Source organism: Amycolatopsis sp. NPDC004747, from assembly GCF_053601335.1.
The window spans coordinates 276308-330971 of sequence record NZ_JBSGBQ010000003.1 but is presented as its reverse complement, the minus strand read 5'-3'; the positions used below and the strand labels follow the sequence as shown (position 1 = coordinate 330971).

55 protein-coding genes (2 of these 55 cut by a window edge) are annotated in these 54664 nt (G+C 72.6%); 24 read left to right on the top strand and 31 right to left on the bottom strand.

The annotated features are described in order from the left end of the window. Positions 1-152, bottom strand: the 5' portion of a protein-coding gene (locus tag ACWEGE_RS06465) for a hypothetical protein (RefSeq protein WP_449659398.1). 154 nt of this gene lie to the left of the window's left edge; 152 of the gene's 306 nt are visible here — the first part of the coding sequence; it begins with the start codon at positions 150-152; its stop codon lies off the left edge, out of view. Positions 153-274: 122 nt separating this feature from the next. On the opposite strand from ACWEGE_RS06465, the gene ACWEGE_RS06460 reads away from it, so the two are divergent. Both ACWEGE_RS06460 and ACWEGE_RS06455 read left to right on the top strand, forming a co-directional pair. After that, complete coding sequence (locus ACWEGE_RS06460) at positions 275-1186, top strand: hypothetical protein (protein ID WP_449659397.1); 912 nt, start codon at positions 275-277, stop codon at positions 1184-1186. A gap of 88 nt (positions 1187-1274) precedes the next feature. Beyond that, the gene (locus ACWEGE_RS06455; RefSeq protein WP_449659396.1) at positions 1275-1700 is read left to right on the top strand and encodes a L,D-transpeptidase; all 426 of its coding nucleotides are present in this window, start codon (positions 1275-1277) and stop codon (positions 1698-1700) included. On the opposite strand, the gene ACWEGE_RS06450 is transcribed toward ACWEGE_RS06455, so the two are convergent. Together ACWEGE_RS06450 and ACWEGE_RS06445 are read right to left on the bottom strand one after the other, a co-directional pair. Further along, a complete protein-coding gene (locus ACWEGE_RS06450; RefSeq protein WP_449659395.1) occupies positions 1655-2149 on the bottom strand; it encodes a hypothetical protein in 495 nt (164 codons plus the stop codon). The two genes, ACWEGE_RS06455 and ACWEGE_RS06450, sit on opposite strands and share 46 nt — an antisense overlap. 154 nt (positions 2150-2303) lie before the next feature. After that, positions 2304-2741, bottom strand: coding sequence for a hypothetical protein (locus ACWEGE_RS06445; protein ID WP_449659394.1), 438 nt, complete (start codon positions 2739-2741; stop codon positions 2304-2306). A 105-nt stretch (positions 2742-2846) separates the two neighbouring features. Between ACWEGE_RS06445 and ACWEGE_RS06440 the strand changes: the two genes are divergently transcribed. After that, positions 2847-4208, top strand: coding sequence for an NAD-dependent succinate-semialdehyde dehydrogenase (locus ACWEGE_RS06440; protein WP_449659393.1), 1362 nt, complete (start codon positions 2847-2849; stop codon positions 4206-4208). Positions 4209-4236: 28 nt separating this feature from the next. On the opposite strand, the gene ACWEGE_RS06435 is transcribed toward ACWEGE_RS06440, so the two are convergent. After that, a complete protein-coding gene (locus tag ACWEGE_RS06435; protein WP_449659392.1) occupies positions 4237-5250 on the bottom strand; it encodes a tetratricopeptide repeat protein in 1014 nt (337 codons plus the stop codon). Positions 5251-5262: 12 nt separating this feature from the next. Beyond that, positions 5263-7053: a BTAD domain-containing putative transcriptional regulator gene (locus tag ACWEGE_RS06430; protein WP_449659391.1), complete on the bottom strand. Its 1791-nt coding sequence runs from the start codon at positions 7051-7053 to the stop codon at positions 5263-5265. Positions 7054-7170: 117 nt separating this feature from the next. Between ACWEGE_RS06430 and ACWEGE_RS06425 the strand changes: the two genes are divergently transcribed. From ACWEGE_RS06425 to ACWEGE_RS06415, 3 genes are all read left to right on the top strand, one after another. After that, entirely contained in the window at positions 7171-7305 is a 135-nt protein-coding gene (locus ACWEGE_RS06425; protein ID WP_449659390.1) for a hypothetical protein, read from the top strand. A gap of 161 nt (positions 7306-7466) precedes the next feature. Beyond that, the gene (locus ACWEGE_RS06420) at positions 7467-7838 is read left to right on the top strand and encodes a DUF742 domain-containing protein (protein ID WP_449659389.1); all 372 of its coding nucleotides are present in this window, start codon (positions 7467-7469) and stop codon (positions 7836-7838) included. Positions 7839-7921: 83 nt separating this feature from the next. After that, the gene (locus tag ACWEGE_RS06415; RefSeq protein WP_449659388.1) at positions 7922-8782 is read left to right on the top strand and encodes an SDR family NAD(P)-dependent oxidoreductase; all 861 of its coding nucleotides are present in this window, start codon (positions 7922-7924) and stop codon (positions 8780-8782) included. On the opposite strand, the gene ACWEGE_RS06410 is transcribed toward ACWEGE_RS06415, so the two are convergent. From ACWEGE_RS06410 to ACWEGE_RS06390, 5 genes are all read right to left on the bottom strand, one after another. Then, positions 8779-10455 carry a hypothetical protein gene (locus ACWEGE_RS06410; RefSeq protein WP_449659387.1) on the bottom strand — a complete coding sequence of 559 codons (1677 nt, stop codon included), beginning with the start codon at positions 10453-10455 and terminating at the stop codon, positions 8779-8781. The two genes, ACWEGE_RS06415 and ACWEGE_RS06410, sit on opposite strands and share 4 nt — an antisense overlap. Next, the gene (locus ACWEGE_RS06405; protein WP_449659386.1) at positions 10455-10769 is read right to left on the bottom strand and encodes a hypothetical protein; all 315 of its coding nucleotides are present in this window, start codon (positions 10767-10769) and stop codon (positions 10455-10457) included. The genes ACWEGE_RS06410 and ACWEGE_RS06405 overlap by 1 nt, the downstream gene beginning before the upstream one ends. Beyond that, positions 10766-11275 carry a YbaB/EbfC family nucleoid-associated protein gene (locus ACWEGE_RS06400; RefSeq protein WP_449659385.1) on the bottom strand — a complete coding sequence of 170 codons (510 nt, stop codon included), beginning with the start codon at positions 11273-11275 and terminating at the stop codon, positions 10766-10768. The genes ACWEGE_RS06405 and ACWEGE_RS06400 overlap by 4 nt, the downstream gene beginning before the upstream one ends. A 146-nt stretch (positions 11276-11421) precedes the next feature. Further along, positions 11422-11982 carry a DinB family protein gene (locus tag ACWEGE_RS06395; RefSeq protein ID WP_449659384.1) on the bottom strand — a complete coding sequence of 187 codons (561 nt, stop codon included), beginning with the start codon at positions 11980-11982 and terminating at the stop codon, positions 11422-11424. 17 nt (positions 11983-11999) lie between these two features. Further along, positions 12000-15269 carry a glucodextranase DOMON-like domain-containing protein gene (locus ACWEGE_RS06390; RefSeq protein ID WP_449659383.1) on the bottom strand — a complete coding sequence of 1090 codons (3270 nt, stop codon included), beginning with the start codon at positions 15267-15269 and terminating at the stop codon, positions 12000-12002. 122 nt (positions 15270-15391) lie between these two features. Between ACWEGE_RS06390 and ACWEGE_RS06385 the strand changes: the two genes are divergently transcribed. Beyond that, positions 15392-15802 (top strand): ATP-binding protein, encoded by a 411-nt coding sequence (locus tag ACWEGE_RS06385; RefSeq protein ID WP_449659382.1) that lies wholly within the window; start codon positions 15392-15394, stop codon positions 15800-15802. Positions 15803-15805: 3 nt separating this feature from the next. Here ACWEGE_RS06385 and ACWEGE_RS06380 read toward each other — a convergent pair whose 3' ends face one another. From ACWEGE_RS06380 to ACWEGE_RS06355, 6 genes are all read right to left on the bottom strand, one after another. Continuing rightward, on the bottom strand, positions 15806-16537 hold the full coding sequence (locus ACWEGE_RS06380; RefSeq protein WP_449659506.1) for an ANTAR domain-containing protein: 732 nt from the start codon (positions 16535-16537) through the stop codon (positions 15806-15808). A gap of 255 nt (positions 16538-16792) precedes the next feature. Then, on the bottom strand, positions 16793-17095 hold the full coding sequence (locus ACWEGE_RS06375) for an STAS domain-containing protein (protein WP_449659381.1): 303 nt from the start codon (positions 17093-17095) through the stop codon (positions 16793-16795). Further along, entirely contained in the window at positions 17092-21186 is a 4095-nt protein-coding gene (locus ACWEGE_RS06370) for a SpoIIE family protein phosphatase (protein WP_449659380.1), read from the bottom strand. Before ACWEGE_RS06370 ends, ACWEGE_RS06375 begins: the two co-directional genes overlap by 4 nt. Positions 21187-21271: 85 nt before the next feature. Next, positions 21272-21688: an ATP-binding protein gene (locus tag ACWEGE_RS06365; protein WP_449659379.1), complete on the bottom strand. Its 417-nt coding sequence runs from the start codon at positions 21686-21688 to the stop codon at positions 21272-21274. Continuing rightward, positions 21685-23268, bottom strand: a complete 1584-nt coding sequence (locus tag ACWEGE_RS06360; protein ID WP_449659378.1) for a PP2C family protein-serine/threonine phosphatase — start codon at positions 23266-23268, stop codon at positions 21685-21687. The genes ACWEGE_RS06365 and ACWEGE_RS06360 overlap by 4 nt, the downstream gene beginning before the upstream one ends. Next, positions 23265-23648 carry an STAS domain-containing protein gene (locus tag ACWEGE_RS06355; protein ID WP_449659377.1) on the bottom strand — a complete coding sequence of 128 codons (384 nt, stop codon included), beginning with the start codon at positions 23646-23648 and terminating at the stop codon, positions 23265-23267. The genes ACWEGE_RS06360 and ACWEGE_RS06355 overlap by 4 nt, the downstream gene beginning before the upstream one ends. Positions 23649-23815: 167 nt before the next feature. On the opposite strand from ACWEGE_RS06355, the gene ACWEGE_RS06350 reads away from it, so the two are divergent. Beyond that, positions 23816-24199: an STAS domain-containing protein gene (locus ACWEGE_RS06350; RefSeq protein ID WP_449659376.1), complete on the top strand. Its 384-nt coding sequence runs from the start codon at positions 23816-23818 to the stop codon at positions 24197-24199. Between the two features lie 20 nt (positions 24200-24219). Here the strand turns inward: ACWEGE_RS06350 and ACWEGE_RS06345 are convergent, their stop codons facing one another. Further along, positions 24220-25440, bottom strand: coding sequence for a PP2C family protein-serine/threonine phosphatase (locus ACWEGE_RS06345; RefSeq protein ID WP_449659375.1), 1221 nt, complete (start codon positions 25438-25440; stop codon positions 24220-24222). An 82-nt stretch (positions 25441-25522) separates the two neighbouring features. Between ACWEGE_RS06345 and ACWEGE_RS06340 the strand changes: the two genes are divergently transcribed. Further along, positions 25523-26242 (top strand): histidine phosphatase family protein, encoded by a 720-nt coding sequence (locus ACWEGE_RS06340; RefSeq protein WP_449659374.1) that lies wholly within the window; start codon positions 25523-25525, stop codon positions 26240-26242. Then, positions 26220-27083 carry an NAD(P)H-hydrate dehydratase gene (locus ACWEGE_RS06335; protein ID WP_449659373.1) on the top strand — a complete coding sequence of 288 codons (864 nt, stop codon included), beginning with the start codon at positions 26220-26222 and terminating at the stop codon, positions 27081-27083. The genes ACWEGE_RS06340 and ACWEGE_RS06335 overlap by 23 nt, the downstream gene beginning before the upstream one ends. Before the next feature lie 3 nt (positions 27084-27086). On the opposite strand, the gene ACWEGE_RS06330 is transcribed toward ACWEGE_RS06335, so the two are convergent. The 4 genes from ACWEGE_RS06330 to ACWEGE_RS06315 are packed head-to-tail and all read right to left on the bottom strand — an operon-like array spanning position 27087 to position 31170. Next, positions 27087-27806 (bottom strand): SDR family oxidoreductase, encoded by a 720-nt coding sequence (locus ACWEGE_RS06330; protein ID WP_449659372.1) that lies wholly within the window; start codon positions 27804-27806, stop codon positions 27087-27089. After that, complete coding sequence (locus ACWEGE_RS06325; RefSeq protein ID WP_449659371.1) at positions 27803-28672, bottom strand: oxidoreductase; 870 nt, start codon at positions 28670-28672, stop codon at positions 27803-27805. Before ACWEGE_RS06325 ends, ACWEGE_RS06330 begins: the two co-directional genes overlap by 4 nt. A 44-nt stretch (positions 28673-28716) precedes the next feature. Continuing rightward, complete coding sequence (locus tag ACWEGE_RS06320; protein WP_449659370.1) at positions 28717-29538, bottom strand: helix-turn-helix transcriptional regulator; 822 nt, start codon at positions 29536-29538, stop codon at positions 28717-28719. Between the two features lie 54 nt (positions 29539-29592). Beyond that, positions 29593-31170, bottom strand: a complete 1578-nt coding sequence (locus ACWEGE_RS06315; RefSeq protein ID WP_449659369.1) for an alkaline phosphatase D family protein — start codon at positions 31168-31170, stop codon at positions 29593-29595. 148 nt (positions 31171-31318) lie between these two features. On the opposite strand from ACWEGE_RS06315, the gene ACWEGE_RS06310 reads away from it, so the two are divergent. Both ACWEGE_RS06310 and ACWEGE_RS06305 read left to right on the top strand, forming a co-directional pair. After that, the gene (locus ACWEGE_RS06310; RefSeq protein WP_449659368.1) at positions 31319-33556 is read left to right on the top strand and encodes an extracellular catalytic domain type 1 short-chain-length polyhydroxyalkanoate depolymerase; all 2238 of its coding nucleotides are present in this window, start codon (positions 31319-31321) and stop codon (positions 33554-33556) included. Between the two features lie 63 nt (positions 33557-33619). Next, positions 33620-33832 (top strand): hypothetical protein, encoded by a 213-nt coding sequence (locus ACWEGE_RS06305; RefSeq protein WP_086838852.1) that lies wholly within the window; start codon positions 33620-33622, stop codon positions 33830-33832. Between the two features lie 409 nt (positions 33833-34241). Here ACWEGE_RS06305 and ACWEGE_RS06300 read toward each other — a convergent pair whose 3' ends face one another. Further along, positions 34242-34658 (bottom strand): ATP-binding protein, encoded by a 417-nt coding sequence (locus ACWEGE_RS06300; protein ID WP_449659367.1) that lies wholly within the window; start codon positions 34656-34658, stop codon positions 34242-34244. A gap of 347 nt (positions 34659-35005) precedes the next feature. Between ACWEGE_RS06300 and rho the strand changes: the two genes are divergently transcribed. Then, positions 35006-36067 carry a transcription termination factor Rho gene (gene rho / locus ACWEGE_RS06295; protein WP_449659366.1) on the top strand — a complete coding sequence of 354 codons (1062 nt, stop codon included), beginning with the start codon at positions 35006-35008 and terminating at the stop codon, positions 36065-36067. A 27-nt stretch (positions 36068-36094) separates the two neighbouring features. Here the strand turns inward: rho and ACWEGE_RS06290 are convergent, their stop codons facing one another. From ACWEGE_RS06290 to ACWEGE_RS06275, 4 genes are all read right to left on the bottom strand, one after another. Beyond that, positions 36095-36373, bottom strand: a complete 279-nt coding sequence (locus tag ACWEGE_RS06290) for a hypothetical protein (RefSeq protein WP_449659365.1) — start codon at positions 36371-36373, stop codon at positions 36095-36097. A 251-nt stretch (positions 36374-36624) separates the two neighbouring features. Beyond that, positions 36625-36825, bottom strand: a complete 201-nt coding sequence (locus ACWEGE_RS06285; RefSeq protein ID WP_449659364.1) for a DUF3072 domain-containing protein — start codon at positions 36823-36825, stop codon at positions 36625-36627. A gap of 66 nt (positions 36826-36891) precedes the next feature. Then, entirely contained in the window at positions 36892-37314 is a 423-nt protein-coding gene (locus tag ACWEGE_RS06280) for a hypothetical protein (RefSeq protein WP_449659363.1), read from the bottom strand. A 64-nt stretch (positions 37315-37378) separates the two neighbouring features. Beyond that, on the bottom strand, positions 37379-38428 hold the full coding sequence (locus tag ACWEGE_RS06275) for an NlpC/P60 family protein (RefSeq protein ID WP_449659362.1): 1050 nt from the start codon (positions 38426-38428) through the stop codon (positions 37379-37381). Between the two features lie 461 nt (positions 38429-38889). Between ACWEGE_RS06275 and ACWEGE_RS06270 the strand changes: the two genes are divergently transcribed. Beyond that, positions 38890-39720 carry a peptidoglycan-binding domain-containing protein gene (locus ACWEGE_RS06270; protein ID WP_449659361.1) on the top strand — a complete coding sequence of 277 codons (831 nt, stop codon included), beginning with the start codon at positions 38890-38892 and terminating at the stop codon, positions 39718-39720. 83 nt (positions 39721-39803) lie between these two features. Then, positions 39804-40622 (top strand): LLM class flavin-dependent oxidoreductase, encoded by an 819-nt coding sequence (locus ACWEGE_RS06265; RefSeq protein WP_449659360.1) that lies wholly within the window; start codon positions 39804-39806, stop codon positions 40620-40622. Here the strand turns inward: ACWEGE_RS06265 and ACWEGE_RS06260 are convergent. Next, positions 40564-41517 (bottom strand): threonine/serine dehydratase, encoded by a 954-nt coding sequence (locus tag ACWEGE_RS06260; protein WP_449659359.1) that lies wholly within the window; start codon positions 41515-41517, stop codon positions 40564-40566. The genes ACWEGE_RS06265 and ACWEGE_RS06260 overlap by 59 nt on opposite strands. Positions 41518-41601: 84 nt before the next feature. Here ACWEGE_RS06260 and ACWEGE_RS06255 point away from each other — a divergent pair, with 84 nt between their 5' ends. Further along, positions 41602-42477, top strand: a complete 876-nt coding sequence (locus ACWEGE_RS06255; protein ID WP_449659358.1) for a LysR substrate-binding domain-containing protein — start codon at positions 41602-41604, stop codon at positions 42475-42477. Here ACWEGE_RS06255 and ACWEGE_RS06250 read toward each other — a convergent pair. Next, complete coding sequence (locus ACWEGE_RS06250) at positions 42467-43384, bottom strand: LysR family transcriptional regulator (RefSeq protein ID WP_449659357.1); 918 nt, start codon at positions 43382-43384, stop codon at positions 42467-42469. The genes ACWEGE_RS06255 and ACWEGE_RS06250 overlap by 11 nt on opposite strands. Positions 43385-43457: 73 nt before the next feature. Here ACWEGE_RS06250 and ACWEGE_RS06245 point away from each other — a divergent pair, with 73 nt between their 5' ends. Genes ACWEGE_RS06245 through ACWEGE_RS06230 form a run of 4 tightly spaced genes read left to right on the top strand, consistent with a single transcriptional unit; the run spans position 43458 to position 46496 of the window. After that, a complete protein-coding gene (locus ACWEGE_RS06245; protein ID WP_449659356.1) occupies positions 43458-44366 on the top strand; it encodes a DMT family transporter in 909 nt (302 codons plus the stop codon). 10 nt (positions 44367-44376) lie between these two features. After that, positions 44377-45267 (top strand): NAD(P)H-binding protein, encoded by an 891-nt coding sequence (locus tag ACWEGE_RS06240; protein ID WP_449659355.1) that lies wholly within the window; start codon positions 44377-44379, stop codon positions 45265-45267. Next, positions 45264-45878, top strand: a complete 615-nt coding sequence (locus ACWEGE_RS06235) for a CPBP family glutamic-type intramembrane protease (RefSeq protein WP_449659354.1) — start codon at positions 45264-45266, stop codon at positions 45876-45878. Before ACWEGE_RS06240 ends, ACWEGE_RS06235 begins: the two co-directional genes overlap by 4 nt. Positions 45879-45884: 6 nt before the next feature. Continuing rightward, positions 45885-46496 (top strand): SecDF P1 head subdomain-containing protein, encoded by a 612-nt coding sequence (locus ACWEGE_RS06230; protein ID WP_449659353.1) that lies wholly within the window; start codon positions 45885-45887, stop codon positions 46494-46496. A gap of 4 nt (positions 46497-46500) precedes the next feature. On the opposite strand, the gene ACWEGE_RS06225 is transcribed toward ACWEGE_RS06230, so the two are convergent. Next, complete coding sequence (locus ACWEGE_RS06225; RefSeq protein ID WP_449659352.1) at positions 46501-46974, bottom strand: MarR family winged helix-turn-helix transcriptional regulator; 474 nt, start codon at positions 46972-46974, stop codon at positions 46501-46503. A gap of 82 nt (positions 46975-47056) precedes the next feature. On the opposite strand from ACWEGE_RS06225, the gene ACWEGE_RS06220 reads away from it, so the two are divergent. The 3 genes from ACWEGE_RS06220 (at position 47057) to ACWEGE_RS06210 (ending at position 49018) form a co-directional block, all read left to right on the top strand. Continuing rightward, positions 47057-47698, top strand: coding sequence for an FMN-dependent NADH-azoreductase (locus ACWEGE_RS06220; RefSeq protein ID WP_449659351.1), 642 nt, complete (start codon positions 47057-47059; stop codon positions 47696-47698). Between the two features lie 121 nt (positions 47699-47819). After that, positions 47820-48326: an ATP-binding protein gene (locus ACWEGE_RS06215; RefSeq protein ID WP_449659350.1), complete on the top strand. Its 507-nt coding sequence runs from the start codon at positions 47820-47822 to the stop codon at positions 48324-48326. A gap of 65 nt (positions 48327-48391) precedes the next feature. After that, the gene (locus tag ACWEGE_RS06210) at positions 48392-49018 is read left to right on the top strand and encodes a response regulator (RefSeq protein ID WP_449659349.1); all 627 of its coding nucleotides are present in this window, start codon (positions 48392-48394) and stop codon (positions 49016-49018) included. Here the strand turns inward: ACWEGE_RS06210 and ACWEGE_RS06205 are convergent. Continuing rightward, the gene (locus ACWEGE_RS06205; RefSeq protein WP_449659348.1) at positions 48999-52367 is read right to left on the bottom strand and encodes an indolepyruvate ferredoxin oxidoreductase family protein; all 3369 of its coding nucleotides are present in this window, start codon (positions 52365-52367) and stop codon (positions 48999-49001) included. The two genes, ACWEGE_RS06210 and ACWEGE_RS06205, sit on opposite strands and share 20 nt — an antisense overlap. Positions 52368-52511: 144 nt before the next feature. Here ACWEGE_RS06205 and ACWEGE_RS06200 point away from each other — a divergent pair, with 144 nt between their 5' ends. Continuing rightward, positions 52512-52952 (top strand): Lrp/AsnC family transcriptional regulator, encoded by a 441-nt coding sequence (locus tag ACWEGE_RS06200; RefSeq protein WP_449659347.1) that lies wholly within the window; start codon positions 52512-52514, stop codon positions 52950-52952. 793 nt (positions 52953-53745) lie between these two features. Here the strand turns inward: ACWEGE_RS06200 and ACWEGE_RS06195 are convergent. Then, positions 53746-54664: the 3' portion of a hypothetical protein gene (locus ACWEGE_RS06195; RefSeq protein WP_449659346.1), read on the bottom strand. Its footprint extends 65 nt past the window's final position; 919 of the gene's 984 nt are visible here — the last part of the coding sequence; the start codon falls outside the window, past its right edge; the stop codon is at positions 53746-53748.

Sequence of the window (54664 nt, the reverse complement as noted above, 5' to 3'; positions counted from 1 at the left end):
ATCTTGTCGCGGACGTAGTCGAAGCTGGGCACCCCGCTCTCGCTGTAGTCGGGGTCCGGCAGCGGCGGCGACGGGATCGCCAGCGCCGCGGTGGGGGTGTCGTCGACGATTTCGCCCTCGACCACGTTCGGGTCGCCGTCGGGTTCGCTCATCTCCCGACTTTAGCGCCGGTGTGGGCAGTCCTGCCGCAACCAGTGGGTAATTCGGCCGTGGACCGGGCCGGCGCGGTGGGGAATTCTCGACGCGCACAGCCGGTGTCCGGAGGGAGCAGAGCATGAGTGCCGGGGCCTACCGCGCCGAAACGGCGGAGATGGGGACCGTCGTCAGGGCGGTCGAAGACGTCGGGGCGTCCTTCCTGTCGGTCACCCGCGACCTGGAAGGCCTGGTGCTGGACGCGTTGTCGTTCGCCGGGATCGGCAGCGGCGTCGCGGCCGCGAACTCGGCGCTGCACTCGACGCTGGGCAGTGCCCTGCAGAAGCTGCTGCACCTGCTGACCAACGTGAATCAGAACGTCCAGACGGCCGCGGACGGCTACCGCGCCGCCGACTCCGACGTCGCCCAGGCGTACGGCGGTGGGCACGGGCAGGGTGGCGGTGGCGCCGCCGCGGCCGCCGCGCCGCAGCAGCTGGACCCCCGCGTCGTCGACTCGATCATGCGCTCCGAAGGCGCGACGGGCGAGCAGGGCGGCGTGCCCGAGGCCTACGGCTTCCGGCAGAACATGCACAACGGCTACGACCGGATCATCGCCGCGCGCGAGCAGTACGGGATCGGCAGCGCCGAAGAGCGCGCGGTCGTCGCCGACCTGATGACCGCGAACGCGCGCACGGCGGGCGCGCTCAACTTCACCGACCCCGGCACGCAGGCCGCGATCATGTCCGGTGCGCACATGCGCGGCGCCGGCGGGGTGCGCGCGATCCTCAACCACATGGCGGGCGAGGACATCGTGCGCAGTTCGCGGACGCTGAGCGACGCGGCCGTCCAGCACGTCCAGGGGCTCACACCGGAGCAGTTCCAGCAGGAGTTCCGCGACGCGCGGGTCGAATACGACCGCCGGATCTACGGCGGGACGACGACCACCCAGGGCGGGCACACGCAGAACTGGTGGGACCGCTACGGCAACGGCTTGACCCGCCGGTACGACCGCGAGCAGGCCGAATTCCTCGGGCTTTCGCAGCCGGGCAACTGATTTCGCTTCGCCGGATTCGAAGATCCTCCTGGTGGGCACTCTCTTCGAGTAGCCGAACGACAACGGGAGGCACACGATGAACCGGAGGATGATCGCACTTCTGGGCGGGGTCGCCGCGATGGCGGGGACCATGGCGTTCGCGGGAACGGCCGAAGCGGCGTCGACGCCGTGCAGTGCCGAAGCGAAGGCCTGCGTCCAGCGCGGTTCGAATACCGCGTGGCTGACCGACGGCGCCGGGAACGTCACCTACGGCGGCGTCCCGATCACCGTGGGGCTGGCGAAGTACCCGACCCCGGTGGGGAAGTTCCACGTGCAGTACAAGGACATCGACCACTACAGCAAGCAGTACAACGGGCCGATGCCGTACTCGGTGTTCTTCACCACGACCGGGGTGGCGTTCCACCAGGGCAGTTTGAAGGTGAAGTCCCACGGATGCGTGCACCTTTCGCACGAAGCCGCGGTGACGTTCTACAACTCGCTGCACCCGGGTGACGTCGTCGAGGTCGTGCCCTGACGGTCCGTTAGCGGCCGATCGAGCAGCGCGCCGGCGACGGCGCCGAACACCAGGTGATCCAGGATCTGCGGTCCGCGCGGCAACGCCTGTACGGCGGGGTACGCGCGGGCCGCGATCCCGAGGTCCAGCGCCGCGATGGCCAATCCTGCGACCGCGCCGCCACCGGCTCCGAGCCGGTGGCGGCGTGTTGCTGCGGCGAGGACGGTGGTCCAGGCGGCGGAGACGGCGATGTGCGCGATCAGCCCGGCGGTGACGCCGGGGCGGTTGCGTCGGCCTGGGAGCAGGGTGCCGGCTGCTTTGGTGGCGGCGAGGAGGTCGCGGCCGGTGAGGAGGGCATGGGTGGTCGACGGTATACCGCTGACCACGGCGGCGACGGCTCCGGCACGGACGGCGGTCAGGTGGCGGGCGATTGCATACCGTCCACGGTCACGGTGATGGCTCCTGAGCATTCGGTGGTCGACTGTATACGGGCGGCAGTCAGGCAGCGAGCGATTGTATGCAGTCCCGGCCGTGGTAGGGCTCCTATGCAGCTGAGCTGTCGACCGTATACCGCTGATCGCCGCCGCGAGGTGGTGGCCGCATCGGGGGCCCGGTTCCGCCATTTCACCCGGCCAGGTACGCCGCCACCTGAATCCGGAGGCCGCGGATGCGGGGGAGCGCGATGGTGAACGCCCGCGCCGGCCGGTAACCGGGCCACGGGTCGCCGTGGCTGCAAGGGCCGGCGAAGTACACGAAGCCGTCTTCGTCGTCGAAGCGGCCTGGGGACCAGACTGATGCGTCACCCGCGTGCCGGTCCGGGGAGGCGGCGCGAGCGATCCAGTAAGCCTCGTGCTTCATGACGCGGCGCAGCTGCGCGGCGAACCCCGCCAGCTCGCTCTCCGGTAGACCGAGACCACGCCCGCCCCACACCCGCGGCGTGCGTTCCGGCGTGCGCGCCGGGCAGCCGAAGGTGACCGCGGCCGCGGTGTACTGCCGGGTCCAGTGCGTGGTTTTCGGGGCCTGCGCGGCGAAATCGGGTCCGCCGGTGAGTTCCAGCGTCATGGGGGAACGATAGTCGATCAAGCGCTGAGGGGTACCGCCGCGCGGGTGTCGATCACTGCTCACATAGTGTATACAGTATCCAGTAGTCCGACAAAGGAGGCCGCTTTGTATACAGTCACCAATCCGGCGACGGGCGAGCTGGTCGACGAGATCCCGAACGCGACCGACGAGGAGGTCCGCGCGGCGATCGACCGGGTGCACCGCGGGTACGCGGGCTGGCGGGCCCGGCCGGTCGCCGAACGCGCCGCGGTCGTGCTGCGTGCGGCGGAGCTGTTCGCCGAGCGCGCCGACGAGCTGGCCGCGATCATGACCCTGGAGATGGGCAAGCGGATCAACGAAGGCCGCGGCGAAGTGGGCGTCGTCGCCGACATCTTCCGGTACTACGGCGAGCGCGGCCCGGACCTGCTGGCGGACGAGCGGCTGCCGATCCGCGGCGGCGAGGCGGTGCTGACGAAGGAGCCGATCGGGGCGCTGCTGGGCGTGATGCCGTGGAACTTCCCGTGCTACCAGGTCGCCCGGTTCGTGGCGCCGAACCTGGTGCTGGGCAACACGATCCTGCTGAAGCACGCGTCGATCTGCCCGCGTTCGGCGGTCGCGATCGAGGCGCTGCTGCGGGACGCCGGAGTGCCCGAGGACGCCTACGTGAACGTGTTCGCGTCGAGCCGCCAGGTCCCGTGGATGCTCGCGGACCCGCGCCTGGCCGGCGTGTCCCTCACGGGCAGCGAGCAGGCGGGCGTCTCGGTGGCGGCCGAAGCCGGCCGGAACCTCAAGAAGTGCGTCCTCGAACTGGGCGGCTCCGACCCGCTGATCGTGCTGGACACCGCCGACCTGGACGAAACGGTCAAGATCACGGCGACGGCCCGGATGCGCAACTGCGGCCAGTCGTGCAACGCACCCAAGCGCATCATCGTCCTGGGCGAGCTGTACGAGGAGTTCGTGGACCGCTTCGCCAAGCGCGTGACGGAGTACTACGTCGCGGGCGACCCGGCGGACCCGTCGACAACACTGCCCCCGTTGGCCTCGCCATCGGCGGCGGTCGAGGTGGCGGCCCAGATAGAGACGGCAATCCGCGAAGGGGCAACGCTGCGCGCGGGCGGCCACCGCATCCCGGGCCCGGGGGCGTACGTGGAGGCAACGGTCCTGACGGACGTGACACCCGAAATGGCGGCGTACCACGAGGAGATCTTCGGCCCGGTGGCGCTGCTGTTCCGCGCGGAGACGGAAACCGAGGCCGTGGCACTGGCGAACGACACCCCATTCGGCCTGGGCGCAAGCGTGTTCGCAACCGACCGAGCCCGAGCGGCCCGGGTGGCAAGGGAAATCGAGGCGGGAATGGTGTACGTGAACAAGTCCGGCGGCTCGGAGGCCGACCTCCCGTTCGGCGGCATCAAACGGTCGGGAATCGGACGGGAGCTGGGGGCGCTGGGCATCGAAGAGTTCATGAACAAGAAGCCGATCCGCCTCTGACCTGCTTTTTGGCCCCGCCAGGCCGTCGTCAGGCCGTCTCGGAATCCTGCGCGGCGGCTCCTTCGGCTGTCCCACGCAAACCAAGCAAAGCGCGCACCTCCTGAGCCTCCGGCGCGCGCAGCTCCGTGTACGCGACCAAAGCCGCTTCCAAACAAGACGTCGCCTCGGCGTGGTTTCCCACAGCACGGTGGGCCACCCCCAACCCGTGCTGCGCGAAAGCACGTTCCCGAAGGTGACCGGTCCGCCGTGCCAGCGTCAAAGCCTTCTCGTACCACGAGATCGCCTCGGCGCCCGACTTGGTCGCCGCGAAGTCGTTCAAGGCCGTGACTTCGAGGTTCGTGTTCCCGCCCTTCCGGGCGAAGTCCAACGCCCGGCGGAAGTGCTCGTCGGCTTCCTCCGGGCGGCCCAGGCCCGCGTACGCACTGCCCAAGGCCGCCAGCACCGGGCCGCCCAGCCCCGCCGAGCCGAGGTCGTCGGCTATGCGGCCGCTGCGCCGCAGGTACTCCACAGCCTTCCGGTGGTTGCCGCACCAGCGGTGGTGCTCTCCCATGTTGCACAGCGCTATCCCCTCCAGCAGCGCGTGGCCCGTCCGGCGCGCCGCCGCGAGGGCCAGGTCGTACTGCGCGCGGGCCTCCCGGCGCCGGCCGCGGATGTCGTCGATCGTCGCGATGCTGTTGCGCGTCATGCTTTCCAGCAGGTCGTTCCGCTGCGCCAAGGCCAGGGAAAGGGCCTGCTCGAGGTGTGACGCGGCCGCGTCGAACCGGCCGAGGAAGATCAGGGTCATGCCGACCGCGTGGTCGGCGAACCCCCGCTCCCGCGTGCCGGGGACCGTCAGCGCCAGCGCGGCCGTGTGGAGCGCGAGTGCCTCGTAGTGGTGCGCCGCGATGTACAGGTACCGCCAGAGCGTCGACGACAGGCCGATCACGTGCCCCGCCAGTGCCTTCGGCGCGCTCGTGGCCAGCGCCAGCATCGTCGCCCGCTCGGTGTCCAGCCAGGCCCGCGCCGCCTCGCCGGTCGCGAAGGACGGGCGTGGCCCGGGCACCTCCGGCCGCAGTTACGGCTCGTGGGGCGAGAACAGGTCCATCGCCGCCGACGCCCAGCACAGGTAGTGGTCGAACAGCCTGGTCGACGCGGCCAGGCGGGTGGCGTCGCCGTCGGTCGCCGCCACCAGCTCGGCCGCATAGAGCTTGACCAGGTCGTGCATCCGGAAGCGGCCCGGCTGGTGCTCCTCCAGGAGGTTGGCCGCGCACAGCACGCGCACGGCGCGGGCGTCACCCAGCAGCGCCGTCGCCGCCGCGCGGCCGATGTCGCCGGTGGGCGCCAGCCCCAGCAGGCGGAACGCGGCGGCGGCACCGGCGGGGAGCGAGCGGTAGGACGCGTCGAACACCGCGCGCAGGCTTGCGGTCAGCTCCCCGGTGTCCAGGGCGTCGAGCCGGCTTTCGCGCAGTTCGGCGGCCAGCGCGGACAGCCGCCGGTCCGGCTGGGCCGCCACGCGGGCGGCGGCGATCGCCAGCGCCAGTGCCAGTCCGCCGCACCGGTCCAGGATTTCCTGCGTCGCTTCGGGTTCTGCGGCCAGCCGGGCCGCGCCCAGCTTGTGCGCGAGCAGCTCCCGCGCCTGGCCTTCGTCGAGGGTGCACAGCGGCAGCGCGCTCGCGCCGTGCGTCGTGAGCAGGCCGCCGAGCTCGTGGCGGCTGGTGACGAGGACCGAACACGACGATCCGCCGGGCAGCAGCGGCGTCACGTGCCGGGTGTCGCGCGCGTTGTCGAGCACCACGAGCAGCCGTCGCCGGGCCGTGAGGCTGCGGTACAGCGCCGCCTGCCCGTCCGGGTCCGGCGGGATCGACGCCGCCGCGACGCCGAGCGCGCCGAGGAACCCGCGGACCACGCGCTCGGCGGGCACCGGTTCGTGGGCCGGGTCGAAGCCGCGCAGGTCGGCGTACAGCTGACCGTCGGGGAAGCGGCTCGCGTGGTCGGTCGCCCAGCGCACCGCCAGCCACGTCTTCCCCAGACCGCCCGCGCCGGAGATCACCGCGACCGCGCCGTCCGGGCCCAGCATCCGGTCGAGCGCCGCCCGTTCGGCGGCGCGTCCGCAGAACGACGACGTCGCGGCCGGCAGCTGCCGCGGCTCCGCGCCGCCGCCGGTCAGGATCCGCTCGTGCAGGCCGCGCAGCCGGGGGCCCGGGTCGGCGCCGAGCTCGTCCGCCAGCCGTGCCCGCACCTCTTCGTACTCCCGCAGCGCGTCGGCCGGGCGTCCGTCCAGGAACAGCGCCTCGATCCGCTGGGCGGCCGCCCGTTCGCCGACGTCCGGGGCGGGCTGGGCCAGGACGTCGGCGTGGGCGCCGGTGCGCAGCCGCAGGTCGTCGCGGTCGAGCACGGCCGTCTCGCGCTTGCGCTCCAGCTCGCCGCGGACGCCGTCCGCCCACGGCGAATCCAGCTCGCCGAGCGGGGTGCCGCGCCAGAGCGCCAGTGCTTCGTCGTACAGCGCGAGCGCGGCGTGGTCGTCTTCGGTCTCCTTCGCCTGCCGCAGGAGGCTTTCGAACCGGTGGACGTCCACCAGCAGCGGATCGGCCCGGAGGACGTAGCCGTCCCGTTCGCGTTCGATCGTCACGCCGTCCAGCGCACCCAGCACCGTCTTCAGCCGCGAGACGTACGCGTACAGCGAGTTCCTCGGCCGCCGGGGTGCCCGCTCGCCCCACACGCGGTCGACGAGCCGGTCGACCGGGACCGTCCGGCCGACGTCGAGGAGCAGCACCGCCAGCACGTCACGCTGCCGCGCGTGCCCGATATCGAGCCGGGTGCCACCGGCGGCGACCTCGACGGCACCCAGCACCCGCAGTTCCACCACAGCCTGCCCCCTTGCCTCAGGCGTAGCGGATCCGCGGCGTCCGGGCAAGGTCTGGGCAAGATTTTCCCAACGGCCCCCGCGCACCGTGACGGCACGTCACGACGAGGGGAGCCACGAATGATTTCCGACGACTACCTCCGCGCCCGCATCGCCGAGGTCCAGCACGAGTTCGCCGCCGCGCGGGCGTGGCTGCGCCGGCTGCGGGCCCGTGCCCGCAAGGCGCGGAAGCCGGCCGAGTTGTCAGATCGCTGATAATCCCGCTCGATGACCTTCCTCCCTCGGGGTGGTGTCGTTCAACGGCGCCACCCTGACCTGCATTTTACCGTCCGTTAGCCTGTTCGGTCGATTGCGAAGGAGTCGATCACGGTGTCGAATAATCGCCGACAAGGATTAATCGCCGTGAGGAGCTGGCTGTGCACTGGGGGACCGCGCTCGACGAGGGAGGGGCGGCTGGTCTCGTCCGTCCGTACTTCCGGACCCACGGCCGGACGCGCCCGACGCGCGATCTGCCCGTCGAGACGCTGGTCTCGACCACCGCCCGCGGGCGGGCCATGACGCGCGGGAGCACCCCGGAAGAGTCGGAAATCTGCGTGCTGTGCCGCACCTCGCAGTCCGTGGCCGAGGTGGCCGCGCGGCGCCGGCTGCCGCTCGGGGTGGCCCGGGTCCTGCTCTCCGACCTCGCCGACCGCGGGCTCGTCGCCGTGCACACCGCGAAGAAGGGCAACGGCAACCGGCCGAGCATGGACCTGATGAAGCGCATCCTGCACGGCCTCAGCCGGCTCTGAACCCCCGGAATCCCCGGCCTTCGGCACCGCCGAGCCGTCGGTAGCGTTGTCCACGAAGGACAGGTGGGCACGAGGGGGCTTCGATGCGGGTACTGGTGACCGGGGGCAACGCGGGGATCGGCTATTTCGCCGCCGAGCAGCTGGCTTCGGCGGGCGCGGCGGTGGTGATCGGCAGCCGCGACCCGGGCAAGGCCCAGGCCGCGACCGAGTCGATCCGCTCGCGCGTTTCCGGGGCGAAGGTGGGCCACATCCGGCTGGACCTCGCGGACCTCGGCTCGCTCGCGCCGGACGTCGGCGAGCTGGACGCCGTCATCTGCAACGCGGGGGTCGCGCTCGACGAGCCGCCGCGGCGCGAGACCGCGGACGGGAACGAGCTGATGTTCGGCACCAACCACCTCGGCCACTTCGCGCTGGTCGCGCGGCTGATGCCGGTGCTGTCGCCGTCCGCGCGGATCGTCACCACGGGCAGCTTCGCGGCGAAGTCGGCTCGCCTAGACTTCGCCGATCTCCAGAGCGAGCGTGACTACCGGCCGAAGCGGGCTTACGAGCGGTCGAAGCTCGCCCAGATGCTGTTCGCGGTCGAGCTCGACCGGCGCCTGCGGGCGGCGGGCTCCGCGCGGCGCAGCGTCCTCGCCCACCCCGGCGGGGCGCTCGATTCGCTGACGCCGTCACGGCCGCCGGTGCACACCCGCACGACCGGAGCGTGGCTGACGGCCCTCCCGGCCCGGATCGTGCTGCACGGCAAGGACGCCGGGGCGCGCCCCGCGGTGCGCGCGGTGCTCGGCGCGGACGTCGAGAGCGGTCAGCTGTGGGGCCCGCGCGTGTTCGGCCTGCGCGGCAAGCCGCGGCTCGAACGCCGGTGGGCCAACCTCACCGACGACGCGGCCGCCGCGCGGCTGTGGGCGGAAAGCACGGCGCTGACCGGGCTGGACCCGCTCGGCTAGCTCTCGTCGTCGTTCCCGCCGGTGACGTTGCCGATGCTGGCGGGCACACCCTTGATCATGTCGACGACGGTCTTGCCGGCCAGGCCCGACTTGCCGAACCACGGGTCGGTCATGACCTTGATGGCCGACTCGAACCGTTCGGCGCCCTCCTTGCCGAACAGCTTGCCGAGCTCGTGCACGGAGAAGTTGCTGATCTTGTCGAACTTCTGCATGATCTCGGGCGTCACACCGTCCATTTGGGACAGCTTGGTCTTGATGACATCGGTCATCTGGTCGGTGAACGGCTTGTGCGGCTTGGGATCCGGGGTGGGGGCCGGAGTGGTGTCCGGCTTCGGCTCGGGCGTGGTGTCCGGCTTCGGTTCCGGCGTGGCCGAGGAGGGCGCGGGCTCCGGCTTGGGTTCCGGGGTGCTGTCCGGCTTCGGTTCCGGCGTGGTGTCGGGCTTGGGCTCGGGCTTCGGCTCTGGGGTCGCCGATGAAGGCTTCGGTTCGGGCTTGGGCTCGGGGGTGGTGTCCGGCTTGGGCTCGGGTTTCGGTTCCGGGGTGGCCGAGGAGGACGAGGGTGCGGGTTCCGGCTTCGGCTCGGGCTTGGGCTCGGGTGTGGTGTCCGGCTTGGGCTCGGGCTTGGGTTCGGGGGTCGCCGACGATGGCGTGGTGTCGGGCTTGGGTTCCGGAGTCGCCGAGGAAGACGAAGGTGCAGGCTCGGGCTTGGGCTCGGGGGTTGCCGAGGAAGGCTTGGGCTCGGGTGTGGTGTCCGGCTTGGGCTCGGGCTTCGGCTCCGGGGTCGCCGAGGAAGGCTTGGGTTCCGGCGTGGTGTCCGGCTTCGGCGTCGGGTCCGGCTTCGGTGCCGGTGTTGCGTCCGGCTTCGGGGTGGGCGTCGGGGTGAGGCTGCTCGTCGGGGGCTTGGCCGCCGCCAGGTCGTCGCCCGCCTTGCCCAGCTTCGTCAGCGCCTGCAGCAGCTCGCCCAGCTTCTTGGCCAGCTGGGCCAGCTTGGCGCCGATCTTGCCCAGCGCCGTCGCCACCGTGCCGATCGTCGTGCCGATGAAGATCGCGATCGACGCGCCGAACGTCACCGGGGCCAGTGCCGCCGCGATCAGGGCACCCTTGACGATCGTCGCCAGGAGCATCGCGATCAGGTCGCGGAGGATGCCGCGGAACGCGCCGACGATGCCGCCGGCGATCTTCATGTTCTTGCCGGCCTCGTCGAGGTAGCCGCCGAGGGAGGCCAGCTGGGCGGTGACCGCGTCCATGTCCCGCTTGAACTGGTCCGCGGCCTGGCCGCTCCACTCGTTCATCAGCTTGTCGAGCGCCTGCTGGTGGCCGGTCGACCACTGCTCCAGCTTCTTCTTCTCCGCCGTGAGCGCTTCGCTCGCCGCCGCGATGCCGATCGGGTCGCCCATCAGGATGTCCAGCGGCCACCGCAGGATGGTGATGTGCTCGATGAGCCAGCCGATCCCGGCCGTCAGCAGGCTGCCGATCGGGTCCAGCACGAGACCGATGGTCTCCAGCGCCATGCCCGCCGAGCCGATGCCGATCGCGACCTTGTCGTGCTCCTTGACGGCCTTGTCCAGACCGACCGCCGCCTCGAAGAAACCGGCGCCGGCCGAGGCGTTGTCGCTGTTGAACAGTTCCGAACCGTGGAGGCTGACGTCCTTGCTCCGGTAGTCGTCGGCCACTATCCGAACCTCACGATCGAGTTCACGGCGTCTTCTTCACCCGACTGGTAGCGCTTGGCCGCCTCGTTGACCTTGTCGGCGAACTCGCCGACGGTCTTGGCGTAGTCCCCGAACTGGTGGTGCGCCTTGTCCGTCCAGGTGCTCGCGCCGGCGGCCATCAGCTGGCACGCCGGGTTGATGCCGAACATGCCCGGGTCGCAGACCATGCCGCCGACGAGGTCCGAGGTGCTCTGCAGGTTCTTCTGCAGCTCGTCGAGGTGCCTGCCGAACTCCGCCAGCGGCTCCGAAGAGACGCGGAACCCGCCGCCGGTCACCAGGGGTTCGATTCGTCGTCGGGGCGGTCGTCGGCCGCGGGACGGCGCCGCGGCGCGGACGGCGGCGCCGGGGGCGCGGGCCGAGCGGGCGGAGCGGGCGGCGGCGGGGTGGGCTCGGCGCCTTCGGGGTCCGCGAAGTTCCCGTCCGGCGGCGGGTCCGGCGGCAGGAAGGACCGGACCATTTCGGTCGATTCGCCGTCGCCGTTGATGGTGGCGAAGGAGTCCGCGACGGCGCGGGCGGTCTGGCGCTGCGCGTCGCGCACCGCGCCCATGATCGCCGCGGTCAGCCGCGCCGGGCCCAGCTCGCACGCCCGGTGCCCGAGCTCGAGGTTGGTGAGCGCGCCGTTCGGGGCGAGCGTCACGGTGACCGAACCGTCGCGGGTGCGGACCGTCGCCCCGGCCGAGGAAATGGCCTCGTTCAGTGCCGCGGCCTTCGACTGCATCTCCCGGACCTGCCGCTCGAGCAGCAGCTGGAAGTCTTCACCTGGCCCCAGGTTCGGTTGCACGAATTCGCTCCTCGACGCACCGGCGCACCCGGCCGGATACCATGATCGGCCAGGTTAGCGCATACCGGACATTCATCTTCTGGTAGCCGCAGGTCTGCCTGGCCGTCTCCTCGATGTTGCCCCCGAACACCCGGAGCGGGCGACGGTCAGCCGGCGGCTTTGGCTGCCCGTTCGACCTCGGTGCGGCGGGCCGTCCAGAATTCCGGGTCGTGGTGGCTGTCGCCGGCGAGCGAGCCGTCGAGTTGCTCCCGCAGGACGTCCGCGTGGCCTGCGTGTCTGTTCGTCTCCGTGAGGCGGTGGACCAGGACGTTGAAGAGCAGCACGTCCGGGCGGGGCCACCAGGGGACGTGGCCCGGTGCGTCGATGGCCAGCTCGGTGATCGTCGCGTCGGCGTGGGCCCAGACCCGCCGGTAGCGGTCGACGATTTCCGCGCGTGTCTCGGTTTCGGTCGCCCACATGTCCTGGCCACGCACCGACCGGTCGTCCCAGCGGGGCAGGGGTTCGGGGAACGGGCGGCCGAAGACCTCGCCCAGGTACCGGGCCTCCCACAGGGCCAGGTGCTTGACCAGGCCGAGGAGGTTGGTGCCGGTCGTCGTCAGGGGACGGCGGATGTCGTACTCGCTCAGGCCGTCGAGCTTCCCCACCATTTCTTCGCGGATTTCGCGCAGGTCGCTGTGCAGGTATTCCTTCGCGAACTCGTCGATCATGGCTCGACCCTGCCAGATCAGCCCACCGGCACGCCACGCACCGCGACCGGACCGCGGGTCGGGTCCAGCTCGAGCTTCTGGTCCACTCCGGACGGCGTCAGCACGTCGAACGCCTTCGGGGCGGTCGCCGGGTCCGCCGCGCAGATCGGCGCCGTCCCGCCGGGTGCGCAGAGGCCGAACGTGTACTGGCCCGCCGTCGGCGTGAACGGCCGGGCCTGGTCGGGGGAGTTGCCGTCCTGGCCGGTCAGCACCACGGCGAACGTCCACCCGGGGCCCGGCGTGCCGAAGGCCGCCTTCGCCACGCTGACCGTGATGTACCGCGTGGCCTGTGAGGCCTGCACGGACGGCGTTGCCGGCGAGGCGCCCGAAGCATCTACGAGTACCGGCTCGGCGAAGCCCTGGACCTCGATGCGCCGGCTCCACGCGTCCTGCGCCGCGATCGTGTACGCCCGGCTCGGGAACGGTGCCGCGGTCGACGTCGCCGTCGCGGCCGGGTCGTGGCCGTAGATCGTCAGCAGCTGGGCCCCCAGCGGCGAGCCGAACGTCGGCGACAGGTCGCGGAGCTGGGCCCGGAACACCAGGTTGGTGCCCGAATCGATGACCTGGAACCGCTGCAGGTCGAACGCGCCCGCGTGGAAGTCGCCCGCGGTCGGGTACGTGTAGGTGCCCGGGCCGTTGTCGTCGCCGTCCGGATCGGTGGTGTCCAGCAGGACCGTGCCGGTGACGAAGTCCGAGCTGATCGTCTTCTGCGCGTACCCCGTTCCCGCGCCCGTGGCCGTCGCGGTGACGACGTTCGCGCCCAGCGGGGTCGGCACGGATGCGGTGAACGTCCCCGCCGCCGAAGCCCGGGTCGACAGCACGGACGTCGTCCCGGCGTCGGTGGCCGAAACGGCGAGGTCGACCCGGCTGCCCGCGGGCGCGGTGCCGCTGACCTGCGCGGTCGCGGTGGACACCGACGCGGGTGCGTCCAGCGTGACGGCCAAAGCAGGCGGCGCGGCGCGGTAGCGCGCGCGGACCTCGGCGGGCTGCTCGGGCAGCCGTCCGTCCTCCACGGCCCTGGCCAGCCGCACCGACTGCGACTGCGCCCAGCTCAGCGGCGCCACCGAGCCGACGGACTGCCCCGGCGTGAAGCCGATCGACGCCGTCCGCGGGTCCGACCCGTAAGGCGACGCGGGCAGCGCCGGGTTCTCCCAGATCTGCTCGGGGATCAGGCCGGTCCCGTTCGTCTGGGCCCGCATCGCGCGCAGCAGCGCCGCCGCGCCTGCCCGGTCGCCGGTCTGCACGGCCTGCTCGCCGCGTTCACCGGCCAGCACCGGCCACAGGTGCCCGGACCCGGTGTTCGCCGACGGCCAAGGCGCGCCCGTCGGGCCGCAGTTCGTCGGGTCGGGCTCGTAGCAGTCGCCGTAGCCGTCCTCGCTGCCCGGCGCCGACGTCCCGTAGCGGTACCAGCCCGGCCCGGCCGGGGTGTCCCGCTTGATCACGCGGTCGACGACGCCGAGCGACGCGGCGACGTCCGGGTCGTCCGCGGGCAGCACGCCGAGGCGGGTCAGCTCGAGGAACCCGGCGTCGACGACCGCGCGCTGGTCGGCGTCGACCGAGCCGTTGCCCAGGTTGTAGATCCACTCCGAGTTCGGGTCGCCGTTCTTGGTCAGCCGCAGGAAGTACCGGCCGCCGTACGGTCCGGTGGAGGTCACCGTCCAGCCCTTGATGCTGCGCTGGAAGTGGTCGGCGGTGGCGCGGTAGACGTTCGCGCGGGCGCTGTCGCCGTTGCGCTCGGCGATCACGCCCGCGGCGACGAGCCCGGCGATCTCCGCGGCGATCGTCGAAGGGGAGTAGCCGCCCTGCTCTTCCCAGCGTTCCGAGCCGAACGCCGGCCCGTGCGCGACGACGAAGTCCGCGGCGGCGCGGATGTGGCCGGTGTAGAGGTCGCGGTCGCGGTCCAGCCCGGCCTGCAACGCCATCAGGATCGGGTACGCGCTCTCGTCGAGCTGGTCACCGCCGGAGTCGGGCGCCTTCTTGCCGTTGAGCATCGAGTTGCGCGGGAACCGGCCGTCCGGCTGCTGCTGGCGGGTGAACAGCCACCGGACGCTCGCCCGAGCTGTCTCGCGATCGCCGGCCGCCAAGAGGCCGGAGAAGCTTTCGTAGAGGTCGCGGGCGAAGATCTCGCGGTAGGAGCCGAAGTAGACGGGCTTGCCGCCGGGCGCGTCGCCGGCGGACACCGCCTGGCCCCACGGGCTGCCGAGGGACGCGACGACCGCACCCGGGAACGTCTTGTCCTCGCTGGCCTTGAGCACGTTGACCGACTGGTAATAGGCGGTGGAGTCTTCCGGGGCCTTGCCCCGCAACGGGATCAGCCCGTTGTCGTAGGCACGCCACTCGCGTTCGTACTGGCGGTAGCTCGCCTCGAACGGCGTGCGCAGGCTCGCGCCGGCCGTGGCGACCGCGGCGCGGGCGTCCGCGCCGAAGCCGAGCGCCAGCACGGCCGGGCGGCGCGGCTGCAGGTCCAGCTGCGCGGTCTGGACGACGTTGCCGTTCGCCGCGGTCGGTGTCGTGTCGGTGAGCCGGTGGTCGCGGTCCAGCTGGGCGAGCCCGTCGCCCGGCGTGCCGGCGAACCCGCTGCCGGTGGCCAGGAACCGGCGGTCGGCGCGCAGCGCCGCGGCCAGCGGGGTGCCGTAGTCGCGGGCCGGCGCGCTGGACACGGTGTTCGGATCGGCGCTGACCAGCGCGGACGTCGCCGCGTCGACGGTGGCGGTGTCCCCGCCGCCGTTGGCCGGGCCGCCACCGCCGTTGCCGTTGATGCTCGCGTCGAACCGCACGTAGACCTTCAGGTCCCGGCCGGAGTCCCGCAGCGGCTCCAGCCGCGTCCGGATCAGCACGCCGGTCCGGGCCGGGTCGGCCAGGTACTCGGTGATCAGGCGGTAGCGACCGCTGCGCGGGGTCGACGTCACCTCGCAGGCCATCCCGCCCGCGCTCGTGCGGACCGTGTAGGTCATGTCGCGGGCCTGCAGGTCGGTGAAGCTGCGCCCGTCGGTGACGGCGAACTGCAGCGTCTCGACGTTCGTGTTGTCGATCACCGGCGCGTAGACGTCGGAGAGCACGCCGCCCGCCACGGTGAACCACGCCTTGCTCGTGGTGTTCCGCGCGGTGCCGAGGCAGTCCTTGCGGGCCAGGCCGAAGTGCGAGACGGCGCCCGGTCCCGGCGCCGGCGCCGCGCTCACCCCGGGAGCGGGCAGGAGGGTCGCGGCGAGCACCGCGCACAGCACCACGGACGACGTCGACCGAATCATCCGCCCATCCGATCACGGCCGCCCGGGGCGCACCAGGGCCGAACGGTGCCTGGAGGGCTTTACCGGTGATTGAGAATCCGAACCCGTGGGTAGCAAACCAGATGTCCCCCGAGGAGGTGAACGTGGAAGAGCTGGGATCGGACGGATGGCGGTACCGCGGCACGATTTCGCCACGGACGCTGCCGAGCCTGCGCCGGCACCTGGTGTCGTGGCTGCGGCGGCGCGCCGGCGACGAGGTCGGGCGGCAGGCCGACGACGTCGTGCTGGCCTGCTGGGAAGCGATGGCCAACGTGCTCGACCACGCCTACCACGGGCGCCCCGGCCTGATCGACGTCCGCGCGAGAATCGACCAGGACGTGCTGATCGTCACGGTCGCCGACCAGGGCCGCTGGGCGACGCTGGCCGAGCGCGCCGACGGCGGCCGCGGGCTGCGCCTGATCCAGGCCTTGGTGGACGGGCTGGACCTCCGCTCGACCGACCGCGGCACGGTGATCACGCTGACCTGGCCGTTCCCGGCCCGGCACACCGCCTGAGCTTCAGCGCGGCTCGGCCGAGGACAGCTCTTCGACGAACCGGGTCGCGATGTCCCGCAGCTTCACGTTGGTCCGCTGCGACTCCGTGACCAGCCGCTTCATGGCGTCGTCCGCGCTGATCCGGTGCACCGCCATCAGGATGCCCTTGGCCTGTTCGATCACCGCCCGCGAGCGCATCGCCGCCTCGAGTTCGACGGCTCGCTGCCGGGCCCGGTGGTAGCGCCGCGTCGTGCGGAGCCCGAACGAGACGACCGTGGTGTACAGCTGCAGCAGCCGCGAGTCGGTTTCCGCGAAACCGTGGTCGCCGTAGCCGAAGAGGTTGAGCGCCCCGGACAGGTGCTCGTCGACGCGCAGCGGGGCGGCCAGGTAGCTGCCGACGCCGAGGTCCACGGCCCGCGCGGTGAACTCGGGCCACGCCGCTCCCGCCGTGGCCAGCGGCACCCGGACGATTTCGCCGGTCTCCGCGGCCTCCAGGCAGGGGCCGGCGCCGGCCGCGTACTGCGCTCGGTCGATCTCGATCGCGCGCTCGTCCGTGGCGGCCGCGGTCGTCGGCTCGCCGTCGCGGATCGCCGTGATGCTCGCCATGTCGGCGCCGGGGATGGCCCGGACGGCTTCGGCGCAGACGGCGTCGAGGATCTCCGCTTCGGCTGGTTCGGTTTCCAGAGCGCCCGTGAGGTCCGCCATCGCGGCGGTCAGTTCATCGAAGTGCTCGGGCAAGATCGGCTCACCTGTCACTGGCGTCATCTCCGTCCCGGACGGCTGCGGTTCGCGCCGAACCGCTGCTGCTTCAACGGAACGGCAGAACCTTACTCGCGTTCGACGCTCGTTCCGCAACACCGGGATGCCGGGGAGGGCGGTGACACCGGCCCGGCGCTCACTGCTGAACGTCGGGGGTTGGGCGCCGGAGTCACCTCGCGACGGACGGCAGCACAACCCACCCGACGCACCGTCGCTGCCGCCTGCTTACCCCGTGAACCGGCCGTCAACCGTTCAGCGGATCATGACCTTCGCTACCTGGGTGAGCCCGGACACGCGCAGTACCCGGTCGAGCAGCCGCGGCGCGACCAGCCGCAGGTCGTGCCCGCCGGCCCGGTCGAACAGCACGGCGACGCCGGCGCTGTCGAGGTAGGTCACCCCGGTGAGGTCCACGGTGACGCCCGTGCCCGCCAGCAGCTCGCGATCCAGTGCCGCGCCGAACTTCGCGGCGTTGCTCATGTCGATCTCACCGGTCACGGACAGGACCCGGTCCCCGTCGTCGCCCGGGCCGCTGACGAGAGTGAGTGCCGTCGTCACGAACCGATCCTCCATTCCAGCGTGACGGTGGTCCCGGCCGCGTCACGCCGGAAGGCGACCGCGTCGGCCAGCGCCTCCATCATCGGCACGCCGCGCCCGCGCAGCACGTGGTTGTCCGGCGGCGGCTGCTTCCAGCGGCCCTGGTCGGTCACCGTGACGACCAGGTGCGCGCCGGTGAGCCGGGCCGACAGGTGGGCGGTGGCCCCGGAGCCGTCGCCGTAGGCGTGCTCGACGGCGTTGGCGCAGGCCTCGCCCGCCGCGACGAGCACGTCCTGGGCGAGATCCGGATCGAGGGCCGCGTTCTCCAGCCAGGCGCGCAGCCAGTGCCGGGTCGAGGCGAGGTGGTCCGGGTGCGCCTCGAACGCGAAGTCCAGTGCGGGGACCGACCGGCGGTAGAGCAGCAGCGCGACGTCGTCCTCGTAGCCGTCGCCGGGGCGGAGCCGCTCCATCAGGGCGGTGGCCACGTCCCCGAGTTCGGTGTCCCGCGTGTCGTGGGCGACCGCGGTGGCGCGGTCGATGCCGTCGTCGAGCGACTCGCGGCGGCGCTCCACCAGCCCGTCGGTGTAGAGCATCAGCAGCGAACCGATCGGCACGACCGCCGTCGACTCCGGGCGCGGCGCCGCGATCTGCACGGCCAGCGGGACGCTGCCGCCCTCGTCGAGCAGCTCCGCCGTGCCGTCGCGGTGCACCAGGGTGGCCGGCAGGTGCCCGGCGCTGCTGTAGGTGAGCGTGCCGGTGGCGGGGTCGAGGATCCCGCAGAAGACCGTGGTGCACAGCGCACCGGGCAACCGCCCGGCGAAGCGGTCGAGGGCGGTGAGGGTGTGCGCCGGGCTGCTGGCCTCCAGCAGCAGCGCGCGGCAGGCGCTGCGCAGCTGGCCCATCACCGCGGCCGCGGCGAGCCCGCGGCCGACGCAGTCGCCGACGACGATGCCGATCCGGTCACCCGCCAGCGGGACGACGTCGTACCAGTCGCCGCCGACCTCCAGGGGCGGGTTCGCCGGCTCGTAGCGCACGGCGAAGCCGCCGGGGAGCTCGGCCGGGCCGAGGATGGAGCGCTGCAGCGCGAGGGCGACCTCCCGCTGGCGGTCGTCGCGGTGGGCGCGGCGCAGGGCGTGCGCGAGCGTCCCGGCCAGCAGCGCCAGCAGCGTGCGGTCCTCGGTGCCGAGCGGGCGGCCGGGCGCGGGGTCGACCCAGAGCGTCAGCCGGCCGCCGGGGTGGTCGACGGTGGCGCCCGCGCCGCTGTCGGCCGGGGCCGCGTGCAGCGCCGGGAGCGAGCGGAGGTGGTCGAGGGTCGCGCGCAGCGGCGCGGCGAGGCCGGCCCAGTCCCGGTCGGCGGGATCGGTGGACGCGAGCTCCGGTTCGCCGTCCCGCGGCCAGGTCACCGCGAGCGCGCGCCGGCCGTCCCACAGCTCGCGCAGCAGCTCCAGCCCGGCGCTCAGCACCGCCGGGACCCCGCTGATCCCGGCCAGGCGCTGGTTCATCGCGGCGAGCGCGCTTTCGCGCTGCACGGCGTAGCGCTCGGCCGTGACGTCGCGGACCGTGCCGACCACCCGGCGGCGGCCCTCGTCGTCGCGCAGCTGGTTGTAGGCGATCGCGGTCCACACCCGGTGCCCGTCCCGGTGCCGCATCGGCAGGACCAGGCTGCCGGCCGGCTCGCCCCACGCGTGGTCCGACGCCTCGGTGACCTGGCGGTGGGCGGCGGAGTCGGTGCCGGCGTCCGGCCACCACGGGAACGGCGGGTCGTAGGGCAGCCCGTCGGTGCCGAAGCCCAGCAGCTCGGTGAACGCCGCGTTGATCTCCACGACCCGGCCCTGGGCGTCGCAGACGAAGAAGCCTTCCTGCAGCGACTCGAGCATCGCCGCGCGCCACCGGGCGTGCTGCGTGCGCAGCCTCGCCAGCTGGACCGTCGTGCGGACCCGGGCGAGCAGTTCCCGCGCCGAGAACGGCTTCACGAGGTAGTCGTCGGCCCCGGCGGCCAGCCCGTCGACGGCGGCTTCCTGCCCGGCCCGCGCCGACAGCAGCAACACCGGCACGGCGGCGGTGCGCGGGTCGTCGCGCAGCTCGGCGAGCAGGCCGAGGCCGTCCAGCCGCGGCATCATGACGTCGCTGATGATCAGCTCGGGCGGCTCGGCGCAGGCGGCGGCGAACGCCTCCACGCCGTCGCGCACCGCGGTCACCGCGTAGTCGTCGCGCAGCAGCCGGACGAGGTAGTCGCGCATGTCGGCGTTGTCGTCGGCGACCAGCACGCGGGCGCCCGCGGCCACGGCACGGGCGGGCCGGGTGCCCTCGTCGCCGTCGGGCAGCCAGCGCAGCGCCTCCTGCACGTACGGTTCCGCGGACTCCGAAAACTCCGCAGGCTCCACCGCGAGCCCGCCCGCCGTGGGCTCGGCGACCTGCTCGGCGGGCAGGTGCCGGGTCCCCAGCGGCACCCGGACCCGGAACGTCGTCCCGGCACCCGGCGTGCTCTCCACGGCGATGCTGCCCCCGTGCATGCCCACCAGCTCGCGCACCAGCGCCAAGCCGATCCCGCTGCCTTCGTTGGACCGCGCCCGGGCCGACGGGATCCGGTGGAACCGCTCGAACAGGCGCGGCAGCTCGGCGGCGTCGATCCCGATCCCGGTGTCGGACACCGCGACCACGGCGTGCCCGGCCTCGACCGCGCTGGTCACCCGGATCGCGCCGGCGAAAGTGAACTTGACCGCGTTGGACAGCAGGTTGAAGACGACCTTCTCCCACATCCCGCGGTCGACGTGCACCGGCTCGGCCGACGGGGGACAGTCGACCTCGAAGGCCAGCCCGGCCCGCTCGACGGCGGCGCGGAAGACGCTCGCCAGCTCGGCGGTGAACGTCCCGAGGTCCACCGGTTCGAAGCGGGCCTGCATCCGGCCGGCTTCGATCCGCGAGAAGTCGAGCAGGTTGTTCACCAGCCGGCCCAGCCGCAGCGCGTTGCGCTGGATGACGTCGACCTCTTCCCGCACCCGCTCGCCGGCGCCGTCGAGCGCTTCCCGCAGTTCGGCGGCGGGGCCGAGGATCAGGGTGAGCGGGGTCCGGAACTCGTGGCTGACGTTGGCGAAGAACGTGGTCTTCGCCGCGTCCAGCGCGGTCAGCTCTTCGGCGCGCTGCTGCTGGGCCTGGTAGGCGATCGCGCCGTTGACCAGCGCCGTCGTCTGCTGGGCGACCAGCCCGAGGAAGGTCCGGTAGGACTCGTCGAGGGCGCGCCCGGCGCTCGCCGCCAGCACGATCACGCCGGTCGCGGCGTCCCCCGCGTCGCCGGGCAGCGGCAGCACCACCGCCTCGGCGGGCGGGGTGGACCAGCCACCCGACGGCAGCTCGCCGAACTCACCGCCCGACACCGTCCGCGGGACCCCGTCGGCGAGGACGTCCTCGAGCGGCCAGGCGGTGGCGTCGGCCGCGCCTTCCCCGCCCGGGGTGACGGCCGCGAGCGCGAGCGCGCCGTCGCCGTCCCGGATGTGGATCGCGGCGTAGGGCACGTCGGCGCCGGCCCGGCCCAGCACGTCCGCGACCAGCTCGCAGGCCGCGGCGACGCTGCGGGCGCGGCCGGCCTGGGCGCTCAGTTCGCGCAGCGTCGCCAGGCGCCGGGCGCCGATCACCCGCTCGGTCGTGTCCGAGACCGCGGTGAACACCGCCCGCACGGCGCCTTCGTCGTCGTGCACCGGGCTGTAGGAGTACGTCCAGTAGGTCTCTTCCCAGTAGCCGTGCCGGTTCATCGGCAGCAGCAGGTCCTCCGACCAGGTCGCCTCGCCGGTGGTCATCACGCTGTCCAGCATCGGGCCGATGATGTGCCAGATCTCGGCCCAGACCTCCGAGCCCGGTTTGTCGAGCGCCGGGTGCTTGGTGCCGAGCAGCGGCAGGTACGCGTCGTTGTAGAGGAACCGCAGCTCCGGTCCCCACCAGACGATCATCGGGAAGCGGGAGGTGAGGCAGATCCGGACCGCCGTGGTCAGGCTGGCCGGCCAGTCCCGCGGCTCGCCGAGCGGGGACGACGTCCAGTCGAACTCCCGCATCCGGGCGGCCATCCGGCTGTTCCCGGGAAACACGGCACGGTGGCCGGCCTCTTCCCCGACGCTCATCACACTCCAGGTTCACGCGGCCCCGGCCGAGCCTACTCGACCGGGCACCGCCCCGCCGGGTGCGCGAGCCGCCGCTCCCGGTGGCTCAGGCGGTCAGCCAGGTCATGGTGACCGTGGTGCCGTCGTCGCGGTGGACCTGCGCGCTGTGGTCGGCGAGGGTGCCGATGAGCAGCAGACCGCGGCCGCGCAGCCCGTTGGAGCCGGCCGGCGGCCGCCAGGTGCCGTAGTCGGTGACCGTGACGGTGAGCCGCCCGGACCGGACTTCGGCCCGGACGTCGACCGGGCCCGCCTGCCCGGTGGGATAGGCGTGTTCGGCCGAGTTGGCCATCGCCTCGTAGCCGGCGAGCACGATGTCTTCCCGCCGTTCGAGGCTCAGCTGCAGGCCGGCCAGCCAGCGGGCCAGTGCCTCGCGCAGTTCCGGCAGCCGTTCGGCGATCGCGGGGGTGCGCCGGTGGAACGAGGACGGGGGCGCGGACGCGCCCGGGTGGAGGGGGTCCGTCATGGGGTGTCCTCTCCGCGGTGGCGCACGTGGATCACGGCGATGTCGTCGTCGTGCCGCCCGCGCGTCAGTTCGTCGACGAGCTTGTCCCACGCCGTTTCCAGGTCGGCCGCGGTCAGCAGCCCCGGAATACCCGCCAGCAGCCATTCGACGCCCAGGGTGAGGTCGCGGGTCCGGCTCTCGACCAGCCCGTCGGTGTAGAGCACCAGGTCCGCGCCGACCGGGAAACCCGCGGTGCGCTGCGGGAACACCGAACCGACGCCCAGCGGCTGCGCCAGCGCCTCGCCGATCTGCTCGGGCGGCTCGCCCGGGCGGATCAGGATCGCGGGCAGGTGGCCGGCGTTCGCGTAGGCGAGCGTGTCGTCGGCAGGCCGGTGGACCGCGTAGAAGCAGGTCACGAAGCTTTCGCCGAGCAGCCCGACGATCAGCTCGGAGACGTTGCGCAGGACCTCCGACGGCGGCAGCTCCAGCAGGGCGTAGCTGCGGATGGCCGTCCGGACCTGGCCCATCACGGTCGCGGCGGTGACGCCGTGGCCGACGACGTCGCCGATCACGAACGCGGTGGCGCCCGACGGCAGCCGGAGCACGTCGAACCAGTCGCCGCCGACCTTGCTGCCGGTGGCCGCGGGCAGGTACCGCGTGAACACGTCGAGGCCCGGGGTGGGCGGGGCGACCGGCAGCATGCTGCGGGACAGCTCCGTGGCGAGGGTGCGCTCGCGTTCGTAGAGCCGGGCGTTGTCGAGCGCGATGGCGCTGTAGGCGGCGATGCCCTCGGCCAGGTACTCGTGCCGCGCGGTGAAGCGGTCCGGTTCGGGGTGGCCGAAGAAGAACCCGCCCAGCACCTCCCCGGAGGTCGGGCTGACCACGGAGACGGCCAGGTAGCTGCACACGGGCAGGTGCCCCTCCGGCATCCCGTGGTGGGGCGCGTTCTTCCCGAACCGCGGATCACGCGTGATGTCGGCGCTGCGCACGGTGCCGGCGCCGTCGAAGGTCGGCGCGAACACGTCGGTGTTGCGCGGCATGGGAAAGCGGGCGAACGCCTCCCGGGGGACGCCGGAGATCGTGTACAGCGTGTACGACTCGCCGAACTCGTCGATCAGGTTGTAGAAGAACGCCCCGAAGCCGGCTCCGGTCGCCTGCGTGGCCGCGTCGGTCGCGGCCTGCACGATCCGGTCGATGTCGAGCTGCGCGGTGAGCTCGCGGCCGGTGGTGTGCAACGCGTCCAGGACCGCGGCTTCGCCCCGCAGCTGCCGGACGGTGGCGGCCAGGCCGGCGGTGGCGGCCTCGATCGCGGCGGCGACCGCGGGCAGGCCGCCGCCGACGTCGTCAGTGGTATAGACCAGTGCGCCGCCCTCGCCGTCGCCGGCCGCGAGCGCGATCGCGTGGGTGACTTCCTCGTCCGGCACCAGCTCCGCGAGGGCGGCGCGGTCGGTCACCGCCCGCGCGACGCGGCCGCCGAGCACCGCGCGCACCTCGGCCGGGCCGAGGGTGCGGACCGCGGTCGCCGCCGGGGCGCCGTCGCGGCCGACGAAGGCCCCGCGCACGGCGTCGAGGACCGCGTCGAACTCCGGCGGGGACGTCATCGGGGCGCCAGTGCTTCGGACAGGGACGGGTAGATGGCGAGTTCGTCGACCAGCCGGGTGAGCTCCAGGGGACGCAGGGTGATCCGGCCGGCGGCCACCACCCGCAGCGGCACCGACGCGGCGGGGCCCCGGTGCGCCCGGACGAGTTCGGCCATGCCCGCCGAAGCCAGGAACGTGACGCCGGTGAGGTCGATCACGAGCACCGACGGCCGCAGGCGCGCCGCGCGTTCGGCCAATTGGCGCAGTTTCGGGGCGAGCGCCAGGTCGAGCGCGCCTTCGACGCGCAGCACCGCCGCGCCGTCGCGGCTTTCCAGTGCGATCGATCCCGCGGAACTGGCGGCGTCGTCGAGTGAGTCCCCCGTCACGTCCCGTTCACCCATGGCGCACATCCTGCCTGTTCGGAGCCCCGACCGGAAGCGGAGGGGACGCTGACACGGCGGCGTGTCCCCCGGGCAGGCATGATTGACAGCGGTTGAGCAGACAGCCTTCGAGAACACGCGCGCCCGCCGGCATCCCGGCGGTGCCGCCGAAGGCGAGGAGAAGTCACATGACCGAGCACACCCACTTTGACGGCTCGGCCACCGCTGTGCCGTTCGGGGAGTTCCGGATCGCCCGGACGGAGCAGCAGGAAGCGGTCGTCGTCGAGGTCGCCGGGGACGTGGACACGACCACCGCACCGGCGCTCGTGCAGGCCGCGGACGAAGCGCTGGCCGAGCAGCCGCCGGTGCTGGTGGTCGACCTGACCCGCGTCGAGTTCCTCGCCTCGCCGGGCCTGACCGCGTTGCTGACCATCCACCGCAACGCCGGCACCGGCACCGCGGTCCGGATCGTCGCGTCCGGCCGGGCGACCCTGCGCCCGATCCAGCTGACCGGGCTCGAGGAGAGCCTTTCGCTCTTCCCGACCCGGGAAGCGGCCCTCGCCGGGTCCTGACCCGGTTCGTCCCGGCCGCGTCAGCCGGCCGGGACGGCACGGCGCCGGATGGCCAGCACGGCGACGTCGTCCTGGGCCGCCCGGTTGCCGATCATCGCCGCCATCACCCGCGCGCAGACCCGTTCGGGGTCCCCGGCGCGCACGACCTCCGCCAGCTGCGCCATCCCGACGTCCACGGGCCGGTCCCGGCGCTCCACCAGGCCGTCGGTGTACAAGACCAGCACCGCTTCCTCCGGCAGGTCGAGCACTGTCGTCCGGCGTTCCGGCACGCCGATGGTCAGCCCGATCGGGGGATCCGGGGGCAAGTCCACCAGCCGGCCCGGCGCACCCGGCGCGGCGAACACCGGCGGCAGGTGGCCGGCGAGGGACAACGTCAGCGTCTCGCGGTCCGGGCCGATGATCCCGTAGGCCACCGTGGCCATCGCCCCGTGTTCGAAGTGGTTGGCCTTGCGGTCGAGCTTGGCGAGCACCTCGGCGGGGCTTTCGCTGTCGAGGGCGTAGGCGCGCAGGGCGCTGCGGAGCCGCCCCATGATCACGGCCGCGTCGAGGCCGTGGCCGGAGACGTCGCCCATCACGACGCCGAGCCGGTCACCCGGCAGCGTGAACAGGTCGTACCAGTCGCCGCCCAGCCCGGTTTCCGCGCCGGGCACGTACCGGGCGCCGAAGTCCAGGCCGGTCACCTCGGGCAGGCTGTTGGGCAGCAGGCTGCGCTGCAGCGCCATGGTGGCGGTGCGGTTCTCCTCCAGCGCCTCGACCTGGACCGCCATCGCGAGGCGGTCGGCGAGCAGCTGCATGGTGGCCACTTCGGACTCGCCGAACGCCCGGGGGGCCACGGAACCGATGTGCAGCACGCCGACGAGCTCGCTCCCGGCGAGCATCGGCACGCCGAGCATGGAGTGCAGCCCGCGTTCCCACAGCAGGGAGTTCACGACGGTGGTTTCGTCGACGTGGTCGAGGATGACGGGCGCCCGTTCGAGCGCGACCCGGCCGGCGAACCCGCTGCCCACCGGCACCCGCACACCCTGGTGGACCTCTTCCTCGATGCCCGCCGCCGCGAAGGCCACCAGCTGGCGGCCGCTGGGCTGGTACCGGAGCACGGTCGCGGTGTCGACCGCCATGACCTCGCGCAGGCGCTGGAGCGTGTCGGCGAGCATCTCGGCCAGCCCGAGGTGCGCGGCGGGCGCACCGATGATCGCCTCCAGCTGCTGCAGCCGGTTCTCGGCGTCGAGACTTCGCGACATGCGACGACCCTAGCCTCAACTCCTTTGCGCGCCTAACCATCCCGGGTTTCGGCGGCGGGTCTCCCGGGGTAACCAGACGGTCGTGAAGGTCGACTTGGACTGGGTGGGCGTGCTGCGGCACGGCCAGAGCACCGGGAACGTGGCGAGGGAAGAAGCGGAGTCGGCGGGCGCGGATGTGATCGACATCGCCGAACGCGACGCCGACGTGCCGCTGACGGACCTGGGGCGGGAACAGGCTTCGGCGGCGGGGGAGTTCTTCGCGCGGCACCCGCCGGACGTCGTGATCACCTCGACCTACCGCCGTGCCTGGGACACCGCGCGGCTGGCCGCGCCCGACGGCGTGCCGATCCTGCCCGACGAGCGGCTGCGCGACCGCGAGCTCGGCGTGCTGGACCTGCTGACTTCGCACGGCGTCCGCGAGCGGTGGCCCGACGAGCTGCGGCGCAAACGGCGGCTGGGCAAGTTCTACTACCGGCCGCCGGGCGGGGAGTCGTGGGCGGACGTCGTGCTGCGCCTGCGATCCCTGATCACCGAGCTGAGCGTGGAACACGCCGGAAAGCGCGTTCTGCTGGCCGCGCACGAGATGACCGTCTTCGCCCTGCGGTACCTGCTCGAGGGCCTGCCCGAACCCGACCTGCTGCGCGCCGCGAACGCCACCGAAGTCCCGAACGGCTCGGTGACGGCCTGGGAGCGCGATTCCGACGGCGGGTTCACGATGGTGCTGGCGCAGGAGGTCGGCCACCTGCACGCCACCGACACCCCGCCGACGGCGGACGACGATGCCGCGCAGCAGCTCTCCTGACCCGGCGCCGATCAGCCCGGCCCTGCTGCGGGACTGGCGGATCGGCACCGAGGACCGCGGCACCGTGCTCGTCGTCGGCGGCGCCCGGACCGTGCCGGGCGCACCGGCGCTGTCCGGGACGGCCGCCCTGCGCGCCGGAGCCGGCACGCTGCAGCTGGCGGTCGCCGAACGGCACGCGAGCGCGATCGGCGTCTCGGTGCCGGAATCGTCGGTGTTCGGGCTCCCGGAAACCGAGTCCGGTGCGGTCGCCGCCGGCGACCGGCTCGCCGAAGTCCTGTCCGGCGCGGGCACCGTCGTGGTCGGCCCGGGCCTGACCGGCGTCTCGGAGACCGAAGAGCTGCTGCGGCAGCTGGTGCCCGCGATCGCCCCGGACGCGCGGGTGGTGCTCGACGCGTTCGCGCTCGGCGCGCTGAGCCGGGACCCCGCGCTCGCGGAACCCCTGGCGGGCCGGCTCCTGCTCACCCCGAACCGGGTCGAAGCCGCCTTCCTCGACGGCTGCGCGGAAAAAGACGTCGACGACCTGGAGACGGCGGTGCGGATCGCCGGCCGCTACGGCGGCGTGGTGCTGCTGATGGGCGTGGTCGCCGCGCCGGACGGCCGGGTCTGGCGCGACGGCAGCGGCCACGTCGGCCTGGCGACGTCGGGCAGCGGCGACGTCCTGGCCGGCCTGACCGGCGGCTTCCTCGCCCGCGGCGCGGCGGCCGACCAGGCGGCCTGCTGGGCCACCCACGTCCACGCCGTGGCCGGCCAGCGGCTGATCCCGGACACCGGCAGCACCGGCCTGCTGGCCCGGGAACTGGTGGCGGAGATCCCCCGGGTCATCGCCGAGCTGGAGCGCTGAGCATCACCGCTGGGCGGTGGGCCGGACGATGATCTCGTTCACGTCGACCCCCTCCGGCTGCCCGATCGCGTAGGAGACGGCCCCGGCGATGGCGTCCGCCGGGAGGGTCACCGCGCGGTAGGCGCGCATCGCCTCGCGCGCGCCCGGCTCGGTGATGCTGTCGGCCAGCTCGGATTCGGTGACGCCGGGGGAGATCGTCGTCACGCGGATGCCGGGGCCGGCTTCCAGGCGCAGGCCCTCGGTGATGGCCCGGGCCGCGTACTTGGTGGCGCAGTAGACCGAGGCCGTCGGGACCACCTCGTGCGCGCCGGTGGAGGCGATCGTCACGAAGTGCCCGCCGCCCTGCCTGCCGAAGTGCGGCAGGACCGCCGCGATCCCGTGCAGCAGGCCGCGGACGTTGACGTCGATCATCCGGTCCCACTCCTCGACGTGTAGGGAGTCCAAACGCGACAACGGCATCACGCCCGCGTTGGCGACGAAGGCGTCGATCCGCCCGTTCGCCTCGGCGGCGGCGTCGGCGAACGCGGCGACGTCCGCGCGGTCGGTGACGTCGAGGCGGTGGACGTCGGCGGTGCCGCCCGCGTCGTGGATCTCCTTGGCCAGCGCGGTCAGCCGGTCTTCGCGCCGGGCGCCGAGCACGACGTGGCAGCCTTCGCCGGCCAGGCGCAGCGCGGTGGCGCGGCCGATACCGCTGCTGGCTCCGGTGATGAGGACGGTCTTCACTGGGTTCCTTCCGGGAAGTCGGCGGCGAGGGTGGTCTCGCGCCAGGTGTCGAAGGTGGCCTTCAGGGTGCCGAGCCGGGCGGTGGCGATGTCGTAGGCGGCCCGGCCGAGGAGCAGGCGCAACGGCGGTTCGCCGCTGGCGACGGCGGCGAGGATCGCTTCGGCCGCGCGGGCCGGGTCGCCTGGCTGCCTGCCGTAGGTGGCGAGCGTCGCTTCCCGGCGGGCGCCCGCGGTTTCGGCGTAGTCGTCGATGCGGATCGCCGACTGCCGCATCGAGGGGCCGGACCAGTTGGTGCGGAACGCAGCGGGCTCCACGATGGTCACCTTGATGCCCAGCGGCGCCACCTCCGCGGCCAGTGACTCCGACAACCCCTCCACGGCGAACTTCGTCGCGTGGTAGTAGCCGGTGGCCCCGAACGCCGCGAGGCCGCCGAGGGACGACACGGTGACGATGTGGCCGCTCCGGCGCGCCCGCATGCCCGGCAGCACCGCACGGGTGACGTCGGCGAGGCCGAAGACGTTGGTGTCGAACAGCTTCCGGATCTCCTCGTCCTCGCCTTCCTCGACCGCGGCGAGGTAGCCGTAGCCGGCGTTGCCGACCAGGACGTCGATCCGGCCGAACGCCGTTTCGGCCCGCTTCACGGCGTCGACGACCTGGGCGTGGTCGGTGACGTCGAGGGGCAGGGCGAGCGCGCGGTCACCGTGCGCTTCGGCGAGGTCGGCGACCCGCGCCGCGTCGCGGGCGGTGACGACCGCGCGCATTGACGGATTCTTGAGCACGGCTTCGGCCAGTGCGCGGCCGAGGCCGGTGGAGCAACCGGTGATGAAGAAGACCGGCTCCTCGGGAAGAGCGGTGTTTTCGGGCACGGCGAAGTACTCCGTCCATTGTGGATGGATTCGGAAAAGGTGGTTCAGGAAGCGGCGAGGCTGCCCAGCAGCGCCAGCGCGGCTTCCGACGGGCTGCCCGGCTCGGCTTGGTAGACGATCAGCTGCTGGCCCGGGGCGCTGTTGACGGTCAGCGCCTCGTAGCTCAGCTCCAGCTCGCCGACCAGCCGGTGCCGGAACCGCTTGGTTTCGTGGGTCTTCTGCCGGATGTCGTGGCGCGCCCACAGGCGGCGGAAGTCCGCGCTCTTGACCGACAGCTCGCCGACGGTGTCGATGAGCTGCGGGTCGTCCGGGTCGATCCCGGCGGCCGCCCGCAGCCCGCCGACCGTGTTCACGGCCACGCGCTCCCAGTCCGGGTAGAACTCGCGGGCGTCCGGGTCGAGGAACACCAGCCGGACGAGGTCACCGCTGTGGGTGTGCCCGGCGAACAGCGCCTGGCCCAGCGCGTTGTGCGCGAGCACGTCGAGACACCGGCCGAGGACGAGCGCGGGCGTGTCCGGCCAGCCGTCCATCAGGCGCAGCAGGTTCGGGCTGACCTGTTCCCGCCGCCGGCCGCGCCGGCGCCGGACCGGCTCGGGCCGGGCCAGCCGGTGCAGGTGGGCGACGGCGTCGTCGTCCAGCGCCAGCCCGCGGGCGAGCGCGTCGACGACCTGGGCCGAAGGGTTGCGCTCCCGGCCCTGCTCGAGCCGGGTGTAGTAGTCGGTGCTGACGCCGGCCAGCACCGCGACCTCCTCGCGGCGCAGGCCCGCCACCCGGCGCGACCCGCCCGCGGGCAGGCCGAGCTCTTCCGGCCCCACCTGTTCACGGCGGGCCCGGAGGAACTCCCCGAGGGCGTTTTCCTGAACCATGGTTCGAGGCTAACCCGGAACCGGCGCACGAGGGTGGCCGCGCCGCACCCACCCTCAGACCAGCCGGATCGGCCGCTCGTCGTCGGCCGGGTCGGCCCGCAGCAGGGTGGCCGTGGCCGTGCGCCCGTCGACGTCCAGGGTCATCACGGCGTTGCCGAAGTGCGGCCCGGACACACAGTGCCACGACAGCGGCGCGGGCGGGACGCCGGTGCGCCGGGCCAGCCAGTCGCTCACCCGGGTGAGTGACCGGGCCCAGCCGGCCCGGAACAGCCGGTTCATGTACCACGGCACGGTGTTGTGCACCGGCGAGCAGGTCAGCTGGTGGACCGGTGCCGCGGTGGCGCCGGGGAACTCGGCTTGGGCGACGTAGGCGTGGTGCACGTCGCCGGACAGCACGTTGACCGAGGCCGGCCCGTCGTCCGCGACGCGGGCGATGAGCTCCGCCAGCCGTTCGAACGACGCGCGGAACGCCGGCCAGTGCTCCAAGTCCACCAGCTGCCGGAACCACTCGTTGGCCCGCCCGACGAGCCCGGGCCGGGCGCAGAGCCGCTCGTTGACCGACTGCGCGGCCGACAGCGCGGTGGGCAGCAGCCAGGGCAGCGACGTGCCGATCAGCAGGTGGTCGAACGCACCGGACGCCTGCTCCTCGATCCAGCCGAACTCCTCCTCGCCGATCATCGACCGCTGCCCGCCCTCGAGGATCCGCCCGGCCCGCGAGTCGATCACCAGCAGCCGGACCGGGCCGAAGTCCCGCCGGTAGGACCACCGGGTGCCCTTGGCGCCGTCGGCCTCGCGGTCGGCCCGGTCGGCGAACTCGCGCAGCAGCTCGGCGTTGTCCTCGCCCGACTTGCGCACCCGCTGGTAGAGGTCGTCTTCGGCCAGTTCTCGCGGCCCGAGGTTGCCGAGGTGCTGGTAGACCCAGTACGAGACCAGCGCGCCGCGGATCCGCTCCCGCCACCAGGACGTCCGGGCCATCTTCTCCCGCCAGGCCTGCGAGGTGTTCCAGTCGTCGCGGACGTCGTGGTCGTCGAAGATCATCGACGTCGGCACGGTCGAGAGCAGCCAGCGGACCGCCGGGTCACACCAGGCTTCGAAGTACAGGTGGCAGTACTCCTCGAAGTCGGCGACCTCGTTGCCGGGCGGCTTCTCCGTGTCACGCCGGGTGGCGAGCCACTCCTGCGTCGCGTCGGTGGTCTCGTCGGCGTAGACCTGGTCGCCGAGCAGCAGCAGCGATTCCGGCCACTCGGCCTCGTCGAGGCCGGCGATCCGGTGGGCGTAGGCGGCGAGCGCGTCCGGGCCCAGCGCGTCCTGCTCCCGCGGCTTGCGGCAGGACCCGAACACCAGCCGGAACCGCGGGTCGCCGGGCCGCAGCGTCCGGATCCGGCTCGGCGGCAGCTCGCTGTCCGGCTCGGGCCAGACGACGTCGCCGTCGAGCCGCACCTCGTAGGGCGTGCTCCTCCCGGGCGCCAGCCCGGTGAGCACGACCAGCGCGTAGTGGTGGCCGGCGACCTCGAACGTCCGGGCGGACGCGTCGCCGACGCGCACTTCGCACGGGCCGCCGGTCTCCACCCAGATCGTCGCCGAGGTGGCGTCGACGTGCCGCAGCAGCGGGCCCAGCAGCAGCTCGGTCATCCCGGAATCCTGCCAGAACCGCGGCGGCGCGGCCGATCGGTGAACGGCTCGAAAGTTCCCGAAACATTTCGATAATCGTTGACCGGCCGGGTCCGGCGACGAACCATCGTCGCAGCTGCGCTCCCGTCCCCGGAAAGGATTCCCTCGAGTGCGAAGACTCCTCACCGCCCTTTCCGCCGCCGTGCTGGCGATCGCCGCGGCGGTCGTGCTGGTCGTGGCGGCGCAGCCGGCCTCCGCGGCCACGCTGACCCGGGTCACCGACTTCGGCAGCAATCCCAGCAACCTCAACATGTACACCTACGTCCCGGACCGCCTCGCCGCCCGCCCGGCGCTGCTGGTGGCCGTCCACTACTGCACCGGCTCGGCGTCGGCGGTCTTCAACGGCCCGGCTCACGACTACGTCACCGCGGCCGACCAGTACGGGTACGTCATCGTGTTCCCGGAAGCCACCCGCAGCGGGCAGTGCTTCGACGTCTCCTCGCCGCAGGCGCTGTCCCGCGGCGGCGGCAGCGACCCCGTCGGCATCCTCTCGATGGTCAACTGGGCCAAGCAGCGCTACAACGTCGACTCCTCCCGCGTGTACGTCACCGGGTTCTCCTCGGGCGCGATGATGACGAACGTGCTCGCGGCGGAGTACCCGGACGTGTTCGCCGCCGGCTCGGCGTTCATGGGCGTGCCCGCCGGCTGCTTCGCCACCACCGACGGGTCCAGCTGGAACAGCCAGTGCGCCAACGGCCAGATCAGCAAGACCCCGCAGCAGTGGGGCGACCAGGCCCGCCAGATGAGCGGCGGCCGCACCGGCCCGTTCCCGCGGATGCAGCTGTGGCACGGCACGGCCGACGACACCCTGCGCTACCCGAACTTCGGGGAGGAGATCAAGCAGTGGACGAACCTGCAGGGGCTCTCGCAGACGCCGTCGTCGAGTGATTCCCCGCAGTCCGGCTGGACACGCACCCGCTACGGCGCCACCGGCTCGCAGGCGCCGGTCGAGGGCATCAGCGTCCAGGGCGCCGGGCACGCGCTGCCGCAGAACGGGATGGTCCAGTACGCGATCGCGTTCCTGGGGCTGAACAGCAGTGGCTCCACCACGACGCCCACCACTCCGACCACGACGACGTCTTCGACGCCGCCTGCCGGCACGACGCTGGCCGGCGCGGCGGCGCGGACCGGGCGGTACTTCGGCACGGCCGTCTCGGCGAGCAGGCTGTCGGACAGCGTGTACACCGGCATCCTGAGCCGCGAGTTCTCCATGATCACGCCGGAGAACGAGATGAAGATCGACGCGACCGAGCCGTCGCAGAACCAGTTCTCCTACGCAGGCGCGGACCGGATCGTGAGTCAGGCGAGCAGCCAGGGCGCCCGGATGCGCGGGCACACGCTGGCCTGGCACGGGCAGCAGCCGGGCTGGATGCAGGGCATGGAGGGGTCGGCGCTGCGGCAGGCGATGCTCAACCACATCACCCAGGTCGCCGGCCACTACCGCGGCAAGATCTACGCGTGGGACGTGGTGAACGAAGCGTTCGCCGACGGCGGTTCCGGCGGCCGGCGCGATTCGAACCTGCAGCGCACGGGCGACGACTGGATCGAGGCGGCGTTCCGCGCGGCGCGGGCGGCCGACCCGGATGCGAAGCTGTGCTACAACGACTACAACACCGACGACTGGAGCCAGGCGAAGACCCAGGGCGTCTACCGCATGGTCCAGGACTTCAAGTCCCGCGGCGTGCCGATCGACTGCGTCGGCTTCCAGGCGCACTTCAACGCCAACAGCCCGGTGCCGTCGAACTACCAGACGACGTTGCAGAACTTCGCGAACCTCGGCGTGGACGTCCAGCTGACCGAGCTGGACATCGAGGGCTCGGGGACCACGCAGGCGAGCAACTTCCGCACGGTGACCTCGGCGTGCATGGCGGTCGCGCGGTGCACGGGGATCACGGTGTGGGGCATCCGCGACACGGACTCGTGGCGGGCGTCGGGAACGCCGTTGCTGTTCGACGGCAACGGCCAGAAGAAGGCGGCCTACACGGCGGTGCTCGAGACGTTGAACGGCGGCGCCCCGCCGGACGGCGGCACGACGACACCCACGACGACGACCCCCACGACCACCACCACGCCGCCTGCCGGCTGCTCGGCGGCCTACGTCAAGACGGCGGAGTGGAACGTGGGCTTCAACGGGCAGGTGACGGTGTCGGGAACGAACAACTGGACGCTGACGATCACGTTCCACGCACCGCAGAAGGTGATCGGCAGCTGGAACTACACGGGAACGTGGGACAGCACGGGGTACGTCCTGACGGCCAGGCCCAACGGCAGCGGAAACGTCATCGGCTTCACGGTCCAGCACGGCGGCAACCTGACCGACCCCACGGTGACCTGCACGAGTCCGTAGTGGTCGTGATCACAGGTTTCAGGTGCCGCGGAAACTGTCGGTGGTGACGGATAGCCTCAGCACATGAAAACGGACGACGCGACAGTCCCGGCGCACCAGCTCACCAAGGGCCAGTGGTTCTGGCACGAGCCGGCGCCGGGGCTGCCCGCGTGGCAGCTGCAGGTGAATTCGGCGGAGTTGCTGGAGGACTCCGTCGAGATCTTCACGACGGATGGGGAGCGGGAGCTGGTTTCGTACCCGAGGAACCGGTTGGTCCGGCTGGCCGAGGTGGCTTGAGGGTTTTGGAGGGGGTGGTGGGGGGCGGGGCCGGCCGCGATCTGAGTTCAGCCGGGGCAACCCCCGCCTCCGGCGGGTGTTCCGCGCGGCCGAGTGCCGCATCGTATTTCTTCAGGTGCGCCTGGCGCGCGTGAAGCCGCCGGCTCGCTGGTGGGCGAGTCGGCGGCTGAGGTGAGCTGCTGCATTCGTGGTTCGCCGTCGGGTGCCGGGGTGAGCCGGTCTCGCAGGCGCGCCGCCCTTTGCGGCCTCGAGCAGGCCGGTCCGTGTCGCGGCCTCGGGTTGGCCGGTCCGTGTTGCGGCCTCGGGCAGGCCGGTCCGTGTCGCGGCCTCGGGTTGGCCGGTCCGTGTTGCGGCCTCGGGCAGGCCGGTCCGTGTCGCGGCCTCGGGTTGGCCGTGCCTCGTCCGGTGCTCAGCCTGCGTCGCGGAGCGACGGTGGGCGCCAGGTCATGCGGACCGTTGTTCCCCTGGTGCCCGAGTCTATGTCGGACTGGTCCGTCACCTGGTCGATCAGCAGCAGGCCGCGGCCACCCGAGGTGCGCAGGCCCGCCGTCTTCGGGCGGGTTGCCGGGATGCCGCAGCCCGTGTCCGTTACCGTTACCGTGATCGCGTCGCCTTCGCGGCGGGCCTGCAAGCGGGCCCAGCCGTGGCCGTCCGGGTAGGCGTGGGCCGCGACGTTGGCCAGGGCTTCGTACGTGGCCAACGTGATGTCGTGCGTGCTGTCCGAGTCGAGCGGGAACTCGCCCAGCCAGCTGATCAGCTTGCGGCGCAGGCCGGCCATCTCGTTCGGCAGGGCAGGCGCCAGCTCTTCGAAGGTCGAGACGACCACGGCTCCGGCGGCAAAGCGCTCCGGGGCCGTGGTCCCGGCTTGGTCGGCGTCGGTGCTTTCGCCCGTATCGACGCCAGTTTCCGGGGTATGTCGATACACGATCCGCTCCCATCGTTCAGCCGCGATTCCCCCGTTTCAGCGGGCTTCTCAGGTGGACTACCCACCGCCACGCGGTCTTACCCGTTGTGCTTCGTGAGATGTGTCGCTACAGTGAAGGTGCTCCTCGCGGATGCCGGCCCCTCGGCCGCCCGGAGGCAGCTCCCCGGATCCAGGCCACTCGGCCTCCTTCCTTGTTCCCGGCCTCGCCGTCTTTGCGCAGGCCCAGTACCACCCCTCAGGAGACACCCATGTCCTTTCACGGAATCCTCGACACCTCCGGCAAGACCCCGTTCGTCCGGCCCGGCTACCGGCCCGCCCCCGACGACGTCGCCCTGCCGCTTTCCCTCGTCCGCAAGCACAACCTGCGGCCCGGCGACGAAATCACCGGGACCACCGAGCAGATCACCAGCGTCAACGGCCGCGACCCGCACGAGCCGCGCCCCCGCTTCGCCGACCTCGTGCCGGTGCACCCGGATCGGCGGCTGCTGCTCGAAACCACGCCGGCGCGGCTGCTGCCGCGCGTCATCGACCTCGTCACCCCGCTCGGCCGGGGGCAGCGCGCGCTCGTCGTTTCACCACCCAAAGCCGGGAAGACCACGGTGCTGCAAGAGATCGGGCACGGGCTGTCGGTCAACCACCCCGACTGCCGGCTGCTGGTCCTGCTCGCCGACGAACGCCCGGAGGAGGTCACCGAGCTGAGCCGGACCGTGCGCGGCGAGGTCATCGCGTCCACTTTCGACCGTCCGCCCGCCGAACACGTGGCGGTGGCCGAACTCGCCGTCGAGCGGGCGAAACGCTTGGTGGAGCACGGCGAAGACGTCGTCCTGCTGCTCGACTCGCTCACCCGGCTCGGCCGCGCGTACAACCTTTCGGCGCGCCCCTCCGGCCGCACGCTGTCCGGCGGCGTCGACGCGGCCGCGTTGCAGCCGATGAAGCGGATCCTCGGCGCCGCACGGAACATCGAAGGCGGCGGCTCGCTCACGATCATCGCCTCGGCGCTGGTGGAGACCGGTTCGCTGGCCGACACGGTGTTCTTCGAGGAACTGAAGAGCACCGGCAACGCCGAGCTCAAGCTCGACCGCAAGGCGGCCGAGCGGCGCGTCTTCCCGGCCGTCGACGTGGCGGCCTCCGGCACCCGGCGCGAGGAACTGCTGGTCACCCCCGGCGAACTCGCGGCGATGCGCGAAGTCCGGCGCGCGTTGCCGGGGCCGAACGCGATCGAGCAGCTGCTGGAGCAGCTCCGCAAGACCGGTTCCAACGCCGAGTTCCTGCTCCGCGTGACGGGCGCGGCGCTGCCGGAAGCGGCCTGAGCGCTCGGCTGCGACGCCGCCCGACCGTCATCGAGGCGGCTGGTACGGCGTCGGGCGCGGGTAGGACGGCCGCTCGGGCCCCCGGTTCAAGGCGGCGACGAGAAAACCGAACCCGACGACGACAACGACGAGCGCGGCGGCCCCCGGAGCGGCGACCCACCACCCGAACCCACCGGCGGCCACCAGCCAGGCGGCGACGAGGGTCCGTTTCGCGGTGAGGGGATACGCCTTCGGCAGCTCCCGCACGGCCACCCCGCCGAGCACGACCAGTCCGGCGAGGACGACGAGCAGCACGGTCAGGTACACGGGATGTCCTCCTTCGGCAGTAGGGCATCTCCCGCACGACTACCCGCACCGCAGAGCGCCAAGCCGTGGCGTCGCACACACCGCCGCGCTGCGACCCGGCTCTCACCCACCCACTCCGCGACGCAACCCGGCTCACACCGCCCACCGCCGCGCCGCGACCCGGCTCTCACCAGCCCACGGTCACGATGCCACTCGCCTCCCCGGCCCGAACCCCCGGCGCCCGCCACGCCCCGCCGCGAACCGGCGCAGTCTCACGTGCCGCGGCCGGTCGCCTTCTGCAGGGCGTCGATCCGCTCCGACGCCTCCGCCTTCGTCAGGTCCTCCGGCACCTCTTCGCCGGCTTCCTGCGCCAACGTCTGCAGGTACGACTTCTGCGGCCCGGTCATCGGCTCGTCGCCGGTGGTCCAGTCGCTCGGGTCCTTCTCGGGGTTCGGCTCCACCTGGTCGGTCATGTCAGCTCCAATCGAACGTTTGTTCGTCTGCGCTCGACTGTAGCGCAGGGGTCCGACAACCGCCGCTCACGAGCCGGCCGGGGCCGTGCTCGGGGCGCCCGCCTCGTGGCCCTGTCGGCCGTGCGTGCGGCGATCGTCCTTCATCTGCTGTTCGTGCAGGTGGCGGCGCCCTCCGGTGAGCGAAGTGAGCAGCTCACGCTCAAGGTCGCGGCACGCCTTGTAGTAGCCGTCGTCGTACTCCTCGACGACCTGGAAAGTCCACCGATCGGGTAATACGTTGAGCCCGATGAGCTCTTCGGAGATCCGCCGCGCCCAGTCGCCGTGCCCGGCCTTCTCGAGCTGCTCCACGGCCTCGCCGAGGGCCAGGTCCGCGCTCCCGGTGAGCTGGTGGAAGGAGTAGAGGTGCCCGCGGGCGCGCTCGATCGTCTCGAGCGCCTCGGTCACCTTGCCGACGGCTTCGACCGTGGCGGCGTCAGGGTTCTCGTCCATGCGCGCAAAGTGCCCCGTTCCGCGATTTCTACACCTCGCGGAACGGGGCACGTGGCCCGGGGGATCAGGCCGTGGGGCGCGTGGCCCCCGCGTACTGGCTCAGCAGCGGCGAAATCTTGACGACGTCGCCGCTCGTCGGCGCGTGCACCATCTTGCCGTCGCCGATGTACATCCCGATGTGGGACACGGGGGAGTAGTAGGCGACGAGGTCGCCGGGCTGCAGCTGGTCGCGCGACACCGAAGCGCCGAAGGTCGCCTGTGCCGCGGAGTTCCGCGGCAGGGTGATCCCGGCCTGCTTGTACGCCCACTGCATCAGGCCGGAGCAGTCGAACGTGCTCGGTCCGGTCGCGCCCCAGACGTAGGCGCTGCCGAGCTTGCTCAGCGCGGCGTTGACCGCGGTCTGGGCCGCCGCGGTGGGCGCCTTGACGTTCGGCGCCGCCCCGCCGGTGTCCTTCTGGGCGGCCTTGTCCGCGCTGCTGAGGTTGCGGCTCTGGGCCTCGATCTGGTCGATCTGGCCCTGCAGGTCCTTCTTCTTGGCCTCGATGTCCGAAGCCAGCTTCGCCGCCGCGTCCCGGGCGTCCTGCGCCCGCTTCGCCGCGTCGGCGGCCGACTTCTCGGCGGCCGTGGCCTTGGCCGCCGCGCCGTTGAGGTTGTCCAGTGCGGCGTTCTTGTCGGTCGCGATGACCTCGAGCGCCGCCGAGCGGTCCAGGAAGTCCTGAGTGGACGTGCCGGCCAGCAGCGCCGACAGCTTGTTCATCTGGACGCCGCTGGTGAACGACGCGCCGGCGAACTTGTCCACTTGGGACTGGTACTGCTGCTTCGCCTGGATCGCCTGCGCACCGGCGTTCTTCGCGGCCTCGACGTCGGCGTTGGCCTTGTCGAGCTGGCCTTGCTTGGCGGTCAGGTCGTCCTGGGCGCGAAGCAGGTCCTCGTTGAGCTTTTCCGCCTGCGCCGCGAGATCGCGGTACTTGGCGAGGGCGTCCGAGCCGGCGGGGGGCGCCTGGAGGACGGGAACGGGGGCGGCGGTGGCCGGCTGGGCCATGGTGACGACGGTGATCACCGAGGCCGCGGCGAGGGCACCTGACACCACGCGCTTGACGGGATGCGAACGCATTCTCGCGCGGGTCTCCTTTGCTGATCGGCCGCCGACGGGTACCGGGGCGGCGAGTCGGGGGTCTCGTCCGTGCCCGGGGCGCGCTCGACCGCAACAGGAAGAGCCCGCGGTGGGGTCCGGTACCCGGCAGGGGGTATCGGCGGCGATCTCGCGTCGCCGTCTGGGGACGACCGGGGGCCGCGAGATCTCGAACAGGTTACGAAACGAGCACGGGAGAGTCCAGGGCGGGGTCTCGGAAACTCTGCGTGACGCCGCTCAACACGGCTGGACCAGTGGGAACGGGTGCGAATGTGGCCAGGATTACATGCTGTCACCGGGTCGGTTACCCTACCCCGCCAGGGTATCCCGGTGTCCGTCGTGGCCGGGAACGGCCCGCGCCGGGTGAATCCGGTTTGTACGTCCCTTGTATCCGGTTGCGTGATTCTCCTCGCCGTAGAGATTCCGACCCATGGAGGACAAGGATGTTCACGAAGGCCGCCGTGCTCACGGCGCTCACCGCCGCGGCGTTCGCCGTCGCCGCACCGGCCCAGGCCGAGACCGCGGCCACGACGGTGCTGCCCGGCGCGAACATGGAGGCCGTGCTGAAGGCGGCCCAGATCGACCCGCGCCGCGCGGACGACACGCAGACCCCGGGCGCGCACGACAGCGTCCTGCTCGTCGAGCAGGCGCTGCAGGCGAAGGGGCTGCTGGCGAGCCAGTTCGTCGACGGCTACTTCGGCACCAGCACCATCGAGGCGTATTCGCAGTACCAGAAGTCGCTGGGCTACACCGGTCTCGACGCTTCCGGCCTGCCGGGCAAGACCTCGCTGGAGAAGCTGGGCGAAGGCCGCTACACGGTCACGAACCCGGTGTCCGCCGGCAGCCAGGTGACCTACCACGGCAAGACCCTCAACACCCGCACGAAGGCGATGCTCGTTGCGGCGGAAGGGAAGGCGGGCTTCCAGGTCACGCTGACGCAGGGCTCGTACAACCCGGGTGGCGTCGACGCCTCGGCCGGCACGCACGACGGCGGCGGCGCGATGGACATCTCGGTGTCCGGCATGTCGTCGACCACCCGCACCAACCTGCTGAAGGCGCTGCGCAACGTCGGCTTCGCGGCCTGGTACCGCACGCCGGCGCAGGGCTTCGACTACCACATCCACGCGATGGCCATCTCCGACCCGGACCTGTCGTCGGGTGCCCAGCACCAGACCGGCGACTACTACCTGGGCATGAACGGCCTGGCCGGCCACGGCGCCGACGACGGCCCGCAGGTCCCGAAGGTCACCTGGGAGGAGTACCAGCGCGGCTGATGCCGGTGGTGCGCCCGGCCGTGGTGGCACGGCCGGGCGCACCGGTGGTTTGATCGAAGGACCAACGACGTGGGGGTGTTCCGATGCCGCACAAGGCGTTCCGGTTCGGTGTGGTCGCGGGCGCGACCGAGGGGGGCGCGAAGTGGCTCGCCACCGCTCGCCGCGCCGAAGAGCTCGGCTACTCGACGCTGCTGTGCCCGGACAACCTGAACATGCCGACGCCGACCGCGGCCCTCGCCGCGGCCGCCGCGGCGACGACCGAGCTGCGCGTCGGCTCGTTCGTGCTGGCCAGTCCGCTGCGCACCGCCCGGGCGGCGGCCTGGGAGGCGCACAGCCTGACCGTCGTCACGGACGGCCGGTTCGAGCTCGGCCTCGGCACCGGGCGGCCGGAAATGCGGCAGCAGGCCGAAGAGCTCGGGCTGCCCTACGGTTCGGGACAGGACCGGCTCGACTCGGTTTCCGAGACGATCGACCACGTCCGCCGGCTCGACGGTGACGCGCACACGCCGGTGATGATCGCGGCCGGCGGCCCCAAGGTGCGCCGCCTCGCCGGGCTGAAGGCCGACATCGTCACGATGGCCGGCGGCGTGCTGACCACCCGGGAGGAAATGACCGGGTACGTCGGAGAAGTCCGTTCGGCGGCCGGGGATCGCGACATCGAGTTCGCGATGAACATCTGGGCCGTCGGCGACGAGGTGCCGCCGTGGATCCGCGGCTTCATCGGCGTCGACGCCGAAACGCTGATCGAGCACGACTCCCTCGGCCTGCTCCGCGGCGGCGTCGACGACATGGTGGCCGAGCTCGAACGCCGCCGCGAGGAACAGGGCGTGAACTACTTCAGCGTCAACGGCGCGTTCCTGGAGCAGTTCGCCCCGGTGGTGGAGCGGCTGGCGGGGAAGTGAGCGTCGCGGGGTCGGTGTTGGCCCCGCAGAGCAGGACGGCGACCCGCTCACCCGGCGCGGGCCGGTAGGCCCCGGAGAGCAGGGCGGCGAACGCGGTCGCCCCGCCGGGTTCGACGCCCAGGCGGTAGCGGTCCCACAGCGCCGCCCGCGCCTCGACGATCGCGGCGTCGTCGACCAGCACCGAGCCCGCGTTCGTGCGGGTGGCGACCGCGAAGGCGATGTCGCCGAGCCGGGACGCGCCCAGCGAGTCGGCGGCGATCCCGGAGACGTCGATCGCGACCGGCTCGCCGGCGGCCAGCGCCGCGTGCAGCGTCGGGATCGTGCGCGGCTCGACGCCGACCACGCGCGCCCGGCCTTCGACCGCCGCGGCGACGCCGGCCAGCAGCCCGCCACCGCCGACCGCGACGAGGACCGTGTCCAGGCCGCCGGTCTGGTCGAGCAGTTCGAGACCGAGGGTGCCCTGCCCGGCGCAGATGTCCGGCTGGTCGTAGGCGTGGCAGAAGAGCTCGCCGGAGTCGGCCGCGTACTTGACGGCCGCGTCGTAGGCGTCGGCGTACTTCTCGCCGACCAGCTCGACCGCCGCGCCGAGCTGCCGCAGCTTCGCGACCTTCACCGCGGGCGCGGTCGCCGGGACGTAGACCCGCGCCGGGAGGCCGAACTCGCGGGCGGCGTAAGCGACGGCCAGTCCGGCGTTGCCGCCGGAAGCGGTCACGACCCCGGCGACCGCGCCCGCGGCGATGATCCGGTTGAACGCCCCGCGGGCCTTGAAGGACCCGGTGTGCTGCAGCTGCTCCAGCTTGAACCACGCGCCTTCGTCCGCGGCGAGCACCGGCGTCCGGCGGACCCGGCCTTCGATGCGCGCGGCCGCCCGTTCGACATCCTCAGTGCTGATCACGCCTCCAGGATGCGCGCGGGAAGTCGTAAGCACCAGCGACGCCTCCTATCCTGGGTTAAGCAGCACTTACGGCTGGAGGCTCCCGTGCTCGACGCCCACCGCTTGGCCGTGCTGGCGGAGGTGGCGCACGCCGGCTCGATCGCCGCGGCCGCGCGCCGGCTTTCCTTCACCCCGTCCGCCGTTTCGCAGCAGCTGGCCAAGCTGGAGCACGACGTCGGCGCCCGCCTGCTGGACCGGCACGCCCGCGGCGTCACGCTCACGCCGGCCGGGGAGGCGCTGCTCGTCCACGCCGAGGCGATCGTCGGGGAGCTGCGCACGGCCGAGCGGACGGTCCGCGCGCTGCTCGAGGAGGAGCTCACCGTCGGCACGTTCGCGAGCGCGGGCATGACCCTGGTGCCGGCCGCGCTCGCGGAGTTCCGCCGCGAACACCCCGGCGTGGCGCTGCGGCTGCTGGACCTCGAGCCGCCCGACGGCTACGGCCTGGTCAGCTCCCGCGAGCTCGACCTGCTGATCACCCACCGCTACCCGGGCGCGCCGCTGCCCGACCCGCGCGGCCTGCAGCGGTCGCTGCTGCGCACGGAGCGGTTCCGGCTGATCCTGCCGGAGGGCCACCCGAAAGCGCGCGTCCGCCGGCTCACGCTGCCCGCACTGGCCGCCGAGGACTGGATTTCCGGCAGCCCGGGCGTGCCCAACCGGGCGTGCCTGGAGCAGCTCGCCGACGCGGCAGGCGTCCGGTTGCGGGTGGCCTACGAGACGCGGGACTACCAGGTGATCGTGGCGCTGGTGGAGGCCGGGCTGGGCATCGCGTTCGTGCCGGAGAGCGTGCTCGAGCGGGTGGGGACGGCCCGCGTCGAGGTGCGCGACGCGGCGGACGCCCGGCCGGCGCGGGAGATCTTCCTGGTCCACCACCGGCGCCCCGGCCGGCTGGTCACCGAGATGGTGGCGCGGCTCAGCCGGTGATCCGGCCCTCGAACCGCGCCGAGGCCGCCCGCAGCGCGTCGAAGCACGCCCGCACCGCGCCGCGGTCCTCCTCGCCCGCGCGGCAGATCGCGTGGATCGTGCGCGTCAGCGCCGGGCGCGTGGTCAGGATCCGGACGCCGTCGGGCAGCCGGTCGCGGGCCAGGCGGGGGACCAGCGCCGCGCCGACGCCGCCCGCCACCAGGGCCAGCTGGGTCGGGTAGCCGCCGACCGTGCAGCTGATCCGCGGCTCCAGCCGCTGCTTGCGCAGCACCTGCACCAGCCACTCGTAACACCCCGACCCCAAGCTCCAGCCGATCCACGGCAGATCGTCCACTTCGGACAGATCGACCGCCTTGCGGTGGGCCAGCCGGTGCCCGGCGGGCAGGGCGAGGTCGGCGACGTCGGAGAACAGCTCGATCCGGGTCGTCGACGGCGGAATCACCGTCGGCCGGTCGTTCCAGCTCTCCAGCACCGCGACGTCGAGGTCGCCGGCCAGCACGCGGGGCATCGTCTGCTCCGCCTCGCCCTCGTGCAGCGTCACCGCCAGCCGCGGGTGCTGCGCGGCGAGCGTGGCCAGCGCGGGCGGCAGCAGCGCGTGCACCGTCGTCGGGATCGCGCCGATCCGCAGCGGCCCGATGACGTCCTCGCGCAGCGACTCCAGGTCGGCCTTCGCCGCGGCGACCTGCGCGAGGATCCGCTCCGCGTGCCCGGCCAGCACCTGCCCCGCCGTCGTCAGCCGGACCCCGCGGCCGCGGGGCTCCAGCAGCCGCTGGCCGGCTTCCCGCTCCAGCTTCGCCAGCTGCTGCGACACCCCGGACGGCGTGACGTGCAGCGATTCGGCCGCCGCGGCGACCGAGCCGTGGGTGGCGACCGCGTGCAGCGCGCGCATCCGCTCCAGTCCGAACACGGTAGGGATGCTACCGAATTTCCGGCAGGAACATTCGCTTGTTCTTGACAGTCGGCGCCCGCACGCTGGAGGCGTGCTCACGACCGTGCCCACCCTGAGGTCCACCCGCCGCCTCGACCCGCGGCTGCTCGCCGCGCTCGGCGGCTTCTGCATCTCCCTGTCGTCGGTCTTCATCAAGGTCTCGCACGTCAGCGGCAGCACGAGCGCGTTCTGGCGCTGCCTGCTCGCGCTGCCGGTGCTGCTCCTGCTGGCCGGGCGCGAACGGCGGAAGCCCGGCCGGCGCCGCGTGCTCCTGCCGCTGCTGGCCGGCGCCGGGCTCGGCCTGGACTTCGTGCTCTGGGGCGAAGCGATCCCGCGGGTCGGCGCCGGCATCGCGACCGTGCTGCTGGCCGTGCAGGTGGTGATCGTGCCGCTGCTGGCGTTCGCGTTCCTGGCGGAGCGGCCGTCGAAGCGGTTCTACGCCGCGGTGCCCGTGCTGCTCGGCGGCATCGTGCTGGCCGGCGGGTTCGCCGGCACCGGCTCGTTCGGCCCGGACCCGGTCACCGGCGCGGTCGCGGCCCTGCTGGCCGGCGCCGGGTACGCCGGCTACCTCTTCCTGATCCGGCTCAGCGGCGGCGCCGGCACGCAGGCGCACTCGCTGGTCCTGGCCACGGTCTCGGCCGGCGTGGTCGCCGTCGCGCTCGGCGTCCCCACCGGCACGCTCGACCTGACGCCGGGCTGGCCCGCGTTCGGCTGGCTGGTCGCGCTCGCCGTCGTCGGCCAGCTGGTGGGCTGGCTGCTCATCTCCGCCGCGCTGCCCCGGATGTCGGCCACCACCGGCGCGACGCTGATGCTGCTCCAGCCGGTGGGCGCGGTGCTGCTCGGCATCGGCCTGCTCGGGGAGACGCCGGGGTGGGCGCAGCTGGTCGGCTGCGCGGGGGTCGTCGCCGCGGTCTGCTTCGCCGGGAGCGGACGTTCTGCGCGGGAAGGCCGTCCCGGCTAACGTCGCGACCATGCGAGTGCTGGTGGCCGGGGCGTCGGGGTTCGTCGGCAGCCGGCTGTGCCCGGAACTGGAAGCGGCCGGGCACGAGGTGCTCGCGATGACCCGCCACCCCGCGAAGTACCGCGGCGCCGGAAAAGCCGTCCGCGGTGACGTCGCCGACGTCGGCTCGCTGCGGGACGCGCTCAAGGGCGTCGAGGCCGCCTACTACCTCGTGCATTCACTCGACAGTGCGGACTTCAAGCGCCGCGACGCCGACGCCGCGCGCGCGTTCGCCCGGGCCGCGGAAGGCGCGGGCCTGCGCCGGATCGTCTACCTCGGCGGCCTCGGCGACGACGACGATGTGCTGTCGGACCACCTGGCCAGCCGGCGCGAGGTCGAGCGGCTGCTGGGGGAGACCGGCGTGCCGGTGACGGTGCTGCGCGCCGGGATCGTGATCGGCCACGGCGGCACGTCGTGGGAGCTGACGCGGCAGCTGGTCGAGCACCTGCCGGCGATGGTGACCCCGCGCTGGGTGAGCACGCGGACGCAGCCCATCGCGATCGCCGACGTCGTCCGCTACCTGGTCGGCGTCCTCGACCACCCGGAGGCCGCGGACCGGACGTTCGACATCGGCGGCCCGGAAGTGCTGGCCTACCGCGACATGCTGCAGCGGGTGGCGGCGATCGAGGGCCGCCCGCTGGTGATCCTGCCGGTCCCGCTGCTGTCCCCGCGGCTGTCGTCGTACTGGCTTTCGCTGGTCACGGACATCGACGTCACGACCGGCCGGGCACTGATCGACTCGATGACCAACGAGGTCGTCGTCCGCGACGACGCGATCCGCCGGATCGTCGAGTTCGAGCCGATGGGCTACGACGAAGCGGTCCTGCAGGCGTTGGGCGAGCGCGCGAAGAGCCGGCGGTGAAGCGGTTCCTCGCCGCGGTGACGGCCGCCGGATCCGGCCTGCTCGGCGCGTCACTGGCCAGCCGGCCCGGATCCCGCCGCTTCCAGGTGCTGACGGCGTCGGTCGCGGCGACCTGGCTCGCCGGCGCCCGGGCGGCCGGGCCGGTCCGCCGGGGCCGCGGGGACCTCGTCGAGCCGGTGGCCGCCGGCGTGGGCGCGTTCGGCGTGTTCTACGGCTGCGCGCTGGTGGCCCGCCGCATCCCGCTCCTGCGCAGCGCGATCACCGGCGTGCTGGCCCACGCCCACCGCGGCTCGACGGCTTCGGTGGCGGCCACGGCGTTGCTGACGGGAGCGGCGGAAGAGGTCTTCTTCCGCGGCGCCCTGTACGACGCGGAGGGGCCACGGGTGTCCACCGCGGTGTACGTCCTGTCGACGACGGCGACCCGGAACCCGGCGCTGGTGCTGGCGTCGGCGGTGATGGGGACGGTGTTCGCCTGGCAGCGCGGCCGGTCGGGCGGGGTGCAGGCGCCGCTGCTGACGCACGTCGTGTGGTCGGCGCTGATGCTCGCCTTCATGCCGCGCCTGTTCCTGCCCGGAACGCTCGACTCGTCCGGTGCGCGCACGCCAAGATGACTCCTTGTGCGGAGCCTCCTCGCGATCGTTGCCGTCCTCGCCGCGGTCACCGGCTGCCAGGCCGAAGTACCCGGACGTGCCCAAACCTCCGGCGACGGCCTGGTCGTCGCGGACGGGACGCGGCTGCGGTTCCGGCCGGTCCTGGGTGAGCTGCCCCCCGGACCGGCGGTCGGCGCACCGGGACCGCGGCAGAGCACGGACCCCGCCACCCAGGCGGCCGCGGCGCGAGCGCTCGACTGCGAGCCGGGCGCGCCGGACTCCCTGGACGGCCGCGACGACCCGGCGCTCCCGCTGGTCGGCTGCGACCCCGTGCAGGGCAGCCGCTACCTGCTCGGCCCGGCCTTCCTCAGCGGTGCGGACGTGGGCTGGGTGCAGGCGCGGATCGACCCGGTGACCGGAAGCTCCGTGGTCAACCTGAGCTTCACCGCCGCCGGGGCGCGCACCTGGGCGGAGTGGACCGGGCGCAACGTCGGCAACCAGGTCGCGATGGTGGTGAAGAGCCGGGTGCTGACCGCGCCGCAGATCCAGTCCGCGATCACCGACGGCGCGACGCAGATCACCGGGAAGTACACGCTGCCGGAAGCGCAGCAGCTCGCGCGCGACATCGCCGGCGCCTGAGGCTTCAGCAGGGCGGCTGGGGCTCCCGGCACGCTTCCACGCCCGTCTTCCTGGTCGCCTGCTGCAACAGCGTGTAGAGCGTCTCGCGCTGGTCGTCGCTGAGCTCGCTGAACACCTCGTCCTCGACCGCCGCCAGCGCGAACTCGGCGCGCGCCAGCAGCTTCGCGCCGACGTCGGTGAGCTCGACCAGGTGACGGCGGCGGTCCGCCGGTGACCGGCGCCGCTCGACCAGGTTCTCCGTCTCCAGCTCGTTGAGCAGGGTGACCACGTTCGTGCTGTCCATTTCGAGGATCTTCGCCAGGTCCTGCTGCGAGCTGCCGCCCCCGTCGCGCAGCACGGTGAGGGCGATCAGGTGGCGCGGCCGGAGGCCGAGCGGGGCCAGCACCGACTCGCTGCGCAGCCGCAGCCGGCGCGCGAGGTGGTCGACCAGCGCGCCGCAGCGGTGCGGGGGCTGGTTGACGACCGGGAGCGAAGTCATGTGCCCAGTATATGGGCAGTCCAATGGTCGATGTGCTATCAATAGCTTGTCTTACACCAACGATCTATGGACGGCTAACGACATGGCTCATCTCCTGCACATCGACTCGAGCATCCAGGGCGACGCCTCGGTGAGCCGGCGGCTCAGCGCCCGCGCCGCGGCGGCGTGGCGCTCCGCGCACCCGGACGGCACGGTCACCTACCGCGACCTGGGCGCCGACCCGGTCCCGCACGTCGACGCGGCCGGCGGGCTGGCCGGGCACGTGCCACCCGCGCAGCACACGCCCGAGCAGGCGGCGGCCTGGGCGCGGACGGTCGAACTCGTCGAAGAGGTCAAGGCGGCCGACACCGTGCTGCTGGGCCTGCCGCTGTACAACTTCGGGCCGCCGAGCAGCGTCAAGGCCTGGGTCGACCACCTCATCGCGCCGGGCCTGTCGGTCGACCCCGAAACCAACGCCGGCCTGCTCGGCGGCCGCGAGTTCGTCGTGCTGGCCAGCCGCGGCGGCGGCTACGGCGAAGGCACGCCCCGCGAGGGCTGGGACCACGCCCAGCAGTGGCTGCCCCACGGCGTCGCCCTGACCGGCCTGGAGCCGCGCTTCATCACGGCGGAGCTGACGCTGGCGCCGGTCCGCCCGGCGCTGGCGGAACTCATCCCGCTCGCCGAGGAGAGCCTCGCGGCCGCGGAACGCGCCATCGACGAGCTGTGGGTGCCGGCCCGCGTCTGATCGGCGACGGTGGCCTCGCACCCACCCGACGGCGGTACCGCCCGGGCCGGGCGGTACCGTGCCGCGGCGGGCGGACTGACGTGGTGCGGCACGGGCCGCACCGGGGCGAGGAAGGTCGGGTTTGAGCGCGCACACCTCCCAAATGGACGACATCCGGCTCGTCGCGCAGCCCAGCGCGCTGCCGGTCACCGGGCTGTTCGTCCGCCTGATTCTCACCGACTGGTCCCTCCTGCCGATGCTGGAGCAGGCGACAGCCACCGCGAAACGCCTGGTCGAAGCCGTGATCGACGCCAGCGACCCGAAGGCGCCCGCCTTCGTCACGCTGCGGCTGCGGCTGCGCGCCGAGGTGCTCTCGATCGAGGTCGACGACGACGTGCCCGGACGGCCGGACACCCCGGCCCGGCCCGGCGAGCGGCTCGGCGTCTCGCCCGCCGACGGCGGCGGCCGCACAACCTGGTGCGAACTCCCCCTGCCGGGTGGGATGTCCGCGCGGCAGGTGCGCCTGCCGCGGCGCCAGGACCGCCGCACCCTCGTCGACGAGCCCGTCTCGGGCGACCCGGTGGCCGCCGACCCCGAGGTCCTCGAACGCCTGCTGACCCGGTTGAGCGGCTGGTCCGGCCAGAGCTGAACGTTTTGCCCCGTACGTCCGTGCACCCAGGCAGGGGATGACGCGGACGCGAGGAGGCAGCCGTCGTGCGGATCGTGATCGCGGAAGACGACGCCCTGCTGCGCGAAGGGCTGGTGCTGCTCCTGCGCAGCGAAGGGTTCGAGGTCGTCGCCGCCGTGGACCACCCCGGTGACCTGGTGACGTCGGTCGAGGCCGCGGACCCGGACCTGGCCGTCGTCGACGTCCGGATGCCGCCGACGTACACCGACGAAGGGCTGCGGGCCGCCGTCGAAGCCCGGCGCCGGGCGCCCGGCCTGGCGATCCTCGCGCTTTCGGCGTTCGTCGAAGACGGCTACGCGGGCGATCTCCTGGCCGCGGGCGGCGGGGGAGCCGGGTACCTGCTCAAGGAGCGCGTCGGCAAGCCCGAAGAGTTCCTCGACGCCCTCCGGCGCGTCGCGGCCGGCGGCACGGTCCTGGACCGGGACGTGGTGGCGGTGCAGCTGGCCCGGCCCCGGCCCGGCGACCCGGTGGCGACGCTGAACGCCCGCGAGCGGGAGGTGGTGGCGCTGCTGGCCGAGGGGCATTCGGTGCCCACGATCGGGCGGCTGCTCGGCATCGGCACCGCCGCGGCCCGGCAGCACGCCGGGGACGTCAGCACGAAGCTGCGCGTCCCCGACGGCGCCCAGGCGATGCTCAGCTACCTGCGGGCGTGAGCACCTCGGCCTGCCGCTCGCGGTAACGGGCCACGTTGGCCAGCTTGACGTCTTCGTAGCCGCGGATGACGTCGGGGAGCTCGGCCAGCGCCAGCACCCGCGCTCGATCGTGGGTCCGGAACGCCTGCAGGACCACGGCCCGGTAGTCGTCGACCAGCTCACGCTCGACCCGCCGCACCTCGGCGCGGCCGAACGGGTCGAAGCGGGTCCCGCGCAGCCGCCGCAGCGCGTGGAGCAGCCGGAACACCGGCCGGAACCAGGGGCCGAGGCTGATCTTGCGCTGCATGCCGAGCGCCCGCAGCACCGGCGGGTGCAGCCGGTAGGCGTACTTCGTGCCCGCGCCGAACTGCTCCTCGAGCCCGTCGGTGAACGCCGGGTCCAGCGACAGCCGGGCGACCTCGTACTCGTCCTTGTAGGCCATCAGCTTGTACAGGTGCTTCGCGACGGCCTCGGTGATCTCCGTCGGCCCGTCCTCCAGCACCCGCACCCGCTCGACGAACTCCGCGTACGCGCGGGCGTAGGCCTTGTCCTGGTAGGCGACCAGGTCGGGGACGCGGACGTCGAGCAGCCGCGCGAGTTCGGAGCCGGGCTCGGCGTGCACCAGCTTCCGGGCCGCGGTGGGCTTCGCGGTGGTGGTCGTCGCCTTCGGGGCTTCCGCCGGGGGCTCGGCCACGAGCAGGCGGCCGCGCCGGAACGCCTGCAGGTTCGCGGCGACCTGGGTGCCGTTCAGCTCGATGGCGCGTTCGATGACCGAAGCGGGCAGCGGGATCGCGCCGGTCTGGTAGGCCGCGCCGAGCTGCAGCACGTTGGCGAACTGGTCGTCGTCGAAGAACTCTTCGGCCAGGCCGCGCGCGTCGAGCGAGACTGTGCGCGACACGGCGGCCTCGATGGGCGCGAGGACGCTGCCCTGGTCCGGGAAGGACACCGTCGTGTCGACGACCATCCGGCCGGTCGGGACCTCGGTCGTGGAGACGACGGCGGTCGTGCGGGTCGGATCGGCGACCTTGAGGTTCGCCGCGTCCGCGCCGACCAGCGCGTCGCAGGCCAGGTAGAGGTCGCATTCGCCGGCGGCGAGCTTCGGGGCCTGCTCGAGGGGTTCCGCCGTCACCTTGAGGTCGGAGACGACCGCGCCGCCCTTCTGCGCGAGCCCGGTCTGGTCGAGGGTGCGGACGTGCCGCCCGTCGAGCACCGCGGCGGTGGCGAGGATCTGCGTCACGGTGACCACGCCGGTGCCGCCGATGCCGGTGATCCGCACGGTGAAGTCCCCGGTGCGGGTTTCCGGTGCGGGGACGGCGCCGGCGGCCAGTTCGGCGGTCTTCCGGCGGCGTTTCTTCCCGGACGGCACCACCGTGACGAACGACGGGCAGTCCCCGGCCAGGCACGAGTAGTCGACGTTGCACGACGACTGGTGGATCGCGGTCTTGCGGCCGAACTCGGTCGCCACCGGCTGCACGGACAGGCAGTTCGACTTGGTGCCGCAGTCGCCGCAGCCTTCGCAGACGCGCTCGTTGATCACCACGCGCGTCGCGGGCGCGGTCTGCTTGCCACGACGGCGCTTCCGGCGCTTTTCGGCCGCGCACTCCTGCTCGTGGATCAGCACGGTGACGCCCTTGACCGCAGCCAGCTCCTCCTGCGTGCGCAGGAGTTCGGAGCGGTCCCGGACCTCGACGCCCGCGGGCGGCTTCCGGTGCTTCGCCGGCGCGTCGCTGGTGATCACGACCCGCTTCGCGCCTTCGACGAGCAGCAGCTGGGCGACCTTCTCGACGGGCAGCCCGCCGACGGCGTCCTGGCCGCCGGTCATCGCCACGGCGGAGTTGTAGAGCAGCTTGTAGGTGATGTTCACCCCGGCCGCGACCGCGGCACGCACGGCGAGGCTGCCGGAGTGGGTGAACGTGCCGTCGCCGATGTTCTGGACGAAGTGCTGCGCGTCGACGAACGGCGCCATGCCGATCCACTGGGTGCCTTCGCCGCCCATCTGCGTCACGCCGAGGACGGTGCCGACCTGGTCGGGCTCCATGAACAGCGCCATGGTGTGGCAGCCGATGCCGCCGCCGACGAGCGTGCCTTCCGGCACCTTCGTCGAGGAGTTGTGCGGGCAGCCCGAGCAGAAGTACGGCGTGCGGGCGAGCAGCGGGACGGCGATGCGCTCGCGGCCGCGGCGTCCCCGGTAAGCGTCGACCGACGGGATGCCCGCCGGCAGGATCCTGGCCAGGCCGGCGGCGATGCCGTCCGGGTCCAGCTCGCCGAGTTCGGTGAAGAGCGTGCGGCCGTCGCGGTCCTTCTTGCCGAGGATCCGCGGTGCGTTCGGGACGCCGTAGAGGATCTCCTTGAGCGCGGTTTCGACGAAGGCGCGCTTCTCCTCGACGACGACGATCTCGTCGAGGCCGTCGGCGAACTCGCGGACGATCGTGGGCTCGAGCGGGTGGATCGCGCCGAGCTTGAGGACCCGGATGCCGTGCTCATCCCCGTCCAGGCCGAGGGTGCGCAACGCCTGCTGGAGGTCCAGATAGGACTTCCCGGCGGACACGATGCCGATCCGGTCACCCGGGCCACGCCGGGTGATCCGGTTGACGGTGCTCGCGCGGAGGTAGTCGAGGACGAGGGGGAGCCGGACGGTGAAGAGGCTGCGTTCCAGCTCGGCCAGGCCGGCGCCGAGCAGCCGCGAGGTCGGCGTGTGCCGGTAGCCTCCCCGGATTTCCGGCGCGTTCCACTGTGGACTCAATACGGCGGTGCCGGAGGCGTCGGCGACGTTGGCGACGACCTTCAGCGACGTCCACAGCCCGCTGGCCCGCGACAGCTCGACGGCGTGCATGCCGAGGTCGAGGACGTCCTGGGCGTCGGCCGGGTAGAGCACCGGGATGGCCAGGTCGGCGAGGGCGAGCTCGGACGCGCAGGGGACGGTGGAGGACTTCGCGTTGGGATCGTCGCCGACCAGCGCGACCGCCCCGCCGCGCGGATCGGTGCCGGCCAGGTTGGCGTGGCGGAGTGCGTCGCTGGCGCGGTCGAGACCGGGTGCCTTGCCGTACCAGAAGCCGGTGACACCGCGCCGCCCGCCGGCCCCCGCGACGAGCTGGCTGCCCATGACCGACGTCGCGGCCAGCTCTTCGTTGAGCCCGGGCCGGTGCACGACGTCGTGCTTCTCCAGCAGCGTCGCGCGGCGGCCGAGTTCGAGGTCGTAGCCGGCCAGTGGCGAGCCCTCGTAGCCGGAGACGAAGACGGCGGGGTCACCGCCGCGGGCGCGGTCGTGGCGGACGCGGTCGAACAACAGCCGGACCAGGGCCTGCACCCCGGTCAGGTGCACGGTCCCCGCCTCCCGCAGATAGCGGTCCTCCAGCGTGAACGTCTCCACGGCGCGCTCCCTTCGTTGGGGGCACGATGCGACGTGGGCCACAGTGACGCAACAGCCATGGCCGGTATCGGCCTCTTGACGCAAACTTCGGTGGCCTTTGGCGTGATCTGGCGCCGATTTTTGCGCCTGGCTACGCTGTGGCGCATGCCCGAAGAGCTGCTCGACGCCACCGACCACGAGATCCTCGGCCTGCTGCGCGAGGACGCCCGCCGCACGCTGTCCGACATCGCCGGCCGCGTCACGCTGTCCACGGCGGCGGTCAAGCGCCGCATCGACCGGCTGCGGGAGAGCGGCGTGATCACGGGGTTCACGATCCAGGTCGACCACGCGAAACTGGGCTGGGGGATCGAAGCGTTCACCGAGCTGAGGTTCGTGGGCAACACGAAGGTGGCCGAGATCCTCCGGACGACCACGCGGATGCCGGAGGCCCAGGCGGTGTTCACCATCGCGGGCGACCCGGACGCGCTGGTGTGGCTGCGGGTCCGCGACATGGCCCACCTGCAGAAGACGATCGACGAGATCCGGCGGCACCACCAGGTGACCGGGACGAAGACGTTGATCGCGCTCGAGTCGTGGTCGCGGTAGCCGTGGAGATCGTGTCCCTGGCGCAGCGGCCGGATCTTTTCGAGGCCGTGTACGGCATTCCGTATCCGCCGGGGTCGCCGCGGTTCATGGAGGGGAGCTTGACGAGCTTGCTCGTGCGGGGGCGGCGGGTGGCTCGGCTTTGGCCTCATCTGGTGGTGGCGTTGCTGGAGGACGGGGTGCCGGTTGCGCGGGGGATCATGGTTCCTTTCCGGGGGCGTTCGCCCTATCCGGAGCGCGGCTGGGACGAGGTTGCCGTTTGGGCTGCCGAGGACGCTCTTGACGGGGTTGCCCCGGACACCGCCTGCGGGCTGGAGATCGCCGTGCATCCTTCTTGGCAGGGGCGGGGGCTGTCGTCCGTTGTGCTCGGTGCCATGCGGGATGCTGTTGCTTCGGCCGGGCTCTCGTCGCTCGTCATTCCCGTTCGGCCGCCTGACAAGGCTTCGGCTCCCGGGGTGTCCATGGCGGAGTACGCCGCCTCCGTTCGTCCGGACGGGTTGCCGGTCGATCGGTGGCTGCGGACTCATGTTCGTGCTGGGGGTGTGGTTGCGGGGGTCGCTTCTTGCTCGGCCACCGTTCAGGGCTCGCTGGCTTCTTGGCGGCGGTGGACGGGGTTGCCCTTCGATCGTGCTGGGCAGGTTGTTGTTCCCGGCGGTCTTGCTCCGGTGTTTGTGTCCACTGTGGATGATTATGCGGTGTACGTCGAAGCCAACGTTTGGGTGGTCCATCCTTCGCCGGGGAGGCTGGGCGCAGGCAGGTCGCTGCTCTCGGGGCCCACACCCACGCCCCCTGCCGGCTAACCGCGCAGCAGGACTCCCGAAGTCCGCTCCCGCTCGAAGAACGTCTCCGGCCACTCGATCGAGTCCGGCGGCGCGTCGATCGCCGTGGCTCGGCGGCGGAGCTCCGCCAGGTACTCCGTGTCCAGGACCGCCCGAGCCGACAGCGGCTCCCGCAGCAAGAGATCCGCCGGGCCCTCGTACAGGTACGCGTCCACGCCCGGATAGCCCCGCGTGTCCGGCGGGTAGTCGCGGTTCACCGGGAAGTACGTCGCCGGCAGGGAACCCAGCCACGAGCCCTGCATCGGTACCAAAGCCGGCCAAGAACCGAGCCTCTGCTCCAAACGCGCGTTGTCCGTCGTGAACCCGCGGTGGTCCGCCACCACGTACGCCGCGCCCGGGTGCTCGCGTTCCAGCTGGGCCACCGCGGCGCTGCCTCCGTCGTGGGTCAGGTGCCCCAGGCCGAACAACATCAGCACCTTGCGGTTCTTCTTCAGCACCTGCGTCTTCACCACTGACACGATCGAGGCGTCCCGGTCCAGGAACGGCTCCAGGTCCGCCGGTGAGTGGACCCGGCTCCAGTCGACCGGGGGATCGGTGGCCAGTACCCGGATCTTCCGCGTGGTCGGCAACGTCGTGTTGACCTGACGGACCAGCGCGAACAGCTGCTCGTAGAACGTCGAGAACCCGCAGCTCGGCTGCGTCGTGTCGCGCCAGACGTGGCTGATGTCCCCGGCGGTGGCCCCGGCGATGTACTGGTCCAGCAACGGCTGCAGACGCGCGTTGCCGCACTCCACCGCTATGTCGTTCACCCGGCCGGGGAATCTCGGGTCGCGGATCAGGTCGAACACGAACGTCCCCACGTCCGGGCTGGACTTCGCCACGATCGGGTGGCTGTCGAACGCCGCGAGCAGCGCCGACGCCGGGTCTGGGCGTTGC

Excerpts from the sequence above, each read along its gene's own strand:
- ACWEGE_RS06365 (WP_449659379.1), bottom strand. The coding sequence starts at position 21,688 with ATGACGGACCCCCTCCACCCGGGCGCGTCCGCGCCCCCGTCCTCGTTC.
- ACWEGE_RS06240 (WP_449659355.1), top strand. The coding sequence starts at position 44,377 with ATGCGAGTGCTGGTGGCCGGGGCGTCGGGGTTCGTCGGCAGCCGGCTG.
- ACWEGE_RS06460 (WP_449659397.1), top strand. The coding sequence starts at position 275 with ATGAGTGCCGGGGCCTACCGCGCCGAAACGGCGGAGATGGGGACCGTC.
- ACWEGE_RS06395 (WP_449659384.1), bottom strand. The coding sequence starts at position 11,982 with ATGATCGACGAGTTCGCGAAGGAATACCTGCACAGCGACCTGCGCGAA.
- ACWEGE_RS06275 (WP_449659362.1), bottom strand. The coding sequence starts at position 38,428 with ATGCGTTCGCATCCCGTCAAGCGCGTGGTGTCAGGTGCCCTCGCCGCG.
- rho (WP_449659366.1), top strand. The coding sequence starts at position 35,006 with ATGTCCTTTCACGGAATCCTCGACACCTCCGGCAAGACCCCGTTCGTC.
- ACWEGE_RS06305 (WP_086838852.1), top strand. The coding sequence starts at position 33,620 with ATGAAAACGGACGACGCGACAGTCCCGGCGCACCAGCTCACCAAGGGC.
- ACWEGE_RS06285 (WP_449659364.1), bottom strand. The coding sequence starts at position 36,825 with ATGACCGACCAGGTGGAGCCGAACCCCGAGAAGGACCCGAGCGACTGG.
- ACWEGE_RS06270 (WP_449659361.1), top strand. The coding sequence starts at position 38,890 with ATGTTCACGAAGGCCGCCGTGCTCACGGCGCTCACCGCCGCGGCGTTC.
- ACWEGE_RS06335 (WP_449659373.1), top strand. The coding sequence starts at position 26,220 with ATGCCGCGCAGCAGCTCTCCTGACCCGGCGCCGATCAGCCCGGCCCTG.
- ACWEGE_RS06220 (WP_449659351.1), top strand. The coding sequence starts at position 47,057 with ATGGCTCATCTCCTGCACATCGACTCGAGCATCCAGGGCGACGCCTCG.
- ACWEGE_RS06315 (WP_449659369.1), bottom strand. The coding sequence starts at position 31,170 with ATGACCGAGCTGCTGCTGGGCCCGCTGCTGCGGCACGTCGACGCCACC.
- ACWEGE_RS06355 (WP_449659377.1), bottom strand. The coding sequence starts at position 23,648 with ATGGGTGAACGGGACGTGACGGGGGACTCACTCGACGACGCCGCCAGT.
- ACWEGE_RS06265 (WP_449659360.1), top strand. The coding sequence starts at position 39,804 with ATGCCGCACAAGGCGTTCCGGTTCGGTGTGGTCGCGGGCGCGACCGAG.
- ACWEGE_RS06370 (WP_449659380.1), bottom strand. The coding sequence starts at position 21,186 with ATGAGCGTCGGGGAAGAGGCCGGCCACCGTGCCGTGTTTCCCGGGAAC.
- ACWEGE_RS06345 (WP_449659375.1), bottom strand. The coding sequence starts at position 25,440 with ATGTCGCGAAGTCTCGACGCCGAGAACCGGCTGCAGCAGCTGGAGGCG.
- ACWEGE_RS06320 (WP_449659370.1), bottom strand. The coding sequence starts at position 29,538 with ATGGTTCAGGAAAACGCCCTCGGGGAGTTCCTCCGGGCCCGCCGTGAA.
- ACWEGE_RS06390 (WP_449659383.1), bottom strand. The coding sequence starts at position 15,269 with ATGATTCGGTCGACGTCGTCCGTGGTGCTGTGCGCGGTGCTCGCCGCG.
- ACWEGE_RS06450 (WP_449659395.1), bottom strand. The coding sequence starts at position 2,149 with ATGCTCAGGAGCCATCACCGTGACCGTGGACGGTATGCAATCGCCCGC.
- ACWEGE_RS06280 (WP_449659363.1), bottom strand. The coding sequence starts at position 37,314 with ATGGACGAGAACCCTGACGCCGCCACGGTCGAAGCCGTCGGCAAGGTG.
- ACWEGE_RS06455 (WP_449659396.1), top strand. The coding sequence starts at position 1,275 with ATGATCGCACTTCTGGGCGGGGTCGCCGCGATGGCGGGGACCATGGCG.
- ACWEGE_RS06225 (WP_449659352.1), bottom strand. The coding sequence starts at position 46,974 with ATGACTTCGCTCCCGGTCGTCAACCAGCCCCCGCACCGCTGCGGCGCG.
- ACWEGE_RS06200 (WP_449659347.1), top strand. The coding sequence starts at position 52,512 with ATGCCCGAAGAGCTGCTCGACGCCACCGACCACGAGATCCTCGGCCTG.
- ACWEGE_RS06425 (WP_449659390.1), top strand. The coding sequence starts at position 7,171 with ATGATTTCCGACGACTACCTCCGCGCCCGCATCGCCGAGGTCCAGCAC.
- ACWEGE_RS06360 (WP_449659378.1), bottom strand. The coding sequence starts at position 23,268 with ATGACGTCCCCGCCGGAGTTCGACGCGGTCCTCGACGCCGTGCGCGGG.
- ACWEGE_RS06445 (WP_449659394.1), bottom strand. The coding sequence starts at position 2,741 with ATGACGCTGGAACTCACCGGCGGACCCGATTTCGCCGCGCAGGCCCCG.
- ACWEGE_RS06350 (WP_449659376.1), top strand. The coding sequence starts at position 23,816 with ATGACCGAGCACACCCACTTTGACGGCTCGGCCACCGCTGTGCCGTTC.
- ACWEGE_RS06415 (WP_449659388.1), top strand. The coding sequence starts at position 7,922 with ATGCGGGTACTGGTGACCGGGGGCAACGCGGGGATCGGCTATTTCGCC.